The sequence below is a fragment of the Steroidobacter cummioxidans genome (assembly GCF_003104955.1).
In genome coordinates this window covers 1-57445 of the sequence record NZ_LSRW01000029.1, presented here as the reverse complement: position 1 = coordinate 57445, position 57445 = coordinate 1, and the positions used below count along the sequence as shown (strand labels likewise).

Genomic DNA, 57445 nt, shown 5'->3' with positions numbered 1-57445 from the left:
TCCGCGTCATCGCACCGATGCAGAGCTGCGTGCTGTCGCTGAGAAGGGCGGCGTGTCCGGCGTGTTCTTCATGCCTTATCTCACCGGGGGCAAGCAGCCCACGGCAGCGGACATCATTCGACACCTCGAGCACATGATCAATGTGGCCGGCGAGGATCACGTGTCCATCGGCACCGACGGTACCATCTCGCCCGCCGTCCTCGATCAGAAATACAAGGACGCCTTTGCCGCCGACATCAGACAGCGCAAGGAAAAAGCCATCGCCGCACCGGGCGAAAGCGAAGATGGCTACTTGTTCGCAAGCGATCTCAATACGCCGCGTCGCTTCGAAACATTGGGCCAGATGCTGGCCGACCGCGGTCACAGCGCCACCCGCATCGACAAGCTTCTCGGCCGCAATTTGCTGCGAGTGTTCGGCGACGTGTGGCGCAGCTGACGCGTTACAGCCCGAACAGCACGCTCAGCGAAGCCTGGTCGATGCGGCTCTCGCCCATGATTTCGTTGGCCTGCAGATCATCCGTGCGCTGATATTCGAGCCGCGCCGTCCAGCGCGGCAGGAATGCCCACTGCACGCCGGCGCCTACAGTGACCACTTGATCGCTGAAGCTGCGATCGACCTGAGGTGCGACGATCGGCGAGCCGCTCACGGCGCGAGTCCTCGTCTCGACTTCCTGCTCGGCGAACAGTACGCCACCGCGAACGAACACTTCCCATTGCGAACTCAGCGGCAGCGAGCCGAGCACCGTCACCGCCGGTCCGCTCGAAGTCACCGTGTAGCTGCGAGTAATCTCTCTGACTGCAACGGGCGACCCGCTCGGTACCGATCGATAGTGTTCGACGAGCGATGCCTCACCCGAATCGACGTAGGCGAGTTCCGCCGCCAGATATTTGTTGACGCGATAACCGAGCGCGACATTCCAGCCCACGTCGGTTTCGTCCGCGCTCAGCCCATCGGGCAAGAGCACCCGATAGGCCGGTCCATCTACCGGGAAAGGCAAGAAGGTGTACGGAGGCTCGCCTAGCCTCGGATACGGTGCACCGGGAACCAAAGGGTCCGGTGGCGTGAACGTCGCCGTGGGGATCGGCCCGACGCCCGCCTGCTTGTCGAGCCGTTGCGTGCTGCGCCCGCCGGCAGCACCGATATAAAAACCCGAATCCGCGGCTTCAGCAATTTCGCAGCTCAGCGAAATCACAAACATCGCTGACGCCGCTGCACACCGAAACATTCCACTCGACATCATTCGCTCCGTGACGACGTACGATTGCATCTGTGATCCGATGCAATCGTACGGCAGGGCAAATCGATGCGCAGTATTTTTTACTTGGTCTGACCGCCCTCACCGGTGGGCGAATTCAGCGGCGGGCCGGAGAATTCCGTTTCGACGATTACATTCACATCATCGCTCACACCCATCTTCGTGCCAGGCGCAGGAATGCCATATGCAATACCGAATTCAGATCGTTTGAGCACGCCCGTGGCGGAGAACCCAATGCGCGCGTTCGGATCCATGGGATGGCCGCGATAGCCGCCATTGAGGCGCGCGTCCAGCACCATCGGACGTGTCACACCACGCAGCGTGATCTCACCATTGATACGCATGGTGCGGGCGCCGGTGGGTTCCACGCTCAGCGAGCGAAAGGTGATTTCCGGATATTTCGCAGCGTTCAACCAATTGTCACCGAGCAGCTCGGCGTTGAAATCCAGCTTGGCCGGATCGGGAAAATCGGTTTCCAGCGACTTGGCGTCGACCGCGACGGTGACATTCGACGCCGCCAGATTGTTTGGATCGAACTGCAGTTGCGCAGTCGACCGCTTGAAACGCGCCGTGTAGTTCGAGAATCCGAGATGATCGACGCGAAACAGAACGCTGGTGTGCGCAGGATCGATCGTGTAGGCCCCGGCCGGAACGTCCACCGCTTCTTCTGCTGGCGCTGCGACAGTGGCTGGCGGCGTCTGCGCAGCAGGTTCCTTCGCAGCCTCTTGCCTGGGTGAGCATGCAGCCAGCGCAGCAAGCACGCCGAGTCCGAGTAATCGATTCATTGCTGTTCCCTCTGAAGTAAATACAGTCCGATGCGACTCCTGAAAGACGCACCCGTTGCTCTCAGGCCGACAAGTCGCGACAGAATAACTGTGCTGGCGGCTTTGTCAGAAACTGCCGCTTGGCGCTATCGTTCCGCCGTCGGATCATTTGCTCCATGAGCGCTACAGCCATCAATTTTCAGGAAAAGTTTTCCCGGTTCAGCGAGCACTGGAGCCCGAAGGTGATCGCTGCGATGAACGACTACCAGTTCAAGCTGGTACGTCTGCGCGGCGAGTTCGTCTGGCATCAGCACGCCGACACCGACGAGGTGTTCATCGTCATCGAAGGCGAGATGACCCTCCGCTTCCGCGACCGCGACGTCCTCTTGCGCGCCGGCGAGCTCTACGTCGTTCCCAAGGGGGTCGAGCACCAGCCCGTTGCCGCCGACGAATGTAAAGTCATGCTGGTCGAGCCCAAGGGCGTCGTAAACACCGGCGACGCCGGCGGCGCGCTCACCGCCCAGAACGACGTCTGGATCTAGCCTCAGCCGGCACCTGAACGTTCCGCTGCCTCCAAATTCAGCTGGCCCGCGAAGTGGCACGCGAGGTCCTGGGAGGTGTCAGATGATCCGGCGTGCATTGCTGATTTCCGCGTTGTTGTTGACGGGCTGTGCCTCGCATGAGGGCAGGCCGAGCAATGCCCGGATCGGGTCGGTGAGCCCGGTGGACGTGACCGTGACCCGGGATTTTGTCTACACCCCAGCGGGTTGGCCGCAGGAACTGAAGGCCGATTTGTATAAGCCGGCTGGCAACGGCCCGTTTCCGGCGGTGGTCATGATCCATGGCGGAGGCTGGGAGGGCCGCACGCGGAATGACATGAACAGTATCTCGCAGCGGGTCGCCGAGCGGGGTTACGTTGTATTGAACATGTCGTACCGGTTCGCCCCGCAATGGCATTTCCCGGCGCAGCTCCAGGACGTGCAGCAGGCAGTCCTGTGGCTACGTGCGCACGCCTCGGATCTGAACGTGTTGAAGAATCGCATCGGCACCTGGGGCTACTCGGCCGGCGCGCACCTGGCGGCGCTGGCAGGAGTTACCAGCCCCTCCGATAAATGGTTCGTCGAAGGCTCGCGCGTACAGGCGGTCGTCGCGGGCGGCACACCAGTCGATATCCGCTATTACAAGGGCGGCAAGCTGACCAATGCCCTGACCGGCGTTTCCTATGACGAGAACCCCGGGCTGTGGCGCGAAGCCTCGCCGCTGGCGCTGGTAAGCAGCGACGATCCGCCGATGTTCCTGTACCACGGCACCTTCGATTTCACGGTCAGCGACAGCAACGCCCACGCCATGTACGAGGTGCTGAACGCCAACGGCATCCCCGCCGAGCTGTATCTGATGCGGGGCCTGGAGCACATGAGCACGTTCTTCGTCGACAAGCCCATCGACAACGGCATCGACTTTCTCGACCTGTACCTCAGGGCGGCCAAGCCGAAACTGACCGAGCAGTCAGCCAAGGGCGACAGCATCCTGCGGTGACGGCTGGACACAGCCAGAGCATTTGGGGGGAGATCTAAGCTACCATCGCGCCCATGTCCGGGCGCAGAACAAGCATCAACGACGTCGCCAAGGCTGCCGGCGTCGCGATCAAAACAGTCTCGCGAGTGCTCAACAACGAGCCCAACGTTCGCGAAGAAACCCGTGCGCAGGTGTTGGCTGCCGTCAAACGGCTGAACTATCACCCGAGCCTCTCCGCCCGCAGTCTCGCCAGCCGCCGCTCCTACCTGGTCGGCCTGGTCTACGACAACCCCAGCGCCAACTACACCATCGAGGTCCAGCGGGGCGCCCTGGCGCGCTGTCGCGAGGCCAAGTTCCTGCTGTTGCTGCATGAAGTGGCGGGGCGCACCGAAGAGGTCATGCAGGACATCCTGACCTTCGCCAACCAGACCCATCTGGACGGCCTGATCGTCGCGCCGCCCTTGAGCGAATCGGCCGAGCTGATCCGCGCGCTCGACGCCCAGGCCCTGCCATTCGTGCGCATCGCGCCCAACGAAATCAAACATCGCTCGCCCTACGTCGACATCGACGACGAAGCCGCCGCGCGCGAAATGACCGAGTACCTGATCGGCCTGGGCCATCGCAGTATCGGCTTCATCATCGGCCGTCCCGGTCACTTCGCCAGCGGCGAACGTCTGCGCGGCTACAAGGCGGCGCTGAAGAACCACAAGATTCCCTATGTTCCCGAGTACGTGCGCCAGGGCGACTTCCTGTTCGACTCGGGGCTGGAAATGACCCGTCAGCTGCTGGCGCTGCCGAAGCGGCCGACGGCGATTTTCGCAGGCAACGACGACATGGCCGCGGGCGCGCTCATGGCGGCCCACGAAATGGGCGTGGCCGTTCCGTCGCAATTGTCGGTGGCCGGCTTCGACGATGCGGCCATCGCCCGCACCGTGTGGCCGCCGCTCACGACCATCTGTCAGCCGACCTACCAACTGGCCTATCGCGCGGCCGATTTGCTGCTCGAGATGGTGCTTTCCGGCACGACGCCGAAACCGGCGCGGCTGGCGCACACCCTGGTGCGGCGGGATTCGACGGCCGTGGCGCCGAATTCGAAACCCAAGTAACGTCCAGGCCTCGAGAATCACGGATCGATACGGATGCTGAGCCGCCCGGCCGCTAAATTGCTGACGATGATCGCGCTGGTCGCGACATCCAGCGTCGCGGTCGCGCAGGAAAGCGCACCGCTCGCCGATCCAGCACCGCAACTGACTCCCGATCTCGTTTATGCGCTGGATGCAGCCCTCGAGCGCATCCTGCAGGAATTCTCCATTCCCGGCCTGGCGGTGGGCATCGTCGAGGACGGACAGCCCGTTTACATGCGCGGCTTCGGCGTGCGCGCCACGGGCACGGATCAGCCGGTCAACGCGCATACATTGTTTCATGTCGAATCCATCAGCCGCACCTTCACCGCAGCCGCCATCATGCAACTGGTGGAGCACGGACAACTGGGGCTCACCGATTCGATCGCCGATTCCTCCGTGACTGTTGCGCAACTGCTGACGCGCGACGATGCAGCTTTCGATGCACTCGCGGGAATCATCGAAAGCACGACTCACCAAAAGTATTCGCAATACATGCAGACGCGCGTGCTGGACGCAGCGGGCATGGTGGAAAGCACATTCGACGTCCCGCTCGCCGCCAGCAACGTCGCGTGGCCTCATTCGGGAAATGTATTCGTGCGCCGTGCGCCCAGCTATCCCCGCAACGACGAGGCATTGCCGAGCAGCGGACTGAGCGCGAGCGTCGCCGACCTGACCCGATGGGCGACTTTGCATGTAAATCGCGATCCATCGCTACTGGCGCAGGCGTCCTACGAGGCGATGTTCAAGCAACAGCGCAATGACGAGCACGGTCGGACGATGGCTTTGGGCTGGCAACTCGAACATCACGGCAGCGAGTGGCTCCCCAGCCTAGCAACCAAACGGCGCGGCTTCTCGTCGCTGCTGACGCTTTATCCCTCACAGCAACGTGCGATCGTGATTCTTTCCAATGGCGAGATGACGCCGGGAAGGGAAATCCGTGCGGTCATCGAGTCGATCTTGGCGGGCGAGTCCTGGCTGCCGCCGAAACCTACGCTGCTAATGCGCAGTGATTTCCAATGGGCGTTCGGTGGATTGCTGGCGATGTCCGTGCTGCTCATCGCCGTGTCCGTGCACCGGCGCCGTCGTCCCGCTTGATTGCTCCAACCGGTGCAAAGCTGCCCGCGGCGGCAAGGTCTCGGGTGTGTTGATCGCTCCCACCAGCCCGCAGCGTTTCAAGCCCTGAATCAGCCACCAGCCCGGATCCCATTCGCCCCGTAACAAACCGAGCCGCGCCGAGCCGGGAAATGCATGATGATTGTTGTGCCAGCTCTCGCCCATGCTGAGCAGAGCGGCGATCGGCACATTCCTGCCCTGCACACCCGCACCTCGCACTTCCCAGGTCATGGGACCCTGACGGTGCGCGAAATGCCCGACCAACCAGTGTCCCGTGACTGAAACGGAGACGCGCGCACAGATGCCCCAAACCACCCAGCCCCAGCCACCGACTGCATAGAACAGCAGCGCCCAGGGCAGTTGCTGCCACATCCACGCGCGTTCCATCCAGTAGTAGCAACGATCATTGGCCAGCTCGGGCTCGAGCTGGAAGATCGGACCGCGAGCCAACTGTAGATCACAATGCAATTGCCACCAGGCGTCCGTCCAAAACGCGCGGCCATGACGCAAGTAGTCGTGACAGCTGTTACGACGCTGCGCCCAGTCTCGCAGGTCGTGCTGACGAATCATTCCGATCGGTCCCGCCATGCCGACCAGCACGCCCAGATACACGCAGACATACTCGAGCCACTTCGGGCAGTCGAAACTGCCGTGAATCAGCCGGCGATGCATGCCCACCGAATGACCGGCGCACAGCGTGATCGCCGTCGTCACAAGAAACAAAACGAATGCGCCGGGCGTGAAGGTGACTGGGCCGAGCGTCAATGCAACCAGCGACATTCCGCCAATCCAGAGCGATTTGCTCGCGCGCCAGCGCACCACGCCGGCAGACGCGTCAGCATCACCTGCATCGATGACGCGCTCGGAGCCGATGTTCCAATCCGTGCTCAAGCGCCCGGCGCCTCCAAACGCCGCCGGTACACACCCAGCAGCACTTCCTCGAGATTGCCCAACACCAGCCGAGCGACGGCATCGGCGTACCAGTTGAAACGCGTGCTCACCCGGTAATGCATGCTGAGGGTGAGCTCGGTCGCGTCGCCGACCGGCTTCAGCGCATAAGAGATGGTGTCGATGTCGAAGTAGGTGCCACCCATCACCACGTGCTGATCGAACGCACCCGGCGGAAACGAATCTGGATAGAAGCGCTGTTGCCACCGGATGAGCTCGTGCTCGCGGCGCTCGGTTTGAATCTGATCGAAATGTACGTGCTTGCCCATGGCAATGCGCCGCACGGGCTGACCGTCGATAGCGTCGCTCACTGCCGAGAGCGGCGGCGGCACACCGATGCGAAAAGCGATGCCGTCCTCGACCTCTTCATGCTGGATGTCCCGAACATTCAGCAGCTGATCCCAGACGACCTCGCGAGGCGCAGCGATGGTGAGACTGCGCTCGATGGTGCTCATTCGGACCGGCAAGCCATCGGTCGGCTCGATCGCGCCCAGCAGCAGTGGCAAGACAGCGATGCTGTAGGCCGCCTGTTTCGGCCAGCTCGTCATCTTACACACGGCGCCCATGACTACCGCGCCGACCATACCGATCATGACGAACAACGGCAGGATCACGATGACGCAGATCCAGCCTTCGAGCATGGCTGGCACCGTGCCGATGACAAACAAAGCATTCGCGCCGGCGCCGACGACCATGTAGTAGCCCCACTCGCGGCGGGCCAGACGCTCGGCGAGATAAACAGTGACGGCACTGACTGCCAGCGGCGCGATGAAAATGAACGAACCCATCATCGCGCCATACGGGCCGTCGGGTCCGCCGCTATAAAACAGACGCAGCAGCAAACCGACCAACGCCCCCGCGACGATGGGCCACCACTTCGGATAGGGCAGCTTTTCCTGTTTGTCCGTGTCGCTCAGTGGCTGCATTCGGGCTCCATCTCGATGTCGGTGGAGCTTGCCCGCGCGCAGCGGGGTTCTCAAGTTTGCGACCGGCGCGAACTCAACGAAGCCAGCGAATTGTGAGATGGATCAGGACTGGGGGCGCGCCACACAGCGGGACGCCACACAAAGCATGCGCGTGGCCGCCGTCTCGATCGCTTCCAGGTGAGTCTTGAGATAATCCAGCTCATCCTGCAAGGCGGTGTGCACGTCCATTGCTTCCAGCAGCGGCTCGGGCTGTGCCATGAAATGCCGGGTCAAGGCCTGATCGTCCATCCGCAGCAGCGCAATGGCCGCACGCGCGACCGAGCCTCGCGCCTGCTCCCATTCAGGCCCGAACCTGGTCGGATCGATCAACACCGGCTGGAACGTCATCGCCGCCCACTGCTCCGGGGTGGCGAGCTGCTCGCTGGAAAACGGGGAATCGTCTGCCATCGGCACCTCCTGCAAGGGAGGGATCGGATCAGACGACAGAATTACCCTGGATCGGCAGCGTTTGCGCAGACGTCAAAGGCGCGCGCCGAACGACATTCGGGCGCGCGCCCTCGACTCACCCTGCGCGACTGTTACTGAATCACAGACTGAACAATCGGATCAAGGAAGGGCGCCAGGATGGAATAGTCGCCGTTCCAGTCCCAGTCGTTCCACACCCGCGCATCTGGATCGGGATCCGTGGTCCCTGGGATGACCCTACCCGCGCGTACCGCCACGATATCCAGGCTGGGGATGACGACGATCAAGCTGTCACCCAGTCCCCACGCCCAGTACGCATCGCGCGGCACATTCGGCAACTGCCCGTTCGCGTTGGTCCACCACAACATGCCGTAATTCTCCGGCCCGCCGGGGAAGTCGGCTGCCTCCGGATTGTCGAACCCGGCATTCTCTGCGACCGGGGTGCTCACTTTCGACACGAAGTCTTCGGAGAGAATGCGCTGATCGTTGGCCCACACGCCCTTGCGAAGGAACAGCAGACCGACCCGCGCCATCGCATTCGCGTTAGCGAAGATGCCGGACGCAAGCTCGCGGTTCTGGGGATTGGTGCGACCGGACTGGTTGTCACGCCAATGCACGTCCGAGATCGCTGGGGCGCCGCTGCCATCCGTACCGCCGACGCTGCTGTTCACGCCGAGCGCGCTCCAGACATTGGTGTTGAGCACGGTCGCCAGGTCCTGATTGAACACCGCGGTCAATGTGTCGGCCAGCCAGTTCAAGCCGCCATCGGAATAGAAGAAGGTCGTGCCTGGCCGATAGTCCAGCGCCGGGTAGCTCTGGATCTTGCGGAAGCCCGCACTGTGCGTCGCCAATTGTTGAATCGTGATGTCCGGCAGCCAGCCCGTAGAGACATTGCCCGGCGGATTCTCGCCGAAGCCCGGGAGCCTGGCGGACGCGCGATCCGTGAGCGCCAGACTGCCGCCGTCGTAGGCAATACCGAGCGCCATACCGCCGATCGACTTGGTCGTCGACTTCAGATCGAAGCGCTGGTCGATGTTGCCCCAGGAGTGCACCAATCGGCCTTTGCGCACGATCATGCCGGCGCTGTTAGGCAGCGTTCTGCCAGAGGTTTGCGCATAGGTCGCCGCTTGCTCGAGCAGCGCCTGGTTCATGCCGACGTCGGCGGCGGCAGTGACGCGCGTCCAGCCGTGATCGTTTGTGTCATTCGACAAGTCGGATGCCGGATAGGTCGCGGCATTCACCGTGACATTCACAGTATCGGTTCCGGTCAAGCTGCCATCGCTCACCGACAACGTGAGCACGTAGCTGCCAGCGGCAGGAAACGTCACGCTGGTCGCCGCGGCATTGGCCGTACCGAATGTCACCCCGCTTGGGCCGCTGGTCGCGGACCACGCATAAGTAAGCGTCGACGACGAATCGTCGGTCGCCGAGCCGCTCAGCTGCGCGCTCGCGGTTGGCCATTCGATTGTTTGATCGTCACCGGCCCGCACCGTCGGTGCCACATTCTGCGGGTTCTGCTGAACTGGCGCGGAGGTACCTCCTCCGCCGCCACCGCCACCACCGCACGCGGCGATGGACAAAGCCAATGAGACGCCGATCGCCACCTGGCGACAACGCCGAATCAATTCGGAACGAGAGTTCAGTTGCTCTCGCGACATGACGCGCATTCGATGTTCCCCTCGCATGTTCTCGCGCTACTAACTGTGCGCGAAGCAAACAACGCTCTGACGTTCGGAAAGGTCCTGGGGCCCGTCAGAAAAAAGCCTGAGCCATCTATGCAGCTCGCGTGCCGTTCTCGAAACAGGGCGAATGCTTCATCCGCATGCCATTTGCGAATGTTTCTCTTGTACTTTTTGCAACCAAAAGCACGAAGGCGGGGAATGTTTTTCCACGACGGTGCGTGGCACCGGTCGTTACCGGCGAAAGAATTGGAAGGTTGACTGAGCACTCGCCGTGGACACGGCCAGCGCAAGGGCGGGAGGTCTGGAGTCGACCTCCCGCAAAATTACAAACGCTAGAGCCGGCAGGGTTACGCGGCGTTTAACGCTGCGCCGTCAGTGGCTCCGCCTGATCGCCCAGCCCGCCGCCGACGGCGAGTGCCAGGTCAACGGTATTGAGCAACGCATCGCGCTGAGCTGCGACCAGGTCGATCTGCGCCTGATACAACCCACGACGCACATCGAGCAGCTCCAGATACGCGATATCGCCCTGGGCGTAACGCAGCTCCGCCAGTTCGGTAGCGCGCGTCAACGCCGCGACCTGCTGATCGTTCGCTTCACGCACGCCGGCAATGAGCACCTGGCCTTGCAGAGAATCCAGCACTTCCCGGAACGCCTGCTGCACTGTGGCCGCATATTCGGACTTGCGTTGTTCTCTCACCGCCTCGGCACGAGAAACATTCGCACGCAGCCGGCCGCCCTGGAAAATGGGCTGCAGAATGCCGCCCGTCCACGACCAGATCTTCGCCGGACTGGTGAACAGATCGTCCAGCTCAGGACTTGCCGTACCCAACGAGCCGGTGATGCTGATGCTCGGGAACAATTGAGCACGCGCAACGCCGATGTCCGCGGCTGACGAATTGAGCGCCGCTTCGGCCGCGCCAATGTCAGGACGCAGCGACAGCACCGACGAAGGCAGCGCCGCCGGTAACTGTACGGGCCCCGGCAGATTGATTCCCTGCACGCTGACCGCTTCGTCGACCAGCGCCTTCGGCGAACGCCCCAACAGCACGCCGAGCGCATTTGTCAGCTGCACGACTTGCAACTCGAGCTGACGCGTCGATACGCGAGTCGCCGCCGCATCCGCTTCCGCACGCTTGAATGTGAACTCATCGCTCTCGCCCGACTCGTAACGCAGCTTCTCCAGGTCTGCCGCTTCCTCACGGGATTTCAGCGTGTCACGGCCGCGAGCCAACTGCTCGGCAGCAGCGATCAACGAGTAGTAGGTGCGAGCGACTTCGCCGGTGAGACTGAGCTTGGTCGCTTCGCGGCCATACTCAGAGTTCAACAGCTGCGCGCGCGCCGATTCCGAAGCGCGCAGATACTTGCCCCACAGATCCAACTCGTACGCGACCGTACCCTGCACCGTGTACACGGTTTGTTGGGTTCTGAAATTGGGAATCTCCCCCAGCCCCTGATTCGCCAGGGTGGCCCTGCTCTGTTGGGCGCTGTTGACATTGCCTTCCAGATTCAACGTGGGCAGTCGATCCGCATTGGCAATGCGCAGAAACGAACGCGCCTCCATGACGCGCGCGGCCGCGACCTTTGCGTCCGGGTTGTGCTGCAACGCTTCGACGACCAGCTCATTGAGCCGGGCATCGCCAAACATCGTCCACCACGGATTGGGCAGCGGCGACGTCTGCATTGCCGTTGCGGGCAACGCATCCGGCAGCGGCAGCTGCGGCTTCTGTGGATCCACTTTCGATACGAAACAGCCGCCGAGGACGGCGGCAATCGCCGCCGTCAGTGTCACTCGAGCCGCGGTTCTTATTACTTGCCTGCTCATTGCGTCACTCTCAATTCGACTCGTGGGGCGCGGCCGGCTTCGGCTCCACACCACCGTGAGGCTTACCCTTGCCATGCTCATCGTCGTAAGCCTCGCCGCCCTTCGAGCCAGCGATCCACTTGAAGAACAGCGGCACGAACAACGTCGCGATGAACGTTGCCGCCAACATGCCGCCGATCACGCTCGTGCCGAGCGAATGACGACTATTGGCACCCGCGCCAGTGCTGATGGCCAACGGCAGCACGCCGAAGATCAACGCCAGCGAGGTCATGATGATGGGACGGAAGCGCAGCTTCGCACCTTCGATCGCCGCCTCCATCAGGCCCATGCCTTCGTGATACTTCATCAGCGCGAACTCGACGATCAGAATGGCGTTCTTCGCCGCCAGGCCGATCAGCGTGAGCATGCCGATCTGGAAGTAGATGTCGTTCGCCAGGCCGCGCGCAAACACGGCGAGGAACGCACCGAACGCCGCGAACGGCACGGCCAGAATCACCGCCACCGGCAACGTCCAGCGCTCGAACTGCGCGGCGAGAATCAGGAACACCATCAGCACGCCGAGCAGATACACGCCCTGCGAGGCACCGCCGCTGATCTTCTCCTGATACGCCGTGCCGGTGAACGCCAGCGCATAGCCCGGCGGCAACGTCTGAGCAGCGACTTCCTCGATCGCCTTCAACGCATCGCCCGAGCTGTAGCCCTCCGCCGCCGCGCCCATGATCTTCGCGGACGTGAACGCATTGAAGCGCTCGACGATTTCCGCGCCGGTCACTTCGCGAATGTTGGCCAGCGCAGTGAGCGGCACCAGATCGCCTCTCTTGTTGCGCACGTACACGTTACGAATATCTTCCGGATACGCACGGAAACGCGGCTCCGACTGCAACTGCACCTGATACACGCGTCCGTTGCGGTTGAAGTCGTTCACGTACAGCGCACCGAACGTGCTTTGTAACGTTTCAAAGACCTGTCCCACTTCCACACCGAGCGTCATCGCCTTCTCGCGATCCAGATCGATGCGCATCTGCGGCACGCTGGCACTGAACGTCGTCTGCGTTCCAGCGAGTTCCGGACGTTTATTGGCTGCGGCCACTACTTTCGCCGTCACGGCTTCGAGATCCTTGATCGAGCCGCTACCGCGCGACTGGATGTAAGCCTCGAAACCGCCGGTCATCGACAAGCCCTCGATCGGTGGCGGCTCGACCGCGAAGAAGAAGCCGTCCTTGACCTGAGCACCGGCACCGAACACGGCACCGACCAGCGCAGCGGGAGACAAATCCGAGCTCTTACGCTCGTCCCACGGTTTCATCGGCAACCAGATGATGCCGCTGTTGGTCTTCATCGCCTGAGTGAGCGGGTCCATACCAGCCACCGCCACAGCGTTGGCAACAGCCGGATGGTTGCGCACGCCGGCGGCCACGGTCTCGATCGACTTCACCGTGCGATCCAGCGAAGCGGCGTCCTGCAGGAAGCCGATCACGAACACGTAACCCTGGTCTTCCGTCGGCGCCAGCGACGTCGGCAGCGCTCGGAACAGACCGACCACCGCGACCAGCATCACGATGAAGACGCCGGCGGCCATTGCGCCACGCTTCATGACGAAGCGCACGCCGGTCTCGTAGCGATGCGTCACGCGATCGAACCAGCGGTTGAAACCCTCGAGGAAGCGGTTCTTCACCATGTGGTCGTGCTTCAACAGCAGCGCGCATAGCGCCGGCGTTAAAGTCAGCGCGACGAAGCCGGAGATCACGACCGACACGGCGATCGTAACCGCGAACTGTCGATACATTTCGCCGACCAGGCCGCCGAGGAACGCCACCGGCATGAACACCGCGGTCAGCACCAGCACGATGGCGATGACGGGACGCGTCACTTCCTCCATCGCTTTCTCGGTCGCTTGCGGCGCCGGCAGGTTCTCGGTCGTCATGATGCGCTCGACGTTCTCGAGCACGACGATGGCGTCGTCGACCACGATACCGATCGCCAGCACCATGCCGAACAACGTCAGCATGTTGATCGAGAAGCCGAACAGATGCATGGCCGCGAACGTGCCGATCAACGACACCGGCACCGCCAGCATCGGGATGACCGTGGCACGCCAGTTCTGCAGGAACAGCAGCACGACGAAGAACACCAGCACCATCGCTTCCAGCAGCGTCTTGATCACTTCCTTGATCGACACCTTCACGTATTGGATGGTGTCGTAGGGAATGGAATACGCCATGCCCTTGGGGAAGTCCTGCGACAACTCCTGCAAGCGCTCCTGGACGGCATTGCCCGTGGCCAGCGCATTGGCGCCGGGCTGCAGCACCAGCGCCATCATCACGGCGCGCTGGCCGTTGATGGTGGCTTGGTTGTTGTACATCTGGGCGCCGAGCTCGACCCGAGCCACGTCCTTCAGTCGCACGATGCCGCCGGTATCGGTGGTGTGCACGACGATTTGCTCGAACTCCTCGGGCTCCTGCATACGACCCTGCGCCGTGACTGCGTAGGTGAAGTCGACCTGTTCGCTGATTGGCTCGACACCGACCTGACCCGCCGCGTACTGCGAGTTCTGCTGACGAACGGCCGCCGCGACGTCCGATGGCGTGAGGCCGAGCTGCGCGAGCTTGTCCGGCTGCATCCAGATGCGGATCGAGTAATCCTGACCCCACATCATCACGTCGCCGATGCCGGGAATACGGCGCAACTCATCGACTACGTTCAGGGTGACGTAGCTGCTGAGCGCGAGCATGTCGACGCTGTTGTCCGGCGAGTGCACCGACACGATCTGCAAGAACGTCGTCGACGCCTTGCGCACCACGACACCCTGGCGTCGCACTTCCTCGGGCAAGCGCGGCACCGCGGCCTGGATGCGGTTGTTGACGTTGACCGCGTTCATATCGGGATTGGTGCCGATGTTGAACGTCACCGTGATCATCAGCGTGCCGTTACCCGAGTTCACCGAACTCATGTACAGCATGCCTTCGACGCCGTTGATTTCCTTTTCCAGCGGCGCTGCGACTGTGTCGGCAATGGTCTCGGCGGTCGCGCCCGGATAGGTCGCGGCCACCGTCACCGACGGCGGAATGATGTCCGGATAAGCGGAGATGGGCAGCGAGATCATGCCGCCCAAACCGGCGATCACGATGAACGCCGAGAGGACGCAAGCGAAGATCGGCCGCGTGATGAAAAACTTGGAAATCATGCGGTCTCCTTCGGCGCCGGCTGCTCAACCTGCGGGCTCGGGGCACCCGGCGCGACGGCGCTCACCTGGATACCCGGCTGCACCTTGAGCACGCCTTCGACGATGTAGCGATCGCCGGGCGCCAGCCCCTCAGTGACGATGATGTTGTTGCCGAACGAGCGGCCGACCTGCACCGGCCGGAATTCCACCTTCTGCTCGCCATTGACCAGCCAGATGAACTGACCCTGCGCGCTCGACATCACGGCCTTGCGCGGCACCGACACGACATTGCTCAACTTCACGCCTTCGACACGCGCGCGAATGAACTGACCGGGAATGAGGTGCGCCTGCGTGTTCTTCAACACGGCGCGCACGCGCACGGTGCCGGAATTGCGATCGACGGCGTTGTCGACGAACGTGACTTTGGCGCTGTCCGGATATTCGTGGCCGTTTTCCAGCAGCAGTCTCACAGTCGGCGGCGCGACTTGACCGGCCGGCGCGAGCGAGCCGCGAATGATCGACGCCTCGGCCTCGGGCACCGAGAACTCGATGTACAACGGATCGACCTGCACGATCTTGGTCAGCAGGCTGGAGCTCTGGTCGGTGGAGACGAGGCTGCCCTCGGACATCACTTCGCGGCTGGTCAAACCCGAGATCGGCGCGCGGACGTCGGTGTATTCGAGATCGAGCTGCGCCATACGCTGGGCGGACTCGGCCGCGGCCAGATTGGCCTGCGCCACTTCGAAGCCCGACACCACCTCGTCACGCCGGCTCTGGCTGACCGCGTTCTTTTCAAACAACGGCACCACGCGATCGTGCTGACGACGCGCCTCGTCCAAACGAGCCTTCGCGACCGCAACGTCGGCGCGCGCGGACGCCAGGCGAGCGCGCACCGGCTCCGGATCGATCTGAAACATCGGCTGGCCCTGCTTCACCGACCCGCCTTCCTCATAACGACGCTTGAGCAAAATGCCGCCCACGCGAGCTCGCACTTCGACTTCGCGTGAGCCGACGGTGCGCGCGGTATAAGTGAGGTCCAGCGGCACAGGATTGTTTTCCACCGTCTGCACCGTGACTTCCGGCGGCGGTGGCGCGTGCTGCTGCTGCTGACCCTTACCGCAACCAGTCAGCAAGGCCGCGCTGACAGCGATGGCAACCAGAGATCTCATCAACGACTGACGAATGACGTTCATGTGCGTCTACCTGACAAACTAAAAAACGTGGCCGCAAGCGCACTGCGCCTGAGCAATCAACACGGGTGGCTTTGGACGGGAGTCCGGCTTCCTATTACTACCGGTTAGCGCAAGGTCAGCCTCGGCGATACGCCTCATCTGCAATCTGCAGCAGCTGCTGCACTACGAGCTCACGCTGCTCTTCAGTGAAACAAGAGATGCGCATCGATTCGCGCATCATCAGGCCATCGATCGCCAGCGTCACGACCGCGGCCCGAGCAAAATCCACATCGCTGCTTTCGAGCTGCTTGGTGTACTGAGCAATGCGCTCACGAATCACTTCCAGCAGCGCCAGATCGTTCGCGGCAGCAGCGAACAGCGCCGCGCCCATGCCGGCAATCTTGGCTCGGGGCTGCTGCGCGAGAATACCGACGATGCAGGCCTTGAGGTCTCGGCCATCGGTCTCACCGGTGCCGGTTTTCGCCTGCTCCACACAGTCGGTCATGCTCTCTACATAGCGCTTGGCCAGCGCGCCGAGCAATGACTCTTTGGAGGGGAAGTGATAGAGCAATCCGCCCTTGCTCACGCCCGCCGCCTGAGCCACGCCATCGAGTGTCATGCGTGCCGCACCGACGTCACCGACCACCCGCTCCGCCGCCTCGAGAATGCGCTCTCGGGCCGGGGTGACCGTGCTCGATGCCAACTCCGCCATGCTCAACCTCGCTGTACCGACTGGACGGTGAATATACCGTCCAGCCGGTACACCTTGTAATAACTTTCCGCTATGCCGCGTGCTCGTTTTCATAGCTGGCCGGTGACGGCGAGCCCTGCGAGCGGCCCGCGACTGCATCGAAAGCTGTTTAGAAAATTGAATACACATCAGAGCCATTACTGCGCCAGTATTGATTAATGGTAGAATTCTGTGAGTTTTTCTAAACTATCCGAACAGCGAAACCAGGCTGCGTAAAGTACCAGTTAGTCAGCCGCGAGCGGCCCCTGCACAGTCTCGGGGCTTGCGTAAATCGCCAGCCGCGACGACGTGGACCAACCTTCGCTGCTCTTCATGGCCTTCCGTGCGACCGTTCGAGGCGGCGCGCATTGAACGCTGGAATGAAGACGAACGAGGTCATGCTTTTGCGACACCAGATCGACAAACCCGCGCCGGGATTGCGTGTGGGCCGCAATGGACGGCTTACAATGCGCGCCGGTATTTAAAGGAGTGGCGAAACGCATGCCCGACACCGACGTGTCCTGGTTTGGCGGCGAACACTTTTTGCCACACGGACACAGCTATATGTGGACCCCGAGCATCCTGTGGATGCATGTCGTTGCCGACATCGTGATTGCGATGGCGTATTTCACCATCCCGTTCGTGCTGATCCATGTGGCACGGCGCCGGCGCGACCTGCCGTTCAACTGGCTGCTGGTGGCGTTCGGCGTCTTCATCGTGTCCTGCGGGCTGACCCACGTCATGAACGTGTGGAATGTCTGGCACACCGCTTACTGGCTCGAAGGTGTGATCAAAGTGATCGCCGCCGCGGCTTCGGTGCCCACCGCCATCCTGCTATGGCGCTCGTTGCCACAGATCCTGTCGGCGCCCAGCCGCCGGCAGCTGCGGGATGCAAACGAATCGCTCGCGCGGGCGAATCGGGAGCTCGAAGCGTTCACGGCGTCGGTCTCGCACGATCTGCGCTCGCCGCTCACGACCATTGCCGGCCAGGCGGGGCTGCTCGAGCTGTCGCTGCCCAATGCCACCGAAGAGCAACGCCGCCGACTGACTCGTATTCAAGGCAGCGTGAAGCAGATGTCGGAGCTGATCGATGCGCTGCTGGTCTTGTCCCGCATCTCCCGCCACACCTTGCATCGAGAGATCATCGATGTGAGCGCGCTGGCGGAAAGCGTCGTGCAGGACCTGCGGCAGAAGGACCCGTCACGCAATGTCGCAGTGGAGATTCAGCCCGGCATGTCGGTACATGGCGATCGGCGGCTGATCAGCGACCTGTTCGTGAACTTGCTGGCGAATGCATGGAAGTTCACGTCGCGTACCGAGAACGCTCGCATCGAGGTCGGCCAGTCGCAACATGGCTCGATGGCGACGCTGTTCGTCAGGGACAACGGCGCCGGCTTCGACATGGCGCACGAACACAAATTGTTCAAGCCTTTCCAACGCCTGCACGGCGCCGCCGAATTCGAAGGCACCGGAGTAGGCCTGGCCACCGTCGCGCGGATCATTGATCGTCACGGGGGCCGCATCTGGGCCGAAGGCAAACCGAGCGAAGGCGCAGTGTTCTATTTCACGATGCCGATGGTGCCGATTACGGAGCAGTTTCTGTTGATGCAGCGGGCGCTGGCCTGACGCGTGCCTGGATCCGGCAGAAAGAAACAGGCGCAGGTCTTGTTTCTTCTGCGCCCGGCGCGGTAGCGCAAATATCGAAGTTACTGACGAATTATCCGCGGATCTCACCGGCGTTACGCGGCTTTTCGCCGACGCGCCTTACTTCTGCCGGGCCCTCGGGATTAGAATCCGTGCCGCCTGCCGGCACCGGCATTGGCTTTCCTTGCATATACCAATGACCGCGCCCGTCGTTCGCTACGCGCGCGGCTGCTAAAGGACTAAAGGCTTCCATGTCATTCGATCAGAACGCACTCGACAGCCTCCGTATCGAACGCAGCCCGGAACCTGCACGCGACACTCGCCAAGGTGGCGTCTACAAATGGTTCATCGCCGCTGTACTGGTGCTCGCGGTCGTGGCGGCGGCATATGCATTGTTCCGAGACAACGCTATCGCGGTGGAGACAGTAACTGCGGTCGCCACTTCCAACAGCGGCAGTGGCGGCGGCTCAGTGTTGAATGCCTCGGGCTACGTAGTGGCGCGTCGCCAGGCCACGGTGTCGGCAAAAGTCACAGGCAAGGTCGTCGAGGTGTTCACCGAAGAGGGCAACGAGGTCAAGCAGGGCGAGCTGCTCGCGCGCCTCGACGATACGACCATGCGCCCGCAGCTCGACCTCGCCGAACGTCAGCTCGAGTCTGCGACCAAGAATCTGCAGGAAGTCGAAGTGCGCCTGGCCGAAGCTGAACGCAACCTGCGCCGAACGCAGCAGCTGCGTGCCGACAAGCTGGTCAGCGAACAGGCACTCGATTCGGCGCAGGCGGAACATGGCGCCCTGCAAGCGCGACTGGAAGCATTGAAGAGCGAAGTGAAAGTTGCCCAGAGCAGCGTTCGCGTGCGCGCTCAGGACCTCGATGATTTGTTAGTTCGTGCGCCGTTCACGGGCGTCGTGGTCTCCAAGGACGCGCAGCCTGGCGAAATGATTTCTCCGATCTCCGCCGGCGGCGGCTTCACCCGGACCGGAATCGCGACAGTCGTTGACATGGATTCGCGAGAGATTGAGGTCGACGTGAACGAGGCCTTCATCAATCGGGTCAAGGCCGGACAAAAAGCCGAAGCGGTGCTGGACGCCTATCCGGATTGGACCATCGCCTGTCACGTCATCAACATCGTGCCGACTGCCGATCGTCAGAAGGCGACGGTGCGCGTGCGCATCGGGTTCGACGAGCTCGATCCGCGCATCCTTCCCGATATGGGAGTGAAAGTGAGCTTCCTCGACGACCGCGCCGGTCAGCCGGCCGCCGCGGCCGCCCGCCCTGCCGTGCGGGTGCCGAGCGACGCCATCATGAAAGATGGTGACACCGCGTTCGTGTGGCGCGTGCGGGACAACTCGGTGGAACGAGTCGCGGTGCGTACCGGTGGCGTGCGTAGCGGACAAACAGAAGTGTTGTCGGGAATCGCTGCTGGCGACGTCCTTGTAGGGAAATCGGTGCCGGGCCTCGCCGAGGGCGCCCCGGTCAAAAAGAAAGCGGAGTGACACCATGGCTGATGAATCGCTGGTTCGACTGCGTGGCGTGGCGAAAGATTACAAGCGGGGCGCCGAGACCGTGCACGTGCTGCACGCCCTCGACCTGGACATTCCCAGGGGCGATTTCCTGGCGCTGATGGGGCCGTCGGGCTCGGGCAAGTCCACCTTGCTGAATTTGATCGGCGGCATCGACCGGCCGACTGCGGGCAGCATCGAGATCGCCGGCACGCGCACGGACTCGATGACCGATGGGGATCTGGGCCGCTGGCGTGCCGATCACGTCGGCTTCGTGTTCCAGATGTATAACTTGTTGCCGGTGCTGACCGCCGAGCGCAACGTCGAGCTGCCGTTGTTGCTGACGAAGCTGTCGGCCGCGGAACGACGCAAGCGCGCGAACGCGGCGCTGAGCCTGGTCGGATTGAGCGAACGCGCTCATCACAAGCCCAGAGAGCTATCGGGCGGTCAGGAGCAGCGCGTCGGTATTGCGCGCGCCATTGTTTCCGATCCCACCCTGCTGCTGTGTGACGAGCCTACCGGCGACCTCGATCGCAAATCGGGCGATGAGATCCTGGACCTGTTGCAGGCTCTGAATCAGCAACAGGGCAAGACCATCATCATGGTGACGCACGATCCGCACGCCGCGGCTCGCGCCAAGCACGTTCTGCATTTGAACAAGGGTCAGCTGGGCCGCGAAGCCGCGGCATGAGGTGACGTCATGTTCAAATACTTACCTTTGCTGTGGGCCAACCTGGGGCGTAAACGCTTGCGCACCAGTCTCACATTGGCGTCCATCATCGTCGCGTTTCTGCTGTTCGGGCTGATGCAGACGCTGCGCGTCGCGATGTCGGGCAGCCCCGAGCTCGCCGGCATCGATCGATTGATCACGATGCACAAGACCTCGTTCGTGCAGTCGCTGCCGCTCGCCTATTTGAATCGGGTCAAGGGCGTCGATGGCGTGGTGGCCGCGTCCTCGCAGGATTGGTTCGGCGGTATCTATCAGGAAGACCGCAACCAGCTGCCGGCGTTCGCCATCGAGGCACCGACCTTCTTCGAGGTGTACAGCGAATACACGCTCAAGCCCGAGGAAAAGCAATCGTTCCTGCAGGATCGCGGCAGCGCCATCGTCGGCCCACTGCTGATGCAGCGCTTCGGCTGGAAGGTCGGCGACACCATTCCGCTGCGCTCCAACATCTGGACCCGCAAAGACGATGGCGGCAACGTCTGGCCGATGAAGATCGCCGGCGTCTACGAAGCCAGCAACGGTGACAACCAGAGCATCTATTTCCATTACGACTATCTGAACGAGTCGCGCAGCGAGATTCGGGACATGATCGGCTGGGTGGTCGTCAAGGTCAGGGATCCGGCACGCTCGGCCGACATCGCGCGCTCGATCGACGAGCTGTTCGTCAACTCCTCCACCGAGACCAAGACTTCGACGGAAAAGGCCTTTATCCAGGGGTTTGCGAATCAGATGGGCAACATCGGCAAGTTGCTCACATTCGTCGCCGCGGCGGTATTCTTCACCATGCTGCTGGTGACGGCCAACACCATGGGTCAGTCGATTCGTGAGCGCATCAACGAGATCGGCGTGATGAAGACGCTGGGCTTCTCGGGCGCGGGCGTCACGCTGCTGATCCTTGCTGAAGCAATTCTCGTCACCGCGCTCGGTGGCTTGACCGGCCTGGGGCTGGCAGCACTCGCAAGCAAAGGAATCGGCGCGGCAGTGGCGCAGTTCTTCCCGGTGCTTGGCATGCCGACCGAGACGTGGGGCATTGGCGTCGTATTGATCGTGCTGCTCGGCGGCCTCGCCGCAGCCCTGCCCTGCACACAGGCATCGCGGCTGAAGATCGTCGACGCGTTGCGTAAAGGTTGAGCCAGGAAGGAACAGCAATCATGTCGAACAATTCTTGGGCTCAGATTGGCGCGATCACGAGCATGAACGTGCGCAACATGTCGCAGCGCGCGGCGTCGTCCATCGTCGCGCTCATCGGCATCGCTGGCGTCGTCACCGTGCTCATCGGCGTGCTGTCCATCGCCGAAGGCTTCAAAGCCGTGCTGGAGATCTCTGGCTCCGACGATGTCGCCATCGTGCTGCGAAATGGCGCGACAGATGAAATGGGCAGCGGCCTCAGTCAGGAACAGACGCGTCTCATTGCTGACGCCAGAGAGGCAGTACGCGATGACCAAGGGCCGGTCGCCTCTCCCGAGCTGTACGTCGTGGTCGACGTGCCGCTGAAGAGCACGGGCACCGCGGCGAATGTTCCTTTGCGTGGCGTCGGCCCACAGGCTGCGAAGCTGAGAAGCAATTTCAAGATCGTCGATGGCGAGAACTTCACGCCCGGCAAGTTCGAAATTGTCGTCGGCAAAGGCGCGAGCATGCAGTTCTCCGGCCTCACCGTTGGCAGCCGGCTGCGGCTGGGCAACGCCGACTGGACGATCACGGGCATTTTCGAAGACCGCGGCAGCGTCGCCGAATCGGAAATCTGGACCGATGCCACCGTACTCCAGGGTGCGTACAACCGCGGCACGTCGTATCAATCCATGCGCGTGAAGCTCACCAGCCCGAGCGCGATGCAGGCATTCAAGGATGAGTTGTCGACCAATCCGCGCCTCAACGTGCGCGTGATCAGTGAGAAGCAGTACTACGCCGAGCAGTCCAAGATTCTGGTGACGCTGGTGAGCACCATCGGCAGCGCCATTGCCATTCTCATGGGTCTGGGCGCGATCTTCGCAGCGCTCAACACCATGTACTCAGCTGTTTCGTCCCGCACGCGTGAGATCGCAACGCTGCGTGCGCTGGGCTTTGGCCCGGCACCTGTGATCACGTCAGTGCTCGTGGAGGCACTGCTGATTGGCTTGGTGGGCGGCGCCGTCGGCATGGTCGTGTCCTATCTCGCGTTCAATGGCGTGCGCGCGTCGACGATGAATTTCGCCACCTTCAGTCAGCTGACGTTCGCCTTCACCGTGACGCCGCCGCTGCTGATCCAAGGCCTGACTTACGCGCTGATCCTCGGCTTCATCGGTGGACTGCTGCCCAGCCTGCGTGCGGCGAAGTTGCCGATCACGACCGGCCTGCGCGAACTCTGAGCCCAGCCTGGCCGTTAGGCACTTATGCCAGAGTTGCCTGACGTTGCCGTCTACATAGAGTCGCTCGAGGCCCGCCTCGTCGGGCACCGGCTGGAGCGGATTCTGTTGAAGAATCCGTTCCTGCTGCGCACCGCCGAACCGCCGCTGCAAAGCTGCGAAGGCCACGTCGTGACGAAGTTGCGCCGGCTCGGCAAGCGCATCGCCATCGGCTTCGACAACGATGTGTGGCTGGTGATTCATCTGATGATCGCCGGCCGGCTGCATTGGTATGCGCCAGACCACCGTGGCAAGGTTCGCGGGCCACTGCTCCAGCTCGACTTCGACAATGGCGTGCTGACGCTGACTGAAGCCGGCACGAAGCGTCGCGCGGCACTGCATGTTGTGGCCGGCGAGGCGCAACTCGAAGAGCACGATCGCGGCGGGCTCGAAGTGCTCGGCGTCGATCCAAAAGTGTTTCGTGAGCGCATGAGCGAACGCAATCACACGCTCAAGCGGGCGCTCACCGACCCGACCATTCTCAGCGGTATCGGCAATGCCTACTCCGACGAGATCCTGCATCGCGCCGGGCTTTCCCCCATGATTCAGACCAAGCAGCTCGATGACGATGAATGGCGCCGGCTATACGACGCCGTTCAAGACGTGCTGACTGAGTGGATCGAACGCCTGCGCACCGAAGCGACGCGGGGTTTTCCGGAGAAGGTCACCGCGTTTCGCAAAGAGATGGCTGTGCATGGCAAGTTTGGTGAGCCGTGCCCGGTGTGCGGCACGGCCGTCCAGCGCATTCGTTACGCGGAGAACGAAACCAACTACTGCCCGCGCTGCCAGACCGGCGGCAAACTCCTCGCCGATCGGGCGCTGTCGCGGCTGCTGAAAGATGATTGGCCGCGAACCATCGATGCGCTGGAGAATGCGAAGCGGCGGACGTAAGCGCCTACTCGTTGCCACTTCCCTGCAGTGTCCGCTGCATGAAGCCGCGCATGATGATCATCGCGCCTTGCTCGACGGTGCCGTGGTCCAGCCCCGCCATCTCGTAAAACTCCACGCTCTTGTGACCCAGATTGCGTAAGGTCACGGCCATCAGCTCGTTCTCCTCCACGCGCGACTTGAACTCGATATCTCGCCCGCCCACGATCAGGCAGATCGGCGGGAACTTGTTTGCGGCGTGATACAGCGGCGCGTATTCATCGATGATGGGCCGCAACTCCGGCCCCTTGTCGCCGCGCTGCTTCTTGACCGTGAAATGCGAGGTCATCTGGCCGCTGACCGCGATCACGCCCGCGAGCGACTGATTTGATAGCTTGTGTGCGCCGAGCCACTTCGGATCCATCGCAATCATCGTTGCGAGATACGCGCCCGCGGAATGACCCGAGACGAACACCTTCTTCGGATCGCCGCCGTAGCGCTCGATGTTCTTGATCACCCACGCAACCGCAGCCGCGCTGTCTTCTAGATACGCCGGCGGCTGCGCCTTCGGCGCCAGTCGATAGCTCGCTGCGACGAGCGCGACGCCCTGATCCTTCAAGTTGGGAAAGTATCGGCTGCCGCCCGTCAACCCGCCCCCGTGAAACCACACGACGGTGGCGAAGCCCTTCGTGCCCTTCGGGTAGTAAACGTCGAGCTTGCCCTGCTCCTTCTGATATCCGTCCGCGCGCGCCAACGTCGCAGCGTCGTAGTACGCGATGTTGTTCTCAGTGCCGTACTCCAACTTGGCAACGGCGCTCTCAGCCAGCGACGCAGAGCCCGACAACAAGCACCCCATCCCGATCAACACAGCACGAAAAATCATCAGCGCTCCTCTCGTCTCCGGCGATTGCGCTGGAAGTATGCAGCATTTCATTTGTCTGAGATAATGCCAGAGTCGGCGCCGGACGTGCCGAACTTGCCGCTGAAGGGTTCCAACGATGCGAAATTCTTTCCGCCCTCGCCGCGATGAGGGCCACGCGTTACGCTCGGTGCTGAACTGGCGTAACGCCCTGCTCTGCACCCTGTCACTCGCTGCGCCAGCATGGGTCGCAGCTCAAACCACGGCGCCCGGCGAGCGCATCTCCATCAACGCTGGTTGGCGCTTTCAAATGGGCGATCCGGCGGGCCTCGCGACGCCGCTGATGTACGACGTGCGCCCCGTCGTCACACTGACCGAGGATGGCAAGGAAGCGGATGCGAAACCCGAAGAAGCCGCGAAGGTCGCAGCAGCCAGGCAGCAGGTTCTGAAGCCGTGGATCCTGCCATCCGGCAATGCCTTCATCAAAGATCCGGCGCACCGACATCAACGGCCCACGGGCGATCCCGGCGGCGATGTTTCTTATGTGCAGACAAGCTTCGACGATAGCACCTGGCGCAATGTCACCTTACCGCACGATTGGGCGATCAGCGGCCCGTTCATCAGCGAGGGTCCGTATGGCGGCATGGGGCGACTGCCGAGCTGGGGCATCGGCTGGTATCGAAAGAAGCTGGAGATTCCGGCGAGCGATCGTGATCGCTCGATCTTTCTCGATATCGATGGCGCGATGTCGTACGCCACAGTGTGGCTCAACGGCAAGCTGGTCGGCGGCTGGCCGTACGGTTACAACTCATTCCGCCTCGATCTCACTCCACACGTAACGTTCGGCGGCGCGAATCAGCTCGTCGTCCGTCTCGACAATCCTCCGCACTCGGCGCGGTGGTATCCCGGCGGCGGCCTGTATCGCAATGTTTGGTTGACGAAGACGAATCGCGTGCACGTGAGTCACTGGGGCACTCAGGTCACGACACCGCAAGTTTCCAAGGCCTCCGCCACTATCGATGTCTCTGTCTCCGTCGATAACGACTCGCAGACCGAAACGTCGGTCGAAGTTTCAACGGACTTCTATGCCTTGGACGCCGACGGCAAGCGAACGAGCGGTGTCCTCGCCAAGATCAACCACGGCAACGCACGCGTTGCGGCCGGCGCGAACACTCAACTGCGAGGATCGACAACGCTCGCAAACCCACGCTTGTGGGGACCGCGACCGACGCAAACCCCCAATCGATACGTCGCGGTGACGACGGTGTCGCGCGGTGGCAAGGCTATCGATCGCTATGAGACGCGGTTCGGCATCCGCTCGCTACGCCTGGACCCGAACAACGGCTTGTATGTGAACGACGAGCGCATTCCACTCAACGGCGTCAACAACCATCACGACCTCGGCGCCCTCGGCGCGGCCTTCAACGTGCGCGCCGCTGAGCGCCAGCTGGAAATGCTCCAGGAGATGGGCGCCAACGCCGTGCGGATGAGCCACAACCCGCCTGCGCCGGAGCTGCTCGAACTGACCGATCGCATGGGCATCCTGGTGATGGATGAAGTGTTCGACGTGTGGGAGCGCAAGAAAACCCCGCTCGACTTTCACCTGATCTTCCCGGACTGGCACGAGCAGGACCTGCGCTCGATGCTGCGCCGGGATCGGAATCATCCTTCCATCATCCTGTGGAGTGTCGGCAACGAAGTCGGCGAGCAGTACACCGACGCACACGGCGCCGCGATCGCGAACAAGCTGGTGAACATCGTGCGTGAAGAGGATCCGACGCGACTTGCAACGACCGCGATGAATTGGGCAAAGCCGGACATGCCGCTGCCCGCCGCTGTCGACATCATCAGCCTGAACTATCAAGGCGCCGGCATCCGCAGCCTGCCCGGGCAGTTTCCCGCGTTTCGCGAACGCTTCCCGAACAAGGTCATACTTACCAGCGAAAGCGCGTCGGCACTCAGCAGCCGTGGCGAGTATCAGTTCCCCGTAAGCGGCAGCATTAGCGGCCCAGTGCGCCCGGGATCGGGCGGTGATCCGAAAACCCGGCAAGTCAGCGCTTATGAGCTGCACGCCGCCGACTTCGGCACCTCCGCCGATCGCGCGTTCGCCGCGCAGGATCAGCATCCTTACGTTGCTGGTGAGTTCGTGTGGACCGGCTGGGATTATCTCGGCGAGCCGACTCCGTACTACTCATCGCGGAGCTCTTACTCGGGCATCATCGATCTCGCCGGCTTCAAGAAGGATCGTTTCTATCTGTATCAAGCGAAGTGGCGCCCGGAGCTGCCGCTCGCGCATTTGCTGCCGCACTGGACCTGGCCGGGCCGCGAAGGTGAAGTCACGCCGGTTCATTTGATTACTTCTGGCGATGAGGCCGAGCTGTTCGTCAACGGCAAATCGCAAGGCCGGAAAAAGCGCGCGGCTTACGAGTATCGCCTGCGCTGGGACTATGTGACTTATGAGCCCGGCGAGCTGCGGGCTGTGAGCTACAAGAATGGCAAGGAATGGGCGACGGCCTCCGTGCGCACCGCCGACGCGCCCGCCAAACTTGAGCTGACGGCCGATCGTTCGAATATCCAAGCTGATGGCAGCGACCTGTCGTTCGTCACCGTTCGCGTGCTCGATAAGAACGGTCTGCCCGCTTCGACTGCGAAGAACTCCATTCGCTTCACCGTGGACGGCCCTGGTGAGATCGTCGCGACTGATAACGGAGACCCGACTAGCTTCGTGCCATTTCAATCGCCGGTGCGCGAGGCATTCAATGGGCTTGCGCTTGTGATCGTGCGTAGCAAGGCGGATCAAGCCGGGAAGATTACAGTGCGCGCGGAATCGGCAGCGTTGGAAGGTGCGGCCGTCACGTTGAATACCACCAAGCGGCGCTAGTCGCAGCGCGGACGCGCGCGACGGCCGATCCGCTCGCGCGCCCGCGGCGCTTGCCGCGGAACATCGCTCGCGCACTCTTCGCGCGAACTGCCGCGCGCCACGCGCGCGCAGCGGCATCAAAAAAAGACTCAAATCCGCGCCGAATCGCGCCCTGTTGTTACACACACAGTCCGAGCGCACCGAGCTAAGCTCAAACCACCGACGATTCCTATCGAATGTTCCGCCGAACGTCACAATGGAGGAGCAGCAATGGCGAAGAACAAAGATGCCGCACTCATGCCGGTGGAGCGCATCTCGCACTCGATTCTCATGCTCCGCGGCCAGCGCGTGCTGCTCGATGCGAACCTGGCGGTCCTTTACGGCGTCCCGACCCGCGCGCTCGTCCAGGCCGTCAAACGCAACCTCAGACGCTTCCCGGAGGACTTCATGTTCCAACTCACCGCAGACGAGTGGGCAACATTGAGATCACAGTTGGTGACCTCAAACGAGGGGCGCGGTGGACGGCGATATGCGCCCCATGCCTTCACCGAACAGGGCGTTGCAATGCTATCCAGCGTCCTCAAGAGCTCTCACGCGATCGCAGTCAATATCGAGATCATGCGCGCCTTCGTGCGCATGCGAGAACTGCTCGCCTCCAACAAAGAGCTTGCTCAGAAACTCACAGAACTGGAGCGCAAGATCGATTCACACGACCAAGCCATCGTCGGCATCCTCGAGGCCATCCGCGAGCTCATGCATACGCCGGAGCCGAAGAAGCGGCCCATCGGGTTTACCGCAAACCTCGATGAGTGAACTCGCCCCTGTTCATTTGCCCTTGGCACGCCCTTGCGCCAAAGTCGAGGTCTTGAACCGGTCGCAAAGCGCGACCGGTTCCCAGAAGCATCGCGACCCGCGCTTGCCGCCCTACGCCTTCACCGAACATGTAGCCATCATGGATTTCCCATGCGGTGATACTCCCACCAAGCCCCCGCTAACGGCAGAAGCGACAACGCCATCACATGCACATCTGCCCGAACAATCACAAAGTATGCAAGCGCTCCGACCGTTACGACCGAGGGCACTCCCAACACAACGCGCGCGCTTGCCAACCTGCTGGACACAAAGAGCGCCAGAATTGCCGCGCCGATGCAACTCATGGCTCCCGCAAACGGCAGCCAGAATACCGTCACCACCTCGGCCGGAGATACATCTGCCGCGTGCATGACTGCCCTATATAAGAACGCTGCACGCTGAGAAAAGCTGCCGTCCGGAGTCAAAGCCCATACCGGCAAGAGTGCAATGCCAAGGTCTACCAACCCGGCGATCAGCAAATAGAGCACGCTCATTGGCGGTAGCCCGCGCGGTGTTGCTACTTGCATTGGTCACCACACACCCGTTGCAGCGTGCGAAAGCAGAAGCGCGATCATCGCCACCAACGCCGACATGGCGAACTGGCCATACAACCAGCATCGTCCTTTGATACTCATCGACCATGTTCCCCGAATTGCTGCAGCTTCTCGGATGAGCCGGCATTCCCAGGGTTAGTGTGTTCGACCGCTTTTGGGTCGTGCACTCTTCCGTGAGCTACCGATGTATTTGTTGAGCCGGCAAACGCTAAGTGACACAAACTTTTGCCGGCAATCGGGGAAAGCAAGTGATTTTCCGAGACCCTGAACGCAGTGTCCCTTCACACTACGTAACGCGCCTGCAACCTCGGCCTTCTCTTCTCATTGACAATTTCATGACAACTGGCCCTCGCCGCACTACTTTCGTCGCTCGGCGGTACGCCCATGCACACCACGAGTGCATTTCGGCAAATCTTCGCGTGTACCAGCCCTTATTTTCCGCCACTTCCAGGCCGTTGAGAGTTGGCACGCCTCCTGCATTTATGAAACCGAGCGTCTTAGGGCGCGAGTCTCTTCGGTTTCAACGTGCTTACGACGATGGTCAATTATCCCCCTGAGCCATCTCGGATGCCGGCGTGCGCGATGTGATGAACCTCGCGCACGCTATTTTTTTCCCACCAGCTCACTCGATTCAACGCACGCTCAGCCATTGCGGCACGAGCGGCCAGAGTGTTTGTTCGAACTGTGGACGGAAGAAGCCGAAGTGACCGATGTGGCGTGCGCCGATTTCGCGAGGGGCGATGCGGCGATATTCGACAGGCGCATTCGCATACAAGCCGTGCAGTGACTTGATGCCCTTCGCAGACATCATTTCGTCGTCGGTAAACGACAGTGACAGCATCGGCGTGCGCACTGACGCATAGTCGGCGCGGACGTCATCGCCTTCGGCGCCAACGACGTATTCGCGGTTGAGACACCAGCGGCGCCACTGCTGCATCACACCGAAGGGCAGATCGCCGACTTTGCGCAACCGTTTGCCGGGAAAGTAACCGGCAGTGCGCAGAGCGAGCGGCACGGCGATGAACCACAACCACCACACCACAGACTTGGTACGCCAGGTGTTCTCGAGCCAATAGCCCGTGCCGGTAGCAACCGTAATGACGCGATCGATGCGATCGCGATTGGGAATGAGACCGAGCAGTTGACCGCCGAGGCTGTGGCCGACCCAGTGCAGCGGCACGTTGGGGACCTCGGACTTCACCATGTCGATGACCGTGGCGCAGTCCTGCGCCCAATCGAAAATGTTGACTGGATAACCGCGCAACGAACGGGGCGCGGAGAAACCAATGCCGCGATAGTCGAACGTGGTGACGTGATAACCCTGCTGCGCGAGCCAGTGCGCAAACTGGGTGTAGAACTTCTGCGCCACGCCCATCGCGGACGGAATGATCACCGCCGCTTTGGGTGAGCCAGTCGTGCGAAACGTTCGGAACACCAGCGACGTGCCGTCGGGCAGCACGACGCTGTCTTGACCAGGATCGAGCACTCGTCGCTCCCTGAAGTGCGAGTTACACGATCTTATTGTGCCGCGGTTGATTTAGAAATCGGCGAATTTCGCGTCCAGGATTTCCGCTTCAGCGGCGCAGCCGATCTCGCGCACCGAGTTCGGGCCCGGAAAAAACTGCTCGCTGAGATCTTTGCCGCCCGCCGCCCGCCAGCGCACGGTGGTGGCGATGGTCTTGAACGTGTGGGTATTGACCAGCCACAGGCGCGTGTTCTGCGCATCGCAGCTGCCTTCGAGCTTGAGCGAGACAAAGCCGCTCGCTGGAGCGTCCTCCGCTGCCTGAACCGCTATCGTTCCCGCCATCGCCACGACGCCTAAGGCGAAGATGGCTGCGATCTGTGTCGCTTTGCCCACGTCTCATCCTCCCGGTGCATGCGGCTGACCGCTCCCTGCGGACACGCCCCCCTGCTCCTTCGTGTTGAACCCTCGAGCTTCCGTGACCGCCTGAGACTTCTATTCGGTCTCGTGGCCCGCGCAACGGAACACGCGAAATATAGTCGCTATTGCGGCGTTGCGCATGTTCACTATTGACGCGACGTCTCGATTTCGTCCTGAAGTCGCCAGGGCCGTGCAAGCGAAACCGCGCGGACCGTGAGATGAATCACATTCGTTGACGCACTGGCCCAACGGCGCCTGCACGGCAGGGGCGGGTGGCCAAGGGCCTGTCGGGGAAGGTATTCTTTCGGGCCCCCTCGTCATCGAACGGTAACGAAGGCCCCCGGATCGAGCGGGGAACTTCGCCCTCTACGATACGTTGGCCCCTTTACCCCCCACTGTCTTAGCGCTAGCTGGAGCTCGCCATGGCGTTCGAATTGATGCCCCTGCCGTTCCCTAAAGATTCTCTTGGCCCGACGATTTCGGCGCGCACGCTGGATCATCACCATGGCAAGCACCATGCGACCTACGTGGCCAAGCTGAACGAATTCATCGCCGGCACGCCGATGGAGAAGCAGGACCTCGAGTCCATCATCAAGGCCACTGCCAACAAGACCGGCACCGAGCGCAAGATCTTCAACAACGCCGCGCAGGTCTGGAATCACGATTTCTTCTGGAATTCGCTGGCCCCGAACGGCGGCAGCTCACCGCCGGAGCCGCTCAAGAAGCGCCTGGAAGCCTCGTTCGGCTCGTTCGAGAACTTCCGCGACAAGTTCGTCGAAGCGGCCGTCGGCCAGTTCGGCAGCGGCTGGGCCTGGCTGGTCGCGAAGGACGGCAAGCTCGAGATCACCACGACGCACGACGCCGACAATCCGCTGATCACCAGCGGCTACGCGCTGTGGACCTGCGACGTCTGGGAGCATGCTTACTACCTGGACCACCAGCAGAACCGCGCCGGCTTCGTCAAAGCGGTGGTGGAGCAGATCGCCAACTGGCAGTTCATCGGCAAGCGCCTCGCTGAAGCCGAGAGCCGTTGATTGATCATCTGAACCGATCCGGGGACAGATTCTGCGAATCTGTCCCCTTTTTCTAAGCATTTACCGCGGTGCCCTCACGACCGGCTTCAGTACATGTGCCGGTTTCTCCGAGCTTTGATCCCCCGCAACATGCTGCCTTGCGTGTCCCTCGGTCGGGACGGACGCAACGAGCAACATGCAGCGCCAGCACGACACCCGGACCGAAGCCGCTCTGTATTGGGCAGCCGTCAGCCTCATCGTTTGTGAAGGACTCTCCATCGAGAAAGCCGCCGACCGGCTCGGTGTCGATGGGGAAGAGCTCACTCACATCCTGCACCGCCGCCAGAGCCTTCGACCTACCACGTTCGGCGACTCGCCACCGCCCTCGCGCGTGAGATCGCATTGACCGCCATTCGTGCGGCGCCGACTCATTCTTAATTGCGAGTCATTCTCGATTGCGAATAAAATCGGCTGTCTCCCGCCCTGGCGGGCCGCATCCATTTCAATAAAGCGCCCCAACATGCTCGCATCCGCCCTGAAGTCCGCCGCCGCGGCCGCACTCTGCTTGACCCTCGCGACCGGCTGCACCCGCACCGAGCCGGTGGATCCCCGCCAGCCCGTGCTGGAGAACTATGCGCAGATCGTCCTGGCGACGTACGAAGACACGCTCGCCACCGCGCGCGAGCTGGACCAAGCCATCGATGCCCTGCTCGCCAATCCGAGCGAGGAGACCTTGAACGCCGCCCGCGAGCGCTGGCGTGCCGCGCGCATTCCGTATGCCTACACCGAAGCCTTCCGGTTCTACGGCGGCCCCATCGACAGCGAGGATGGCCCGGAGGGACAGCTCAACGGCTGGCCGCTGGACGAGAACCACATCGATGCGGTGGTCCTGGACAAATACAACGCCGCCCCCGGCCTCAACATCATCGGCAACGTCGAGCGCTTCCCCGACATCACACCCGAGCTGATCGCGGATCAGAACGAGCTGGGGGGCGAGAAGAACATCGCCAGCGGCTATCACGCGGTCGAGTTTCTGCTGTGGGGCCAGGACTGGAACACGCCGCCTGAGTCGGCCGGTCAGCGTCCGTACACCGACTTCGTCGTCAAAGGCGATGCCGCGACCGACGTGAACGCGCGTCGCGGCAAGTATCTGAAGGCGGCCTCGACCCTCATTTTGAGCGATCTGGAATCGGTGGCGGCGCAGTGGCGCGAATCGAAGGAACCCAACTATCGCACTTCGTTCGTCACCGGCGACGTGTACACCAGCCTGAAGCGCATGTTCACGGGCATCGCGGCGCTGGCCGAAGTGGAAATGGCCGGCGAGCGCATGAACGTGCCGCTGCTGTCGTCCGATCAGGAAGAGGAACAATCCTGCTTCAGCGATCTGACCGCCGACGAGCTGCGCGCCAACGCCGTCGGCATCGAGAATGTTTACTTCGGTCGCTACCAGCGGCGCGACGGCACGACCGTCAGCGGCCCGAGCCTCGCCGATCTGGTGAAAGCGAAGGACGCACGCGCTGCCGAAGAAATCGAAGCCCGTCTCGCGCGCACGCGTGAAACGGTGGGCGCCGTGAAGAATCCGTTCGATCGCGAGATCCTGGCGGAAAACACTGAAGGCCGCGCTCGCCTGCAAGCCGCCATCGACTCACTGCGCGCGCAGGCGTTGTCGTTCTCGCGCGGCGCCCGGTCCATTGACGTCTTCCTGTCCGATCTGGAAGGACTGGGAGATTAATAGACCGCGATGATCCGTATTCACGAAGAGCCAGCCCAGGTCGCCAAGCTCGTCGGCCTCGCGGCGCTGTGTAGCGCAATGTCTTTCCTTGGCGCCTGCTCGAAAGGCAGGTCGACCGAGGAGCTGTTACAACCCAACTCCGGTGGCGCCATGACGGTGAGCGAGTCATCGCGTCATGCGTTCTCACGGCCCGCGACCAACCTGACGGTTGCGCAGCGAGGCGAGTTTTTCATCGGCAACGCCTTCTTCAACAGCCCCTGGGTCGTAGCGCCCGCAAGCGCCGGCGCACGTGATGGGCTTGGCCCGCTGTTCAATGCGCGCAGCTGCGATCAGTGCCACAACAACGATGGTCGCGGTCAGCCGCCCTTGACGGAAGACGAGCAGCCCGTGTCACTCGTGATTCAGTTCGCAACGCCGACGCCGGGCGACAACAACGAGCCGCAGGCGGATCCCAACTACGGGGTGAACTTCAATCCGTTTGCCATCGGTGGCGTGCCTGCGGAAGGAAAGCTTCGCATTCGTCATCGCGAGATTGCCGGCACGTACGGCGATGGCACGCCGTACACACTGCTCGCGCCGGAATATTCCTTCGAAGAGCTCGCATACGGCGAACTGGCGGCCGATACGAAGTTGTCGCCACGCATCGCGCCGGCTGTGTTCGGCTCGGGCTTGCTCGAAGCCATTCCCGAAGCGCAGATCATGGAGCGCAGCGATCCGGACGACGCCGATAACGATGGCATCTCGGGCCGGCCGAATCATGTGTGGGATCCGCTGGTCGGTCGTGCCGTACTGGGACGGTTTGGCTGGAAGTTGAATCAGCCCGACATTGCGCATCAGACGGCGGCCGCATTCTCCAGCGAGATCGGCATGACGACCTCGATCCGTCCGACGCAGATCTGCACGTCGGTGCAGACCGCGTGCCTGGCGGCGCCGAGCGGCGGCGAACCGGAGATCAGCGACGAGATCTTCGAGCACATGGTCACGTATCAGCGCATGCTGGCCGTGCCGATGCGCCGCAATCTCGACTCGCCTGAAGTGAAACGCGGCGCGAAGTTGTTCCTCGAGTCTGGTTGTGAGTCATGCCATCGCGCGACGTTCAAGACCGGCACGATCAAGGATCAGCCCTGGCTCAGTGATCAAACCATCCATCCGTTCACGGACATGCTGTTGCATGACATGGGTGAAGGCCTGGCTGACGGGCGAGCCGATTTCGCGGCGAGCGGCAGCGAATGGCGGACGCAGCCGCTGTGGGGGCTGGGTCTGCAAAAGACAGTCAATGGTCACACGCGGCTGCTCCACGACGGCCGCGCGCGCGATGTGAGTGAAGCGATTCTGTGGCACGGCGGTGAAGGCGAGCGCGCCAAGGAAGCATTTCGCACTCTGTCCAAGCAGGATCGCGAGGCATTGTTGAGGTTCATCGACTCCCTATGAACGCATCCAGCGTCAACGCCCCCAAGTGGTCGCGTCGCCACTTCCTGGCGGCATCGGCCTCATTGAGTGCAGTCGCGGCCGGCGGCTTGTTGTTCTCCTCCGAGAGCAAGGCACGCACGGGCACGTTGCTCTCTGCGTATGAAGATGCTCGTGGCGATCAGTACGTCGGCGGCTTGTCGTTGCAGGATGACAAGGTCTTCGGCGCTCGCGTGCCGATGCGGGCGCACGGTTGCGCTGTTCATCCCAGCGATCCCAATCGCGTTTTGTTCTTCGCGCGACGACCCGGAACGCAAGCGTTCGAACTGGACCGCGCGACGATGCAAGCGCGCGCCGTGTTCACGACCGCGCCAGGCCGTCATCTCGCGGGCCATGGCACCTATTCAGCCGACGGCAATTTGATTCTCACCCCCGAACATGACTACGAGCGGGCGAAAGGCGTCGTGGTCGTGCGCGATGTGCGCAACTTTGCAATCCTTGGTGAGATCCATACGAACGGCATCGACCCGCACGAAGTAGCGTGGCTGCCAGATCATCGCTCATTGCTGGTCGCCAATGGCGGCATCATGACTCATCCGCGCAGCTTCCGACGCAAGCTAAACATTCCGACGATGGACCCGTCGCTATGTGTGATCGATGCGACCAGCGGTGAGCGCAAGGAACAGTGGCGCTTGCCCGAGCATCTGTTGAGCATTCGACACGTGTCGATGACCGGCACAGGCATTACTGCAGTGGGCCTGCAGTACGAAGGTGATGACAAGAACGCAGCACCCGGCATCGTCGCGCTGTATCGGCCAGCGCAGTCTGGCAACCCAGCGCAGTTCCGCTTGCTCGCCGCGCCTGCGTCCGAGATTCCGAAGTTCCAGGGCTACGTTGCCAGCATCGCAATCAGCGAAGCGCATGATTTGATTGCTGCGGCATGTCCGTACGGCAATGGCGTCGCGTGCTGGTCGATCAGCGATGAGCGATATCTCGGCTTCATCGCCGCGTCGGAAACATATGGTTTGTCGCGAGTTGCCGACGGCTCCATCCTCGCTTCACAACGCGATGGCACGGCGTACGGTCTGGACGAAACTCGACTGCGTTCACAGTTCCTGAAAATCGCCAGCTCGCAACCGATCCGCTGGGACGATCACTGGGTCGCGACTGTGTGAGCACACGGGCATAATCCGAGGCAATAACGCCGGAGTGCCCGAAGTGATTGCTGAACGCACCGTTGCCCAGCGCGCTGCCACGCGCGTCGCCCAGAGCGTAGCCATGACTCTCGCGCTGAGCCTGTTCAGCGTGGCACACGCCGCCGCCCCGAAGCCCACCAACGACAAGTTGCCGGACTGGGCGCCGCAACCCAAGCCGCACGTCATGGAAGATCGGTTCCGGGTCGAAGTCATGACACTGAACGCCGGCGTCGACACCGACATCCGTGTCGACCCTACCCTGGCGACCCAGGGCACGTTGATCAACGCCGAAGACGATCTCGGGCTGGACGACAGCAAGCTGTTGCCGCTGGCCGAGATCACATTGCTGCCGGGCGAACGCCATTTGATCCGGCTCAGTGGCTTCAGTCTGCGACGCTCGGCGCGGACCGTGATCGATCGCACCATCGTGTTCGACGATCAAACCTACCGACCCGGCGAGCGCGTCGACAGCACACTCAACTTTACGTCGGTCGGTCTCACGTATGGCTACAGCGTCGCGAAGACTCAGCGCGTCGATGTCGCGTTGACGTTTGGCGTGCAGGTCGTCGAAGTGGACGCGAACGCGGTGGTGCGCAGCCGGGTGGTGCGTGAATCCGAAACGGCCGTAACGCCGCTGCCGCTGGTCGGCATCGAAGGCCGTTTCGATTTCAACGAGCGCTGGTCGGTCGAAGCCCGCGCGCAATATCTGTCGGTGGAGTTCGACGAGATCGACGGCTCGGTGCTGGATGCCCGCGTTGCGCTCACCTGGCGCATGAACCCGTATCTGGTGTTCGGCCTCGGCTATCGCAACTTCCACGTGGAAGTCGATTCCCGAGACATTGACGATCCAGGCATCTTCGATATGAAGATGGCCGGCCCGCTGTTTTTCATGCGGGCCAGCCTGTAGCAAAGCTCTTCAGGACTTAGCCCGCAGCGGCGCCACGTCGCCCGACTGGATCACCAGCGGCGGTTCGACATCCTCGCCATTGCCGTCTTCGACATGCGGATGGGCCATCGGCCGCATGTCATCAATAAAAATCTTCGACGCGTAGTGCAGCCACGACACCGGCGAGCGCACCCTCACATCCGAAGGCGGCGTGCGCAGCGTGCGTGACGGCGATTCGCCAAACAACGCTTTGTAGTTGCGGGCGAACAAGCTGAAGTCCCAGATACCGAAGCGCGCGGCAATGCGCGTGACCGTGTCGCGTTGCGGATCGGCACGCAGCAACGCGGCGCGAATCTCTCGCAACTGACGCACCTTCAGCAATCGCATCGGGCCGACACCGAAGAACTCGTGGAAAATGTTTCTTAGCGTGCGCTCGCTGACCAGCGTCGCACGGCACAGATCTTCGATGAACAGCGGCTGGCCTTCGTTGGCTTCGATCAGCTGCAAGGTGCGGGCGATGACCCGACTGCGAGAGAACTGCGGCCGGCCGACATGACGATCCTGCACCTTCATGCTGCGCTCGAGCACATGAGTGAGACAGATCGCGACCTCCTCTTCGATGGCCTGCACAGCTGCCGGCTCATGGAGATCCAGATTTGCGGCAATGGCGCGCTCCGTCACCCAGCGCAAACGATCGAGATATGGCAGCGCAGAGCGAGTGCGCGGACCGCCGCCGGTGCGTGCGGTGAGCAACAGATCGTGAGAGATCAGCCTGGTCTCGTTGGGCACGCTGATGCCGGCCCAGCGCACCACGTCCTGGCCGGTGAACGTGAACGGCTGCTCCTCGTGCAATGTGATGAACGCATCCGGCTCGAGAAAATGACCGTCGATCCGGATGTGCGTCGGATCGGTCATCGGCAAACCGAGTGTGAAGCGGCCAGGCTCGCCATCGCCCGCGAACGTGGTCGGGCTCCCGATCTGGATCTGCTGTAGCGAAACAGCGCCCGGGCGCACCGCCTCTGTCCACCATTCCGAGGTCGAGCGAGCCGTCGGAATGAAGCGTCCGTCTACCCCTGTTATCGCTTCGGCAAACTCATCGAAGTCCCGAAATACCAGTCTTGCCATGGCGTGTTCTCCCTTTGCCTGACTGAGGTCCGATCAACGATCCGTCGAAATATCCATCTTGCCGTAATCTGCCGTTAACCATGATAGCCGGCGCAATTGTTGCCGAATCCTCACAGCCGTACATACGAGGAATGGGCAAAGTTGTGCGTTTTCCGATCCACACCGCCACTGATCGTTTGCGGCGTCACTCCCGTGGGACAACCTGTCCTGTTGTCATTGCTAGTGTTGTTAGTGCTGGCGCAAAGCGCCGTGCTTGCCTTTTGGGCAGTTCGTGACCGTCGGTTTCGCTCGGCGCAATTCGCAGCCCGTCATTTGCAAAGCGCCGATACCCATGCCGGGCGCCTGGCGCTGGTCGGCGAGATCGCAGGCTCGATCGCGCACGAAATCAGCCAGCCGCTCAGCGCCATCCTGACCAACGCGGACGCTGCCGAAAGTCTGCTCAGTCAGCCGCAGCCGCCGCTCGATGAGATCCGCCGCATGCTCGCAGATATCCGGCGCGACGACTTGCGAGCCAACGATATCGTGCGCCATTTGCATTCGCTGCTGAAGCGTCGCGAATTACAGACCACGATGCTGGACCTGAACGAGGTGGCCGCCACCGCGCTGACCCTGATTCAACCCGTGGCGCGCAAAAGGCTGGTGACGGTGCGCAGCCGCCTCGACCCCTCGCTGCCGCCGATCCATGGCGATGCCATTCATCTGGAACAGGTGCTGCTGAATCTGATGATGAATGCCATGGATGCGATGGCCTCTAATACCGCAAACGGCACCACAGAGCGTATTCTGGACGTCACCACCAGTCGTTATGACAAATACTTCGCGGCCATCACGGTCACCGACACGGGCCCGGGCATCGCGGCGGCATATCGACCCAGGATTTTCGATTCGTTTTTCAGTACCAAGCAGGAAGGCATGGGGTTGGGACTGGCGATCGCGCGCACCATCGTGCACGCACACGGCGGCAAAATCTGGCAGGAGGGAACCTCCGCCGGGGGTGCCGCCTTCAAGTTCACGATTCCGCTCCAGGCGGGGTGAACGTACCTGAGGGAGAGGTAACAGCGCGGATGGAAACAGGGGATGATCGCGACAACGACCGGGAGTGCACCGCGGCGGAGCGCTTCGTCGTTCACATCGTCGATGACGACGACAGCTTCCGCACCAGCGTGCTCAGATTGCTCCGCTCGAAAAACATTCGGGCCATGGGGTACGCCACGCTGGCCGAATTCGAGCGTACCGAGGCGGATGGCTCGCCAGGCTGCGTATTGCTGGATATCTGCATGCCGGATGGCGACGGGCTGGCGATGTTCGAACGCCTGGTTGGGGACGACTCGGTACTGCCAGTGATTTTCGTCAGCGCCTACGCCGACATTCCCACCAGCGTGCGGGTCATGAAATCCGGCGCGCTGGATATCCTGGTCAAACCGGTGCCCGGCGAGCAGCTGCTGGAGGCGATCGATCATGCGCGCAAGGTGGCGTTGCGTCGCTACGCCGCGCACACCGAAGTCAGCGGGCTGCTGGAGCGCTATAGAACACTGACCGATCGGGAGCGCGCGGTCTTCGCTGGCGTCGCCGAAGGCAAGCTCAACAAACAAGTCGCCGTGGAAGTCGGTGCCTGTGAGCGCACCATCAAATCCGAACGGGCCAAGATGATGAAAAAGCTGCAGCTCACGCGCCTGGTGGATGTAGTGCGCGCGGCCGAGATGGTGGGATTGAAGCTGTCGTTCGACGGTCCTACAACTGAAAGGCAACCGTAAGTAGCACGCCTTCAGCGATGTCTCGCAGCAGTCCGGGCGGCTGCGCTCGATACAACTCACCGTGCTGCGCTGTCGCCGCAATCCAGTCCGCCAGCCAATCGATGGACTGCCGACCATAGAACACCACCGCGGCTTCGTGGTTGAGCAGCAGACTTCGCAAGTCCAGGTTGATCGAGCCGCACAGAGCCAGGGTTTCGTCGATTACGACGGCCTTGGCGTGCACCATCCGCGGCAGCAGTCGAAACTCCACCCCGGCGGCGGCCAGATCCCGCATCGGCCGTGAGCGTACGAAGTCCGCTAACAAATGATTCGAGCGGCGCGGGATCGCAATCGTCACCTTCACGCCCCGTCGCGCCGCTAGACGCATCGCCGCACGCAAGCTGTCGTCGGGCACGAAATACGGGGTGACGATCAGCAGCCGGCGCCGGGCGCGATAACAGCCGTCGATCAGCAGAGATTGCGCCGTGTCCTCGACCTGATCGGGGCCGCTCGGGAGAAATTGCGCCAGCTCGCCCCCTTCGATCACCTCCGGGGTGCGCGCGCGAATCGGCATTCGCAGGTGGGTGATGTTCCAATCCAGATCGAACTGACGGCCCGCGGCCACCGCGACCGGTCCTTCCAGATCGAACGACAGATCCGGCCAGAGCGCGCCTCGTCCGTCGCCGAGAAAATATTCGGCGGCAAGGTTGCGACCGCCGCACCAGAGGAAACGATCGTCGACGACCACCAGCTTGCGATGATTGCGCAAGTTACGCGGCCCGAGCCGGCGCAAGCTGAAGAAAGGACGAAACACCGCGACCTTCGCACCAGCCGCTTTCAGTTCTCGCTTATAGCGACGCGGCACAAGGACGGCAAAGAAGCCATCGAGCAGCAGACGCACTTGCACGCCCTCTCGCGCACGACGCGCAAGGCGCGCGACGACATCACGACCGAACGCGTCATTGCCAATGATGAAGGTGCTGATATCGATGGTCTGGCGCGCGTCGTCTATGAGCTTGAACAACGCGTCACGCGCCTGCCCGCCGTCTGCGTGCAAGTGAACTTTGCATACCGAAGGCGGCGCGAGACCGAAGCTTTCGATCAATTCCGCCGCCCAATGCGGTCCTTCGACGACCACACCCACATACGGGAGCGCAACCGGCTTGAGCTTGCGCTGCCCGAACAACAGGTACAGCGGCAACATGACATAGGGAACCAGCGCCAGACCGAGCACCCAGGCAATTGCAGAGGTCGGCGCCCGCCGCTGATCCAGCGCGCGACTGGTGAGGATATAGACGAGGAGCGCAATCGCGCTGACCAGGAAGTGCTGCGAAGGAGTCGGCAGCCAATCGACGATCATTGATCTCGCATCCCCAGCCCGGGAAGGGGGCGGAGGGTAGCAGAATTGCTACGGTACGGCGTGCTGTAGCCGGCTCATGTAGTCGTTCGCGGCCGTTTCGTCTCCGGCCTCGCGTGCATAAGCGGCCAGCGCAGTCAGCAGCTCGCGATCATACGGTCGCAGACGGAGGGCGTTTTTCAGCGTCTGCAAGCCCTCCTTTTTCTTGCCCGTGTCGTACAGAGCGACCCCCAGCACATACTTGTAACGGATCTCGGCCGGCGCCTGCCGAGCCGCTGCCGTGAACTCGGCAATCGCATCGTCGTAGCGCCGCTCGCGGATCAATGCCAGCCCCAGGGAATGATGTAAGGCCGCGGCATGCGAGCCCTGCCCGGGCTGGGCTTCCAGCCCGGCCTGCAACACTGCAATCGCCACACCGTTCTCACCCCAGCGACTCTTCAGATCGGCAAGATTTACGTACGCGGGGCTGAACGTGGGATCGAGGCGAATCGCTGTTTGATAAGCGGCCTCGGCTTCGGCCGCCTGACCGAGCGATGTTCGCAGATTGCCGATGTTGATGTGCGCGCCGGGCTGATCGGCGTTTTCCATCTGAGCACGCTCGTATTCGGCCACTGCCGACGGACTCAAGCTCTCCAGAGGCGCCGATGCGATCGCCGCGATTCTCACCGCTCGCACTGGATCCGCGAGTAGCGGCAACAGCGCTGCACGCTGTGCCGGCGGGTACGCACTGAACGCATCTGCAGCCGCTGCGCGCACAAGCGGGTTTGTGTCCCGCACGGATGAGTTCAATACACCCAGCGCTTGCTCGCCGGGATAGGTCGTGAGCCTATCGATTGCCGAGGCGCGGACGACGGCGGGTTCGCTCGCGTCCGTAGCAATGTTCGATAGCTGACTCAGCAACTCGGGAGTGGCCGAGCGAACAGGCCGCACTCCGTTGACACCCTGCGCGTCACGATACCACGCAAAGGCTTCCGCAAAAGTCGCTTCCTGGCGCCGGTTCGGGCCGTACCACTTCGCGACTTGGTCCGCCGCCCATTTCGCCCCTTGCTTCTCATGACAGCCAGTGCAGGCGTTCGGCGTGCCCAAGCGCACGGAAATATCCGGTCGCGGGATCCGGAAGCCGTGATCGCGACGTGGGTCCATCTGCATATACACGCGCGTCGGCGCATGGCAATCCACGCATTGCGAGCCCGGCTTGCCCGGCTGGTGAAAGTGATGGGCGGGCGAGTCGTAATCTTTCTTGTGCAGCCCGGAGACATCGATACTGGTTCGCGCTGCCGGCGCGGCGGCGTTGTGACATCCGGCGCACAGCTGATTTCCTTCACGCCGCAACTGCAGGGAATGTGGCTCGTGACAGTCGCTGCAGCGAACGCCCTTGGCATGCATCTTCGATTGCAGGAACGAGCCGTACTCGAACACCTCGTCTCGAATCTGTCCGTCCGGAAAATACAAATCATCCGTGAGCAACGCCGGCAGATGCGTCTGCATCAAGCGCTCGCCATGACGATAGTCGCTGGAGATCACCGACCGGCGTGAATGACAGCGCGCACACGTTTCGATCTGAGCGGTCGCATCGGGCGCAGCGAAGTCCACAGCGAAATCTTTCTTGCCGGGCACCGCCGCCGCCAGGTGCGTGGACGCGGGGCCATGACACGCCTGGCAGCCGACATCGATCTGCGCCCAGGTCGTGTGATAGCTGTTGGTCTGTGGATCGAAATTCTTCTTCACGTCCGTGGAGTGACACTCCGCGCACATGAAATTCCAATTCTGCGAAGGCTGGGTCCAATGCAGCGGATCGAGATGATCGATGCGCTCGTTGGGATACAGATGAAACCAGCGCCGGCCACGAACGTCCCACGCGATCGTGAACGACTGCAGCCGGCCACCGTCCAGCTCGATCAGATATTGCTGAAGCGGCTCGACACCGAACGTGTACTTGACCTCGAAGTCGGCGGGCTGGCCGTCGGTTCCGTCCGTGTTGATCCAGTACTTGCCGTCACGCTGAAAGAACCGGGTGCGGACGCCGTCTTTGGTAAAGCTGGCATTGTTGAAATTGCCAAGCACGGTCGAGGCATTCGCCTCCTGCATGGCCAGATCGTGATGCGAGCCCTGCCACGCCTGCACCTGGTCGGCATGGCAATTGGCACATGCTGATTCGTCAACGAAAGCGGCCGGAACCTGGGCAGCCGCGGGCACCGACGCATTCGGTGCAGAAATCTCGACAGGCGATTCGGACTGGCGATTGAGCAGCAGCGCAACGCTGCCAGCGACGAGAATGATCAGAACCAGCGACGCGGCCCAGGCGCGGCGCCCCAACCGGCGCATTTATTTTTTAGGATCGGTTGCAGGGTTGGATTGCGAAGCCTGCGGCGTCGCGGACTGCGTCTGCGGGTCCTCGGGCGCACGCAACGGCTGCAGCAGGATGACGCCGGGCTCATTGGAGATCAAAGGCGCGGCCGCTTCAGCAGCCGCTGCCGCCGCGGCGGCTTCCGCCTCGGCCTGCTCTTGCTGCTGTTGAGCCTGCGCGGAGACCGTACCCATGTATTTATGGAAAACCCGCAGGAAGCTATCCACCGCGGTCAGGGTCAGGAATATGGGAATCGCGGCAATGACCAGCGCAATGGCCCACTTGAGGGGCTTCGGGCGATGCTGTTCGTGGTCGAGCGCGGCCTCACGCTCAACGGATTCCTGCGCGCGCTGCTGAATGGCTTTCTGTAAGTCGTAATGCCGCCCCTTCATGTGCAAGATGCGCGCGCTGGGCGCACCGTCGGCCGAGGCGGCCGACTCAGGCAGGAGCTCTTCGGACTGTTGACTCATGACGGTGCGCTTTCGGTGACAGTCGCGGACGGGACACGCCGCAGCATAACGCGGCAGGCCCCGCGATCAACTAGTGGGACCCGCCGCAACTGGGAATATTTGCGGATACCCAGAAGACCTGCGGCAACGCTGTTGGGTTCCCCAGTCGCCGCGCGCCGACTAGTACCTATGTCCAGCATTGCCCGACAGTGTATTGACGAGCCGCTACTGCGCTGGCGACGATGCCCCAATCAAACGCGGGGCAATGAGAAAATGAACGGCAAAGCCGTGGTGTGGTTGGGAAGTTTATGCGCAGCGCTGGCCTGGTTCAGCATCAGCGTCGCTGCAGACACCGGTACCGCCGTGGAAAAAACGGCCGCCGCCGCCGAACAGCCAACGCCCGCCGAGTCAGCCCGCCGGGCTTGCATCAATCAGTGCGAGATTTTCAACGGGACCTGCAACAGCGAGGTGCGTCAGGCGCGGCAGGAATGCTCGCGCAAGGCCGCCAACAGCGGGCGCGACCCGATGACGATGCGCAATGCCGACTACACCTACTTTTGCAGTTATTTCCGCAACGCCGGCGGCAGGCGCGGTCCGGGAAATTTCACGGACCGCTTCGTTCAGCACTACAACGTATGCATCGACGTCATGCAACAGAACATCGCGTCGATGCGCTACGACTGTTATCGCAACGAGCGCGATGCTCAGAGTATCTGTCGCACCGAGTTGCGCGAGTGCCAGGCCTCCTGTCGGTAATCGAGCGCTAGACGCGCTCGATCACCATGGCGATGCCCTGGCCCACGCCGATGCACATCGTGCATAGAGCGTAGCGACCCGAGGTCTTCTCCAGTTGATTGAGCGCCGTCGTGACCAGACGCGCGCCGCTGGCGCCAAGCGGATGACCGATGGCGATCGCGCCACCATTCGGATTCACGTGCTCGGCACCGTCGGGCAAGCCGAGTTGACGGGTCACTGCCAGACCCTGCGCAGCGAATGCTTCGTTCAGCTCGATCACATCCATCTGCCCGATCTCGAGCTTGGCGAGCTTCAGAACTTTCTGCGTGGCCGGCGCCGGCCCAATGCCCATGATGCGAGGCGCGACGCCAGCAACCGCCGTCGCGATCACGCGGGCACGCATTTTCAAACCGTACTTGGCGGCTGCTTCTTCACTCGCCAACAACACCGCACAGCTGCCGTCATTGACGCCGGACGCGTTGCCCGCCGTCACCGTGCCATCGGGCCTGACCACGCCTTTCAGCTTCGCCAGCGCTTCCAGCGAGGTCTCGCGCGGATGCTCGTCGGCGATGAACTTGATGGGGTCGCCTTTCTTCTGCGGAATCTCGACCGGCGTGAGCTCGCTGTCGAAAAACTTCGCAGCGTGCGCGCGTGCATAACGCTGCTGACTGCGCAGAGCAAACGCGTCCTGATCGGCGCGCGCGATGCCGAACTCCGCCGCAACGTTCTCGGCCGTCTCCGGCATCGAGTCGATGCCAAACTTCGCCTTCATCAACGGATTGACGAAGCGCCAGCCGATAGTCGTGTCCTCGATCTTCGCGGACCGTGAGAACGCGCTGTCAGCCTTGCCCATCACGAACGGCGCACGCGTCATGCTTTCCACGCCGCCGGCAATCATCAGCTCGGCTTCGTGGCAACGGATCGCGCGGGCGGCGAGATTCACCGCGTCCAGGCCCGAGCCGCACAGACGATTGATGGTCGCGCCCGGCACCGCGTCCGGCAGGCCGGCGAGCAGCGCCACCATTCTGGCGACGTTGCGATTGTCTTCGCCCGCCTGATTGGCGCAGCCGTAGTAAACATCGTCGACGGCGGCCCAATCGACTTTGGGATTGCGCTGGATCAGCGCCTTGATGGGAACCGCGCCGAGATCGTCGGCACGCACGTTGGCGAGAGCGCCGCCGTAGCGGCCGATGGGAGTGCGGATGGCATCGCAGATGAAAACTTGGCGCATGATTCGAGCTCGAGAACTAGTAGCAGGCACATTCTAGCCGCGTTGTGGCGCGCCGCGTTAGCATGCGTTCCTTATGCCTGCGAGTAATGTCCGAGGAATTCTCAGCATGCTGGCCGCGGTGGCGACTTTCGCCATCATGGATCTGAGCATGAAACGCCTGGCCGAAACGTATCCTGCCATGCAGGTGACGTTCATTCGCGCCCTCGCCTCGCTGCCTTTTCTGCTACTCGCAACTGCCACGGTCGGCCGCTGGCGCGATCTGGTGCCGAATCGCTGGGGCTTGCATCTGCTGCGGGGTGTACTGCAAGTCACGACGCTCTACCTTTTTGTCTACGCGGTGAGCCGGCTTTCGTTAGCCACTGCGTACACCATCTTCATGTCCGGGCCGCTGCTCATCACGGCGTTGTCCGTACCCTTCTTCGGTGAGCGCGTCGGCTGGCACCGATGGCTCGCGGTCATCGTCGGCATGATCGGTGTACTCGTCGTCGTGCAACCGGGTGGCGACGGCGCGGCTTTGGGAGGCGCAGCGCTGCTCGGCGGAGTGGCCGCTGTCGCTTCGGCCGCGACTTATGCGCTCGGGGTGCTGATGATTCGCGTGCTCAAGGCGACGGAAACCAGCGCGGCGACCATGTTCTGGCCGCTGCTTCTCACCGCCGCGTTCGCGGGCGTTCTTGCCGTCGGCAACTGGGTGCCAGTGTTGTGGCATCACTGGCACTGGATCGCGATCATCGGCGTGTCCGGCGCAATCGGTCAGCATTTCATCACTGAAGCGTTCCGATTGGCGGCACCGCCGGTGATCGCCCCGCTCGAATACACAGCGCTCGCCTGGGGCATGCTGTTCGACTGGCTGCTATGGATGACGGTGCCGAACCAACGCATGCTGATCGGCGCCGCCATCATCGTTGCCAGCGGCCTCTACGTCATTCACCGGGAGCGACTGCAGGCCCTCGCCGCGTCACAAACGACCTGAGACGCGACGGCTTCAACACGTCCTGGAACAGCACCAGCGCAACGCCCGCCAGCACCAGCACCGTCGCCATGATCGCCAGCGGTGTGAGGGTCTCGTTCAGCACCAGCGCACCGAGCAGCAGCGCCACCACCGGATTGACCAGCGCGTAGGTCGCGACTTTCGGCGCCGCTACCTTGGTCAGCAGCCACAAATAACAATTGAGGCCGACGATGCTGCCGAACACGATCAGATACGCGACCGCAGCCAGCGAACTCCACGTGACCGCCGAGGGATCGAAATGCGCCCACTCGCCGTCCACGACCGACATGAACAGCTGAAACACTCCGCCAAACAACATCTGCGCGCACGTGAAGCTCAGCACCGCGCCCGGCTGCACCGCTCGCTTCTGAATCAACGTGCCGAAGCTCCAGCCCACCGTCGCCAACAATAGTGAGATCACGTACAACGGATTCGCCTCACCCGACAGCGAGCGCGTGTGCGTGACGATGGCCACGACGCCGGCGACAGCAACGGTCGTGCCAATCAAGGCCTGACGCGTCGGCGCGCGTTTGCTGAAGAACACCCAATCCAACAGCAGCACGATAACCGGCACGGCCGTGACGATCAGCGCAGCGATGCCCGAAGGAATGCCTTGCTGAGCCCACACCACCAAACCATTGCCCACGCCCGTGAGCAGTACGCCGGTGAGCGCTGCCATCTTCCAATCGACATTCGCCAGCGGTTTCGAACCGCGCCAGCGCAGCCAGGCGTACATGACCAGCCCGGCAAGCACNANNNAAAACGCCCGGGCGCCGCTGATGAAATGGCGGAAATCTCGCGAAATGGCGATCGCGATGGCCAGGTAGGTGGTGCCCCAAAAGAAATAGATGGCGGCGAAGGCAACGAGCATGCCCACCGACAAACGGGTCGGGGTGGCTGGCAGAGACATGGAAAAATCCTTTGGCGCGGTTCAGTACCTTAGCGGATGCTGGCAAGCAGTACAGACTCAGGTATACTGACCCACGACCAATACAGTTGAGGTGGCTCATGTCTGCCGAAGAACCGCTGCTCTACGAACGCGTCGCGCGCATGGTCGAAGCGCAGATCGCCAGCGGCGCCTTGCGGGGTAATGAGCGCATTCCTTCGGTGCGCTCCATGAGCCGCACGGCGAAGGTCAGTATCTCGACGGTGGTGCAGGCTTACCTGCACCTGGAAAACGTCGGGCTGATCGAAGCGCGGCCGCAGTCCGGTTTCTATGTCCGTCCGCCGACGCGCGCGACTGTGCCGGCGCCGCGCCCCAAAGTCAGCCGCTCCCGTCGACCTGTTTCCATCGCCGCCGAAACCCTCGACACCTGTCGCGAAGCGCTGGCTCGGCCCGACATCCTGCAGCTCAACGGTGCGTTCACTTCGCCGACGCTGTATCCGAATCAACGACTCAACAATCTGATTCGCGAAGTGTTGCGCGACCATCCCGCTCACGCCGGCGAATGTTTGCTGCCGCCCGGTCACGAGGAGCTGCGTCGACAAGTCGCCAAGCGCATGACGTTCGCCGGCGCTCCCGCCGATCCTGCGCACGTCGTAATCACCGGCGGTGCGATGGACGCGATCACCATGTCGCTGCAGGTGTTGTGCAAGGCCGGCGACACTGTGCTGGTAGAGTCGCCCACCTATTTCGGCGTATTGCAAGTCGTCGAATACCTCGGACTGAAAGTCGTCGAAGTGCCGAATCACACCAGCACCGGCATCGACGTCGACGCTGTCAGAAATATCGCACGCACGACGCGGCTCGCCGCGGCCGTCCTGATGCCGAACTTCAACAACCCCACCGGCAGTGTCACGCCCGACGACGCGAAGCGCGAGATCGTGTCGATTCTCAGCGCCGCCGAAGTGCCCATCATCGAAGATGACATCTACGGCGATCTGCACTACGGCAATACTCGCCCAACGTCGTTGCGTGCGTATGACGACGCGGGCCTGGTGATTTCCTGCGGCTCGGTGTCCAAGACCATCGCGCTGGGCTATCGGATCGGCTGGGCGGTGTCGCCGCAATTCCATGCTGACATCGCGCGCGCCAAATTCTTCTCGTCGGTCGCATCCCCGACGTTGCAACAATTGGTGCTCGCTCGTTACTACGCGAGCGGCGGATACGATCGATATTTGCGTCGCGTGCGCACGACGCTGGCTGCGAACTCGCAGAGCGCGGTCGACGCGATCATTCGTTACTTTCCGCCCGGCACTCGCGTGGCGCGGCCCAGTGGGGGCATCGTGCTGTGGATCGAATTGCCCGCGGGCGTGGATGGCGCGGAATTGTTTCGTACCGCGCTGGCGAGCCGCATTGGCATCGCGCCGGGCCTGGTGTTCTCTGCGAAGGCAGACTACCGCAATTACATCCGCATCAGCTGCGGCATGCTGTGGACGCCGACCATCGAGCGCGCCATCGAGAAGCTCGGGCGGCTGGTGGCTGGCATGGCCAAAGCCGCATGAGCTGATGACAGCGCGCATCGGTGGGTCGAGCGATCGTCAACACGGCAGGCGGCCGGAAAAATCGGCCGCCCCGCCACCACGCGCATCATTTCGCAAACCGATCTTCAACAAGGTCAACACTGCCAGGTTGAGGATCAGCGACGCGCTCAGCGTGATCAATACGAAAGCCATGACACTCTCCTGCGTTCCTTACGATCGCTACAGACTGCTGGCAGTCCGTACGACCTGACCGTCGACCTTCGCCGGCGCCACTGCCGCGACCTGGGTCGGCTCCTCGATCTGAGTGATGGAGACCTCTCCACCGGGCGCTCGCTGCGCCTGGTTCACGTCCCATCCCATTGCGGCCAGTGCGGTCACATTGATGACCACTGCCGCTGCCAATGTCAGTGCCGTTCTCATGACTGATCCCTCCATATAGGCTGCTGCGAAAACCAGCGGGCCGCCGGTCGATGGGTATCGACCGGCTCAGCCCACTCGAGACGAAGCTGCTCGGGATCGGGCGCCGCGAGGCGCTGTTCCCGCTCCAGTTGCAGGCGGTCCGCTTTCAGCTTGGCCAGGGTCATGAACAGGTACTCGTCCATAAAAACCTCCGTCGAGATATGCATCTCGGTAATGGAGGCGTAGTGTGATCCTGGCCTTTTACCGCGAATAGCGATACTTTGTGTCTGCAATCTATGATTTAAAGTCATACCAATAGCCATCCTTGCGACTGCCATGAAGCGCATACCAGTGGGGCCCCTGCGGGCCTTCGATGTGGCCGCCCGGAACCTGAACCTGAGCGCCGCGGCGGAAGAAATGAACGTGACCCACGCAGCCGTGAGCCGGCAGGTAAAGCAGCTCGAGGAGCGGCTCGGCGTGAAGCTGTTCGAGCGCCTGCCGCGGGGGTTAAGACTGACCGCTCAGGGTGCGCTCCTGGCGGAGGGAACCCGGGCCGCATTCGATCGGCTGGCTAGTGCACTCGAAGATGTATCGACGCCGACAGTGCGGCGGAAGCTGACCATTTCTACGTTCTCTTCGTTCAACGCGCGCTGGCTGATGCCCCGCGTACGCTCGTTCTCTATGTTGTTCCCAGAAGTCGATCTTCAAGTGATAACGACGGCGCAACTGGTGGATTTCGCGCGTGAAGATGTCGATATCGGCATTCGTTTCGGCAGCGGTCACTATCCCGGCCTGCATGTCGTGCCGCTGTTTCGTCCGCGGGAGATCGTGGTGTGTGCACCGAGCCTGCTGAAAGGCGGCCCACCGTTGAAAACAATCAGCGACCTGCGGCATTTCACGCTGCTGCACGACGACTCGCACCGCTCGTGGACGCGCTGGCTCGACGCCGTCGGCGCCAAAGGAATCGACGCCCGCCGCGGCATCGTCTGCGGCGATCGCAATTCCATGCTCCAAGCGGCACTCACCGGCCAGGGCGTCGCTATTGCGTCGGAGGTATTTGCGGCCGCGGAGCTTGCGGTTGGACGCCTGGTGAAGGTGTTCGAAAACGAAGTGACCTCCGAGTACGCGATCTACGCCGTGTGCTTACCACGCCGGCTGAATGATCCGATGGTCTCCGGCGTAATGCAGTGGCTGGAGAAGGAAGCCCAAGCCTCGGGCGACGTGCACCCGCCGCCGGCGGAGTGAGTGACCACCGCCTGATGCAAAACGACCTTGTTGCTGGCATAATGCCAGCATGACCGTTCAGATTACCATCCGCGACATCCCGGAACAGGTCCGGGACGAGCTGGCCTCGCGGGCTGCTCTGCAGGGCAAGTCCATGCAGGAATACCTGCGCGCCGAGCTGGAGCGTATTGCTGCGCGCCCCTCGGTCGAATCGTGGGTGGAGCAAGTGCGCAGAAGAAAACGCGCCGCAAACAATCAGGTTTCCGCAGCCGAAATCATGAGGCACCGGGACGCCGACCGGCGATGAGCGTGGTCGTCGACGCTTCGGTCCTGGTAGCCGCACTGATCGACTCCAGCGAGCGAGGCGCGTGGGCCGAAAACATTCTGTTGTCTGGATCGCTGCACGTACCGGAGCTGGCTCGCGTCGAGACGACTAACATCCTGCGTCGCCTAGAACGCACCAAACACATCTCCTCCGCCGAAGCGAATGCCGCGCAGGACGATCTGATGCAACTCAACCTGGAAACCTTCGGCTTCGATCCATTTGCCGAACGCATCTGGGATCTGCGGCACACCATCACCAGTTATGACGCGTGGTACGTAGCGTTGGCTGAAGCGTTACAGCTGCCGCTGGCCACCCTGGATACGAAGCTCAGCAAGTCACGCAGCGTCAAGTGCAGATTCCTGACGCCCTGAGCCGCAGCAACTCGTTACTTTTTCTTGCCAAACAGCGCTTCAAGCTCGGCGCGAGCCTTGTCCGCGGCGGACGGCTCCGGCAGCGCATCGGCCTGCTTGGCTCCGCCGCCAAACAGCGCATCCAGCTCTGCCTGCGCCTTCGCAGCGGCATCCGTGCCCTTGACGGAGTACGCGTCTTCGCGCGGCTTGAAGTAGTCGCAGAAGTTCGCCCGCTCCTTGTCTTTCACTTCCTCTGCGATCGGCTCGCGACAATGTTTCGCGACACTGATGCTGTACCACTCGCATAGCTTGCAAACGTGCAGCTCGGCGTGGCACTGGCGGCATTCGTCGAGGCGACGCAGGGGCAGGCTGAGGTCCGCCAGAGAGGCGCCGCATTTCCAGCAGACCAATGCCATGACATCACCTCAGCGCTGCTTCTGATCGCTGCTGGTGGCGATCTCGTCGTAGCCGCGGCCGACAAACTCGATCAGGCAGATGCCGTGGCCGAACGGATCGGCCAGCATGGCGATCTTGCCCCAGTTGTTGGTCTTCACCTGGGTCTCCAGGCGCGCCCCGGCGTTGCGGGCGCGATCCAAAGCGCCTTCGATCTCCTCGACCACGAAATCCAGGTGCACGGGCGTCCAGTGACGCGCGTAGGAGCGCAGATGTCGGCTGGTCGCCGACGCGGTCGTGCCATTGGGCTTCACCAGCAGATAGATCGGCGACGTGCCGCCCAGCAACTCGACTGCGTCCGCGCCGAAACGGCGGCCGACCTGCAGATTGAAAGCCTTGCAATAGAAATCGGTGGCTTTGGCCAAATCGTCGACATCGATATTGACCAGCATTTTGACGGTCATCGAAAACCCTCGGAGCCGCAGTGCTATGTAAAGAGCGCGAGATTAACGCTTCGCCGTCCCGAACACAGCAGGTCGCCAACGGACGACGAGCTGCGCCCGGCGCGCAGTGCGGTCATGATGCGGCGTGATAAGTGTCATGCCTTGTCACGCACAGATGTGGCTCCATGAAAGCTGGCAGGATAACGCCATGAACGCCATCAACCCGTTAGCTTCAAACCCTGCTACCCAGCCGCGACGAGTCGCCCGGACAGTGCAGTCGCTGAGCACCATCGAAGGCGGCGGCTTTCCGGTGCGTCGGCCGTTTCCCATCCAGGGTTTCAGCCACTTCGATCCGTTCCTGCTGATCGATCACCTCGGCCCGGTGCAATGGCCGCCAGGTGCCGCCTTGGGCGCGCCCGATCATCCGCATCGCGGCTTCGAGACCGTGACGTACGTGCTCGCAGGCGAGAACGAGCATCGCGACTCGTTCGGCAATGCCGACGTGCTGCGTCCGGGCGACGTGCAGTGGATGACTGCCGGTGGCGGCGTGATTCATGCCGAGATGCCGACCGAGCGCTTTCATCGCGAAGGCGGCAATCAGGAAGGCTTCCAGATCTGGGTGAACCTGCCGGCCGTCGACAAGATGATGACGCCGCGTTATCAGACCTTGCGCGCCTCGGACATTCCGCAGGCGACCACTGCCGATGGCCGCGTGCAGGTTCGCGTCATCGCTGGCGAGTCCCTCGGCAAGTCAGCGCGCATCGACACGCGAGTGCCAATTCAGATGCTGCATTTCACGATTCAGCCCGGCGGCGAGCTGCTGCAGTCCGTGCCGGCCGAGCAAAGTGGCTTGCTGTATGTCTTCAAAGGCAAAGCGACCATCGGCAGCGATCAACGCAAGGTCGCGGAAGGACAGGCGGCGCTGCTGGAAGACTCGGGCGACTCGGTGAACATCAAGGTGAGTGCCGATGAGAGCGCCCCGGCGGAGATCCTGTTGCTGTCCGGCAAGCCGTTGCACGAGCCGGTCGCGCGCTATGGTCCGTTCGTGATGAATACGCGCGAAGAAATCGAACAGGCGTTCCGCGATTATCAGAGCGGACGGTTTGGATTGATCCCGCCTCGCACGTAGGAAAGCGCAACGGGCGCAGCCTGGCGAAGGCTGCGCCCGTTTTCATTCAAGTCTTGCCCGCAGCCGGCTCCGATGCGGCGGGCGCCCGGGCCACAGTGCCGAGCTTCACGATCTTGCGATTGTCGTCCGGCAGACGATCGATGAGTTTGTTGTAGGGATCGAAGCCAACTTCATAAGGCATCTGGTCTACTGTCACGGTGAACTTGCCACTCGGCTGCGTAATCAGCTTGCGCTCCAGATAGAGCGGCTTCTCCATGCGCTCGCTCTCACCTTTGCCGCGTACAAACACGCCGACCTCGATCCAATCATCCAACGCGAGCTCCGTCTCACGTCCCATGCCATCGCTCTCCCGCTTGGCAGCCTGGTATTCGATGGTTACGTCGAACTTGCCATTGCGGGGCGTCACCGTCGTCGAGACAACGCGGTTGTCGTAGAAGATGATCTTGGCGAGCAACTCATCGATGAGCGCATACTTTTCGGGCGCCGTCTGCGCACGAATGTAGTCGACCAGCTCGAGCGTCGTCGTGTACGGCGCCTGCTGGTACGCCTTGTCTCGGGTGAAGTTTGCCAGTGCCCGGTTGAGATTCTCCTCGCCAATTTCATCACGCAGCCGATACAGCACCAGCGAGCCCTTGGCGTAGTGAATGTATTGCTGATCCTCGACCCGCATCAGCGGCAACTCTTCGATCAGCTCGCCGCCGCGGCCGCGTAGATATCGGTCCAGCTCGTACTTGAGGAAGCGACGCATGTGCTCGCGACCATATTCTTTTTCCATGACCATCAGCGCCGAGTACTGCGACAGCGATTCCATCAGCATGGTCTGGCCCTGCACGTCTGCGCCGATCACCTGATGACCCCACCATTGATGCGCCATCTCGTGCGCAGTCACGTAGAACACATAGTCGATGCTGTCCGGATCGGTGAGATCGGCGATGAAGCCAATGCTCTCCGAGAACGGAATGGTATTCGCAAAGCTCTGCGCGAACCTCGCGTAGCGCGGGAACTCGAGAATGCGCACCTGCTTGTGCTGGTACGGCGAGAAATTCGTCGTGAAGTAATCGAGCGACTTGCGGGTCGCATCGATCATGCGGTCGACGTTATACGTGTGCTTGGGATCGTGATAGATCTCGATGGGCAAGCCGTGCCACTCGCCGCGCTTCACCTCCCAGCGCGCCGACAGGAAGCAGTAGAACGGCAGCATCGGCCGGTCCATCTTGTAATGGAAGTAGCGCCGGCCGTTCTCGGTCCATTCTCGCTGCAAATAGCCAGGCGCGAGCGCGATCTGGTCGGCGCTGGTGCTCACCGTCGCTTCAAAGTTGATCCAGTCGGAATCGACGATGCCCATGCTGTAGCGGGCATGCGCGTCTTCGAGCTTCGGCTTGCGCGGCACGTCACCCAAACCCCGCTTGCGACGCTCGTTTCGATCCAGGATCTGACGCGACTCGTCGTAACCGAAATGCGGCATCTCGTTGCTGTTGAAGAACGTGCCATTGGCATTGAGCGTCGAGCGCAGGTCGCCCGCGCCTGTCGACGGCGGCATGCCGCTGTTGGTGAAGCCCCGCTCGGCGCGCTCGAGGGTGAAATCGAAGTCCATCGACGCGCCCGGCGCCAACGGCTCGCGTAGCACGTAGATTCGCAGGCCCGCTTCGCGATCTTCCTTCTTCAGGACCACCTCTGGCGCGGTCACCTGAATCCGTGAATTGACCGGCGTGTACACGTGCAACTCAGGAATCGCCACCTCGTGCTTGTTGACCAAGCGATAGTGACCACGAACTACCGAGCGCAACTCTTCGGGATAGATATCCACATCGGTCCGCACATCGAGGACGCGCGGCTGCGGCAGATCCTTGAACCGACGATATTCCTTTTCCAGGCGCGCCTGACGATCCAGCGCAGCGTCCTCGGGCAGGTATTCGTTGATGATGTTGGTGTTATAGAAAATCCAGCCGCCCGTGACGACGAACGCCAGTGACAGACTTGCGAGCACGGCAGCCTGCGGGCCGCGCAGACTCCGTAGCGCCTCGCGCCAGCGAAGACTCCACCGCGACGCCGTGCCTCGCACCCAGAATGCATTCGCGAGGACGATCAGCATTGCGGCAAACAGCGTCCAGTACATTTGGAACCAGGCCCACGGCTGCAGCAGATGACCATAGCCATTCATGTCCGAGTACGTCATCACCGGCGAGCCGCCGTAGATGTACAAATTGTGCTCGTAGCCAATCTGGCTCAGCACGATCTGCGCCAGCAACACCAGAATGAGCAGCAGATAACCGATGAACTTCTGGTTGCTGACGATCTGCAGGAACAGCGCCAACACGCCCATCAGCACGAACGGCCAGGAATCGATGAACGCGGCCTGCAAATAAAGCAGTGGCTCGAGGTTGGTGTAGCCATGCCATAGCTGATAGCCGATCGCAGCCAGCACACCGAACAGGATGAAGGCGATGACCACCGCGGTGATGGCGCCCAGCTTCGACAGCAACGGCACCCAGTTCGGCACCGGCAACGAATCGGTCACTTCCGCGAGCTTCGCATCACGCTCCCGCCACAACACATCGCCTGCGTAGAACGTGACGATGATGATCAGCAGGAACTGATAGCTGCCCTGCATGGACTGCATCATCAGCGCCGTGACCGGATGGATGGGCGTGCCGAACGTGTTATCCATCGCCAGCGAGCTGCCGAGATAGTTGATCATGCCGAACGCCAGCAGCACCAGGAACGGAATACTCCGCAGCACCGACTTCGTATCGAACCACACCAGATGCACGAACTGCCCGAATGCAGTCGAGGCATCGAACGAGCGCGGCGCGGCGAAAAGTTTCCCCACAGGTCGCACAGCAGTGCTTGGCACGGAGGCAACCACATCCTCACTCTTGCGCGAGCGCTGCCACCAATGCTTCTTTCGCCCGCTGCCGCTTGCGGTTTTTTTGAAAACAAGCAACTGGGTCGCCAGCAGCATGCCCCCTGCCACACCGGCCCAGATCAACCGATTGAACAACACCAGACCACTCAGCTCCGGCAGCTGCGTGTTGCGCTCGGCCACCGACCAGTAGCGCATGACCTGAGAGATCGAGTCGCCGCCGAGCGGATCGATCAGCGCGGAGATCGTCTGATATTGAATGTCCTTGGTGAGCGCGCCGGCGATCAAGAACAGCACCAGGAACGCCACGATGCCAATGAACACCAGGAGCAACCGCCGCGTCGTCACAGCGAGCAGAGCCAGCAGCGCGCCCGTGAACAGCAGATTCGGAATGACGATGACGCCGAAACCCCACAGGTACGGCGCCAGCGTGAATGGCCCGAGTCGTTGTGGATCGATCCAGGGCATGAACGCGCCAAGCATCATGCCCAGTGCCGTGATTGTCATGACGATCAGCGCCATGAGCGAGCCAGCCGCGAACCGGCCCCACAGATAAGTCGCCTTGTTCAGCGGCTTGCTGAAGAACAGCTCTTCGGTGCCCAGCTCGAAGTCACGCAGCAGCGGCTGCGCGATCAACGCGACGGCAACGAACATGCCGAGCGTCGAAAAACACAATATTGAGGAACGTCAGGATGACATACGGCGCGTTGCGATGGGCATTGCCGATGCCCTCGCCGATGGTGATGATTTCGCTCGTGGTGGCGGCGAATGCCAGCAGCGCGAACACCAGCCCGACGACCCAGGGCAACGGCGAGCGCAGCTGATAACTCAGCTCGAAGCGGAAGAATTCGCGGAACATACGCGCTGTCTCTTATACACATCTGACGCTGC

General features: G+C 62.1%; 53 protein-coding genes and 1 pseudogene (1 of these 54 cut by a window edge). 28 read left to right on the top strand and 26 right to left on the bottom strand.

Annotated elements, in window-relative coordinates; all coding sequences use genetic code 11:
- Positions 1-436, top strand: the 3' portion of a protein-coding gene (locus tag D0550_RS16275; protein ID WP_116810248.1) for a dipeptidase. 695 nt of this gene lie to the left of the window's left edge; 436 of the gene's 1131 nt are visible here — the last part of the coding sequence; the start codon falls outside the window, past its left edge; its stop codon occupies positions 434-436.
- Between the two features lie 4 nt (positions 437-440).
- On the opposite strand, the gene D0550_RS16270 is transcribed toward D0550_RS16275, so the two are convergent.
- Positions 441-1199 carry an outer membrane beta-barrel protein gene (locus D0550_RS16270; RefSeq protein ID WP_161965865.1) on the bottom strand — a complete coding sequence of 253 codons (759 nt, stop codon included), beginning with the start codon at positions 1197-1199 and terminating at the stop codon, positions 441-443.
- Between the two features lie 119 nt (positions 1200-1318).
- Complete coding sequence (locus D0550_RS16265) at positions 1319-2041, bottom strand: YceI family protein (protein ID WP_116810246.1); 723 nt, start codon at positions 2039-2041, stop codon at positions 1319-1321.
- A gap of 155 nt (positions 2042-2196) precedes the next feature.
- Between D0550_RS16265 and D0550_RS16260 the strand changes: the two genes are divergently transcribed.
- From D0550_RS16260 to D0550_RS16245, 4 genes are all read left to right on the top strand, one after another.
- A complete protein-coding gene (locus D0550_RS16260; protein ID WP_116810245.1) occupies positions 2197-2562 on the top strand; it encodes a cupin domain-containing protein in 366 nt (121 codons plus the stop codon).
- 82 nt (positions 2563-2644) lie between these two features.
- Positions 2645-3556, top strand: coding sequence for an alpha/beta hydrolase (locus tag D0550_RS16255; protein WP_116810244.1), 912 nt, complete (start codon positions 2645-2647; stop codon positions 3554-3556).
- Between the two features lie 53 nt (positions 3557-3609).
- Entirely contained in the window at positions 3610-4641 is a 1032-nt protein-coding gene (locus D0550_RS16250) for a LacI family DNA-binding transcriptional regulator (protein WP_116810243.1), read from the top strand.
- 33 nt (positions 4642-4674) lie between these two features.
- Positions 4675-5754 (top strand): serine hydrolase domain-containing protein, encoded by a 1080-nt coding sequence (locus D0550_RS16245; RefSeq protein ID WP_116810242.1) that lies wholly within the window; start codon positions 4675-4677, stop codon positions 5752-5754.
- Here D0550_RS16245 and D0550_RS16240 read toward each other — a convergent pair.
- From D0550_RS16240 to D0550_RS16205, 8 genes are all read right to left on the bottom strand, one after another.
- The gene (locus D0550_RS16240) at positions 5656-6663 is read right to left on the bottom strand and encodes an acyl-CoA desaturase (RefSeq protein WP_170134674.1); all 1008 of its coding nucleotides are present in this window, start codon (positions 6661-6663) and stop codon (positions 5656-5658) included. The genes D0550_RS16245 and D0550_RS16240 overlap by 99 nt on opposite strands.
- Positions 6660-7646 carry an SRPBCC domain-containing protein gene (locus D0550_RS16235; RefSeq protein ID WP_116810241.1) on the bottom strand — a complete coding sequence of 329 codons (987 nt, stop codon included), beginning with the start codon at positions 7644-7646 and terminating at the stop codon, positions 6660-6662. Before D0550_RS16235 ends, D0550_RS16240 begins: the two co-directional genes overlap by 4 nt.
- 102 nt (positions 7647-7748) lie before the next feature.
- Positions 7749-8093: a hypothetical protein gene (locus D0550_RS16230; RefSeq protein WP_116810240.1), complete on the bottom strand. Its 345-nt coding sequence runs from the start codon at positions 8091-8093 to the stop codon at positions 7749-7751.
- Between the two features lie 131 nt (positions 8094-8224).
- Entirely contained in the window at positions 8225-9778 is a 1554-nt protein-coding gene (locus D0550_RS16225) for a serine hydrolase domain-containing protein (RefSeq protein ID WP_206606330.1), read from the bottom strand.
- Between the two features lie 373 nt (positions 9779-10151).
- Complete coding sequence (locus tag D0550_RS16220) at positions 10152-11615, bottom strand: efflux transporter outer membrane subunit (RefSeq protein WP_161965863.1); 1464 nt, start codon at positions 11613-11615, stop codon at positions 10152-10154.
- Positions 11616-11625: 10 nt separating this feature from the next.
- The gene (locus D0550_RS16215; protein WP_241520819.1) at positions 11626-14799 is read right to left on the bottom strand and encodes an efflux RND transporter permease subunit; all 3174 of its coding nucleotides are present in this window, start codon (positions 14797-14799) and stop codon (positions 11626-11628) included.
- Entirely contained in the window at positions 14796-15971 is a 1176-nt protein-coding gene (locus D0550_RS16210; RefSeq protein WP_116810237.1) for an efflux RND transporter periplasmic adaptor subunit, read from the bottom strand. The genes D0550_RS16215 and D0550_RS16210 overlap by 4 nt, the downstream gene beginning before the upstream one ends.
- Positions 15972-16086: 115 nt before the next feature.
- Positions 16087-16662, bottom strand: a complete 576-nt coding sequence (locus D0550_RS16205) for a TetR/AcrR family transcriptional regulator (protein ID WP_161965862.1) — start codon at positions 16660-16662, stop codon at positions 16087-16089.
- A gap of 519 nt (positions 16663-17181) precedes the next feature.
- Between D0550_RS16205 and D0550_RS16200 the strand changes: the two genes are divergently transcribed.
- The 6 genes from D0550_RS16200 to D0550_RS16175 all read left to right on the top strand — a co-directional run bounded on the left by D0550_RS16200 (position 17182) and on the right by D0550_RS16175 (position 23822).
- Positions 17182-18306 carry a sensor histidine kinase gene (locus D0550_RS16200; RefSeq protein ID WP_161965861.1) on the top strand — a complete coding sequence of 375 codons (1125 nt, stop codon included), beginning with the start codon at positions 17182-17184 and terminating at the stop codon, positions 18304-18306.
- A gap of 269 nt (positions 18307-18575) precedes the next feature.
- A complete protein-coding gene (locus D0550_RS16195) occupies positions 18576-19817 on the top strand; it encodes an efflux RND transporter periplasmic adaptor subunit (RefSeq protein ID WP_116810234.1) in 1242 nt (413 codons plus the stop codon).
- A 4-nt stretch (positions 19818-19821) separates the two neighbouring features.
- Positions 19822-20514: an ABC transporter ATP-binding protein gene (locus tag D0550_RS16190; RefSeq protein ID WP_116810233.1), complete on the top strand. Its 693-nt coding sequence runs from the start codon at positions 19822-19824 to the stop codon at positions 20512-20514.
- 9 nt (positions 20515-20523) lie between these two features.
- The gene (locus D0550_RS16185) at positions 20524-21681 is read left to right on the top strand and encodes an ABC transporter permease (RefSeq protein WP_116810232.1); all 1158 of its coding nucleotides are present in this window, start codon (positions 20524-20526) and stop codon (positions 21679-21681) included.
- A gap of 20 nt (positions 21682-21701) precedes the next feature.
- The gene (locus D0550_RS16180; RefSeq protein WP_116810231.1) at positions 21702-22895 is read left to right on the top strand and encodes an ABC transporter permease; all 1194 of its coding nucleotides are present in this window, start codon (positions 21702-21704) and stop codon (positions 22893-22895) included.
- Between the two features lie 24 nt (positions 22896-22919).
- A complete protein-coding gene (locus tag D0550_RS16175; protein ID WP_116810230.1) occupies positions 22920-23822 on the top strand; it encodes an Fpg/Nei family DNA glycosylase in 903 nt (300 codons plus the stop codon).
- Between the two features lie 4 nt (positions 23823-23826).
- Here the strand turns inward: D0550_RS16175 and D0550_RS16170 are convergent, their stop codons facing one another.
- Positions 23827-24681: an alpha/beta hydrolase gene (locus tag D0550_RS16170; protein ID WP_161965860.1), complete on the bottom strand. Its 855-nt coding sequence runs from the start codon at positions 24679-24681 to the stop codon at positions 23827-23829.
- A gap of 115 nt (positions 24682-24796) precedes the next feature.
- On the opposite strand from D0550_RS16170, the gene galB reads away from it, so the two are divergent.
- Complete coding sequence (gene galB / locus D0550_RS16165) at positions 24797-27538, top strand: beta-galactosidase GalB (RefSeq protein ID WP_116810228.1); 2742 nt, start codon at positions 24797-24799, stop codon at positions 27536-27538.
- A gap of 276 nt (positions 27539-27814) precedes the next feature.
- A complete protein-coding gene (locus D0550_RS16160) occupies positions 27815-28330 on the top strand; it encodes an ORF6N domain-containing protein (RefSeq protein WP_116810254.1) in 516 nt (171 codons plus the stop codon).
- A 137-nt stretch (positions 28331-28467) separates the two neighbouring features.
- Here D0550_RS16160 and D0550_RS16155 read toward each other — a convergent pair whose 3' ends face one another.
- The 3 genes from D0550_RS16155 to D0550_RS16145 form a co-directional block, all read right to left on the bottom strand.
- A complete protein-coding gene (locus D0550_RS16155; protein WP_116810227.1) occupies positions 28468-28863 on the bottom strand; it encodes a hypothetical protein in 396 nt (131 codons plus the stop codon).
- A gap of 691 nt (positions 28864-29554) precedes the next feature.
- A complete protein-coding gene (locus tag D0550_RS16150; RefSeq protein WP_116810226.1) occupies positions 29555-30409 on the bottom strand; it encodes an alpha/beta hydrolase family protein in 855 nt (284 codons plus the stop codon).
- A 51-nt stretch (positions 30410-30460) separates the two neighbouring features.
- Entirely contained in the window at positions 30461-30781 is a 321-nt protein-coding gene (locus tag D0550_RS16145) for a hypothetical protein (protein ID WP_116810225.1), read from the bottom strand.
- Positions 30782-31227: 446 nt separating this feature from the next.
- Between D0550_RS16145 and D0550_RS16140 the strand changes: the two genes are divergently transcribed.
- The 6 genes from D0550_RS16140 (at position 31228) to D0550_RS16115 (ending at position 37060) form a co-directional block, all read left to right on the top strand.
- A complete protein-coding gene (locus D0550_RS16140; RefSeq protein WP_116810224.1) occupies positions 31228-31839 on the top strand; it encodes a superoxide dismutase in 612 nt (203 codons plus the stop codon).
- A 175-nt stretch (positions 31840-32014) separates the two neighbouring features.
- The gene (locus tag D0550_RS16135) at positions 32015-32224 is read left to right on the top strand and encodes a hypothetical protein (protein WP_116810223.1); all 210 of its coding nucleotides are present in this window, start codon (positions 32015-32017) and stop codon (positions 32222-32224) included.
- Between the two features lie 114 nt (positions 32225-32338).
- Positions 32339-33550 (top strand): imelysin family protein, encoded by a 1212-nt coding sequence (locus D0550_RS16130; RefSeq protein WP_116810222.1) that lies wholly within the window; start codon positions 32339-32341, stop codon positions 33548-33550.
- Between the two features lie 9 nt (positions 33551-33559).
- A complete protein-coding gene (locus D0550_RS16125) occupies positions 33560-34981 on the top strand; it encodes a di-heme oxidoreductase family protein (protein ID WP_206606329.1) in 1422 nt (473 codons plus the stop codon).
- Complete coding sequence (locus tag D0550_RS16120) at positions 34978-36132, top strand: DUF1513 domain-containing protein (RefSeq protein WP_116810221.1); 1155 nt, start codon at positions 34978-34980, stop codon at positions 36130-36132. The genes D0550_RS16125 and D0550_RS16120 overlap by 4 nt, the downstream gene beginning before the upstream one ends.
- A 103-nt stretch (positions 36133-36235) precedes the next feature.
- Positions 36236-37060: a porin family protein gene (locus D0550_RS16115; RefSeq protein ID WP_161965859.1), complete on the top strand. Its 825-nt coding sequence runs from the start codon at positions 36236-36238 to the stop codon at positions 37058-37060.
- A gap of 9 nt (positions 37061-37069) precedes the next feature.
- Here the strand turns inward: D0550_RS16115 and D0550_RS16110 are convergent, their stop codons facing one another.
- Entirely contained in the window at positions 37070-38164 is a 1095-nt protein-coding gene (locus D0550_RS16110) for a helix-turn-helix domain-containing protein (protein WP_116810219.1), read from the bottom strand.
- 192 nt (positions 38165-38356) lie between these two features.
- Here D0550_RS16110 and D0550_RS16105 point away from each other — a divergent pair, with 192 nt between their 5' ends.
- Positions 38357-39199, top strand: coding sequence for a sensor histidine kinase (locus tag D0550_RS16105; RefSeq protein WP_161965858.1), 843 nt, complete (start codon positions 38357-38359; stop codon positions 39197-39199).
- A 29-nt stretch (positions 39200-39228) separates the two neighbouring features.
- Positions 39229-39918, top strand: coding sequence for a response regulator transcription factor (locus D0550_RS16100; RefSeq protein ID WP_116810217.1), 690 nt, complete (start codon positions 39229-39231; stop codon positions 39916-39918).
- Here the strand turns inward: D0550_RS16100 and D0550_RS16095 are convergent.
- Genes D0550_RS16095 through D0550_RS16085 form a run of 3 tightly spaced genes read right to left on the bottom strand, consistent with a single transcriptional unit; the run spans position 39896 to position 44071 of the window.
- The gene (locus tag D0550_RS16095) at positions 39896-41257 is read right to left on the bottom strand and encodes a phospholipase D-like domain-containing protein (protein ID WP_116810216.1); all 1362 of its coding nucleotides are present in this window, start codon (positions 41255-41257) and stop codon (positions 39896-39898) included. The genes D0550_RS16100 and D0550_RS16095 overlap by 23 nt on opposite strands.
- 48 nt (positions 41258-41305) lie before the next feature.
- Positions 41306-43579: a cytochrome c3 family protein gene (locus D0550_RS16090; protein WP_116810215.1), complete on the bottom strand. Its 2274-nt coding sequence runs from the start codon at positions 43577-43579 to the stop codon at positions 41306-41308.
- On the bottom strand, positions 43580-44071 hold the full coding sequence (locus D0550_RS16085; protein WP_116810214.1) for a hypothetical protein: 492 nt from the start codon (positions 44069-44071) through the stop codon (positions 43580-43582).
- A 252-nt stretch (positions 44072-44323) separates the two neighbouring features.
- Between D0550_RS16085 and D0550_RS16080 the strand changes: the two genes are divergently transcribed.
- Positions 44324-44806, top strand: a complete 483-nt coding sequence (locus tag D0550_RS16080; protein WP_116810213.1) for a hypothetical protein — start codon at positions 44324-44326, stop codon at positions 44804-44806.
- Between the two features lie 7 nt (positions 44807-44813).
- Here D0550_RS16080 and pcaF read toward each other — a convergent pair whose 3' ends face one another.
- On the bottom strand, positions 44814-46016 hold the full coding sequence (gene pcaF / locus D0550_RS16075; protein ID WP_116810212.1) for a 3-oxoadipyl-CoA thiolase: 1203 nt from the start codon (positions 46014-46016) through the stop codon (positions 44814-44816).
- 73 nt (positions 46017-46089) lie between these two features.
- Here pcaF and D0550_RS16070 point away from each other — a divergent pair, with 73 nt between their 5' ends.
- Complete coding sequence (locus D0550_RS16070; RefSeq protein WP_116810211.1) at positions 46090-46986, top strand: DMT family transporter; 897 nt, start codon at positions 46090-46092, stop codon at positions 46984-46986.
- On the opposite strand, the gene D0550_RS16065 is transcribed toward D0550_RS16070, so the two are convergent.
- Positions 46937-47875, bottom strand: coding sequence for an EamA family transporter (locus D0550_RS16065; protein WP_422664260.1), 939 nt, complete (start codon positions 47873-47875; stop codon positions 46937-46939). The genes D0550_RS16070 and D0550_RS16065 overlap by 50 nt on opposite strands.
- A 137-nt stretch (positions 47876-48012) precedes the next feature.
- Here D0550_RS16065 and D0550_RS16060 point away from each other — a divergent pair, with 137 nt between their 5' ends.
- The gene (locus D0550_RS16060) at positions 48013-49449 is read left to right on the top strand and encodes an aminotransferase-like domain-containing protein (RefSeq protein WP_116810209.1); all 1437 of its coding nucleotides are present in this window, start codon (positions 48013-48015) and stop codon (positions 49447-49449) included.
- Positions 49450-49485: 36 nt separating this feature from the next.
- Here the strand turns inward: D0550_RS16060 and D0550_RS36410 are convergent, their stop codons facing one another.
- The 3 genes from D0550_RS36410 to D0550_RS34625 are packed head-to-tail and all read right to left on the bottom strand — an operon-like array spanning position 49486 to position 50030.
- Positions 49486-49620, bottom strand: a complete 135-nt coding sequence (locus tag D0550_RS36410; protein ID WP_275129247.1) for a hypothetical protein — start codon at positions 49618-49620, stop codon at positions 49486-49488.
- Positions 49621-49647: 27 nt separating this feature from the next.
- Entirely contained in the window at positions 49648-49848 is a 201-nt protein-coding gene (locus tag D0550_RS16055; protein ID WP_116810208.1) for a hypothetical protein, read from the bottom strand.
- Positions 49845-50030 carry a hypothetical protein gene (locus tag D0550_RS34625; protein WP_153067201.1) on the bottom strand — a complete coding sequence of 62 codons (186 nt, stop codon included), beginning with the start codon at positions 50028-50030 and terminating at the stop codon, positions 49845-49847. The genes D0550_RS16055 and D0550_RS34625 overlap by 4 nt, the downstream gene beginning before the upstream one ends.
- Positions 50031-50163: 133 nt before the next feature.
- Between D0550_RS34625 and gcvA the strand changes: the two genes are divergently transcribed.
- Genes gcvA through D0550_RS16035 form a run of 3 tightly spaced genes read left to right on the top strand, consistent with a single transcriptional unit; the run spans position 50164 to position 51747 of the window.
- Complete coding sequence (gene gcvA / locus D0550_RS16045) at positions 50164-51072, top strand: transcriptional regulator GcvA (protein ID WP_116810206.1); 909 nt, start codon at positions 50164-50166, stop codon at positions 51070-51072.
- 49 nt (positions 51073-51121) lie between these two features.
- Positions 51122-51358 (top strand): FitA-like ribbon-helix-helix domain-containing protein, encoded by a 237-nt coding sequence (locus tag D0550_RS16040; RefSeq protein ID WP_116810205.1) that lies wholly within the window; start codon positions 51122-51124, stop codon positions 51356-51358.
- Positions 51355-51747 carry a type II toxin-antitoxin system VapC family toxin gene (locus D0550_RS16035; RefSeq protein ID WP_116810204.1) on the top strand — a complete coding sequence of 131 codons (393 nt, stop codon included), beginning with the start codon at positions 51355-51357 and terminating at the stop codon, positions 51745-51747. The genes D0550_RS16040 and D0550_RS16035 overlap by 4 nt, the downstream gene beginning before the upstream one ends.
- A 14-nt stretch (positions 51748-51761) precedes the next feature.
- Here the strand turns inward: D0550_RS16035 and D0550_RS16030 are convergent, their stop codons facing one another.
- Positions 51762-52142: a hypothetical protein gene (locus D0550_RS16030; protein ID WP_174842500.1), complete on the bottom strand. Its 381-nt coding sequence runs from the start codon at positions 52140-52142 to the stop codon at positions 51762-51764.
- Between the two features lie 9 nt (positions 52143-52151).
- Positions 52152-52583 carry a VOC family protein gene (locus D0550_RS16025; RefSeq protein ID WP_116810203.1) on the bottom strand — a complete coding sequence of 144 codons (432 nt, stop codon included), beginning with the start codon at positions 52581-52583 and terminating at the stop codon, positions 52152-52154.
- A gap of 187 nt (positions 52584-52770) precedes the next feature.
- On the opposite strand from D0550_RS16025, the gene D0550_RS16020 reads away from it, so the two are divergent.
- The gene (locus D0550_RS16020) at positions 52771-53691 is read left to right on the top strand and encodes a pirin family protein (RefSeq protein WP_116810252.1); all 921 of its coding nucleotides are present in this window, start codon (positions 52771-52773) and stop codon (positions 53689-53691) included.
- A gap of 46 nt (positions 53692-53737) precedes the next feature.
- Here D0550_RS16020 and D0550_RS16015 read toward each other — a convergent pair.
- Positions 53738-57413: pseudogene (locus D0550_RS16015) on the bottom strand (ABC transporter permease/M1 family aminopeptidase).
- Positions 57414-57445: the final 32 nt, after the last annotated feature.

Bases quoted from the DNA above. Each gene is read 5' to 3' on its own strand.
- D0550_RS16090 (WP_116810215.1), bottom strand. From the start codon at position 43,579: ATGCGCCGGTTGGGGCGCCGCGCCTGGGCCGCGTCGCTGGTTCTGATC.
- D0550_RS16170 (WP_161965860.1), bottom strand. From the start codon at position 24,681: ATGATTTTTCGTGCTGTGTTGATCGGGATGGGGTGCTTGTTGTCGGGC.
- D0550_RS16135 (WP_116810223.1), top strand. From the start codon at position 32,015: ATGCAGCGCCAGCACGACACCCGGACCGAAGCCGCTCTGTATTGGGCA.
- D0550_RS16180 (WP_116810231.1), top strand. From the start codon at position 21,702: ATGTCGAACAATTCTTGGGCTCAGATTGGCGCGATCACGAGCATGAAC.
- D0550_RS16200 (WP_161965861.1), top strand. From the start codon at position 17,182: ATGCCCGACACCGACGTGTCCTGGTTTGGCGGCGAACACTTTTTGCCA.
- D0550_RS16220 (WP_161965863.1), bottom strand. From the start codon at position 11,615: ATGAGCAGGCAAGTAATAAGAACCGCGGCTCGAGTGACACTGACGGCG.
- D0550_RS16060 (WP_116810209.1), top strand. From the start codon at position 48,013: ATGTCTGCCGAAGAACCGCTGCTCTACGAACGCGTCGCGCGCATGGTC.
- D0550_RS16270 (WP_161965865.1), bottom strand. From the start codon at position 1,199: ATGTTTGTGATTTCGCTGAGCTGCGAAATTGCTGAAGCCGCGGATTCG.
- D0550_RS16035 (WP_116810204.1), top strand. From the start codon at position 51,355: ATGAGCGTGGTCGTCGACGCTTCGGTCCTGGTAGCCGCACTGATCGAC.
- D0550_RS16080 (WP_116810213.1), top strand. From the start codon at position 44,324: ATGAACGGCAAAGCCGTGGTGTGGTTGGGAAGTTTATGCGCAGCGCTG.
- D0550_RS16120 (WP_116810221.1), top strand. From the start codon at position 34,978: ATGAACGCATCCAGCGTCAACGCCCCCAAGTGGTCGCGTCGCCACTTC.
- D0550_RS16265 (WP_116810246.1), bottom strand. From the start codon at position 2,041: ATGAATCGATTACTCGGACTCGGCGTGCTTGCTGCGCTGGCTGCATGC.
- D0550_RS16110 (WP_116810219.1), bottom strand. From the start codon at position 38,164: ATGGCAAGACTGGTATTTCGGGACTTCGATGAGTTTGCCGAAGCGATA.
- gcvA (WP_116810206.1), top strand. From the start codon at position 50,164: ATGAAGCGCATACCAGTGGGGCCCCTGCGGGCCTTCGATGTGGCCGCC.
- D0550_RS16055 (WP_116810208.1), bottom strand. From the start codon at position 49,848: ATGAGAACGGCACTGACATTGGCAGCGGCAGTGGTCATCAATGTGACC.
- D0550_RS16140 (WP_116810224.1), top strand. From the start codon at position 31,228: ATGGCGTTCGAATTGATGCCCCTGCCGTTCCCTAAAGATTCTCTTGGC.
- D0550_RS16255 (WP_116810244.1), top strand. From the start codon at position 2,645: ATGATCCGGCGTGCATTGCTGATTTCCGCGTTGTTGTTGACGGGCTGT.
- D0550_RS16250 (WP_116810243.1), top strand. From the start codon at position 3,610: ATGTCCGGGCGCAGAACAAGCATCAACGACGTCGCCAAGGCTGCCGGC.
- D0550_RS16175 (WP_116810230.1), top strand. From the start codon at position 22,920: ATGCCAGAGTTGCCTGACGTTGCCGTCTACATAGAGTCGCTCGAGGCC.
- D0550_RS16115 (WP_161965859.1), top strand. From the start codon at position 36,236: ATGACTCTCGCGCTGAGCCTGTTCAGCGTGGCACACGCCGCCGCCCCG.
- D0550_RS16155 (WP_116810227.1), bottom strand. From the start codon at position 28,863: ATGAGCGTGCTCTATTTGCTGATCGCCGGGTTGGTAGACCTTGGCATT.
- galB (WP_116810228.1), top strand. From the start codon at position 24,797: ATGCGAAATTCTTTCCGCCCTCGCCGCGATGAGGGCCACGCGTTACGC.
- D0550_RS16215 (WP_241520819.1), bottom strand. From the start codon at position 14,799: ATGATTTCCAAGTTTTTCATCACGCGGCCGATCTTCGCTTGCGTCCTC.
- D0550_RS16085 (WP_116810214.1), bottom strand. From the start codon at position 44,071: ATGAGTCAACAGTCCGAAGAGCTCCTGCCTGAGTCGGCCGCCTCGGCC.
- D0550_RS16230 (WP_116810240.1), bottom strand. From the start codon at position 8,093: ATGGCAGACGATTCCCCGTTTTCCAGCGAGCAGCTCGCCACCCCGGAG.
- D0550_RS16235 (WP_116810241.1), bottom strand. From the start codon at position 7,646: ATGCAGCCACTGAGCGACACGGACAAACAGGAAAAGCTGCCCTATCCG.
- D0550_RS16225 (WP_206606330.1), bottom strand. From the start codon at position 9,778: ATGCGCGTCATGTCGCGAGAGCAACTGAACTCTCGTTCCGAATTGATT.
- D0550_RS16160 (WP_116810254.1), top strand. From the start codon at position 27,815: ATGCCGGTGGAGCGCATCTCGCACTCGATTCTCATGCTCCGCGGCCAG.
- D0550_RS34625 (WP_153067201.1), bottom strand. From the start codon at position 50,030: ATGGACGAGTACCTGTTCATGACCCTGGCCAAGCTGAAAGCGGACCGC.
- D0550_RS16125 (WP_206606329.1), top strand. From the start codon at position 33,560: ATGATCCGTATTCACGAAGAGCCAGCCCAGGTCGCCAAGCTCGTCGGC.
- D0550_RS16030 (WP_174842500.1), bottom strand. From the start codon at position 52,142: ATGGCATTGGTCTGCTGGAAATGCGGCGCCTCTCTGGCGGACCTCAGC.
- D0550_RS16245 (WP_116810242.1), top strand. From the start codon at position 4,675: ATGCTGAGCCGCCCGGCCGCTAAATTGCTGACGATGATCGCGCTGGTC.
- D0550_RS16040 (WP_116810205.1), top strand. From the start codon at position 51,122: ATGACCGTTCAGATTACCATCCGCGACATCCCGGAACAGGTCCGGGAC.
- D0550_RS16210 (WP_116810237.1), bottom strand. From the start codon at position 15,971: ATGAACGTCATTCGTCAGTCGTTGATGAGATCTCTGGTTGCCATCGCT.
- D0550_RS16070 (WP_116810211.1), top strand. From the start codon at position 46,090: ATGCCTGCGAGTAATGTCCGAGGAATTCTCAGCATGCTGGCCGCGGTG.
- D0550_RS16185 (WP_116810232.1), top strand. From the start codon at position 20,524: ATGTTCAAATACTTACCTTTGCTGTGGGCCAACCTGGGGCGTAAACGC.
- pcaF (WP_116810212.1), bottom strand. From the start codon at position 46,016: ATGCGCCAAGTTTTCATCTGCGATGCCATCCGCACTCCCATCGGCCGC.
- D0550_RS16025 (WP_116810203.1), bottom strand. From the start codon at position 52,583: ATGACCGTCAAAATGCTGGTCAATATCGATGTCGACGATTTGGCCAAA.
- D0550_RS16020 (WP_116810252.1), top strand. From the start codon at position 52,771: ATGAACGCCATCAACCCGTTAGCTTCAAACCCTGCTACCCAGCCGCGA.
- D0550_RS16205 (WP_161965862.1), bottom strand. From the start codon at position 16,662: ATGGCGGAGTTGGCATCGAGCACGGTCACCCCGGCCCGAGAGCGCATT.
- D0550_RS16095 (WP_116810216.1), bottom strand. From the start codon at position 41,257: ATGATCGTCGATTGGCTGCCGACTCCTTCGCAGCACTTCCTGGTCAGC.
- D0550_RS16190 (WP_116810233.1), top strand. From the start codon at position 19,822: ATGGCTGATGAATCGCTGGTTCGACTGCGTGGCGTGGCGAAAGATTAC.
- D0550_RS16130 (WP_116810222.1), top strand. From the start codon at position 32,339: ATGCTCGCATCCGCCCTGAAGTCCGCCGCCGCGGCCGCACTCTGCTTG.
- D0550_RS16100 (WP_116810217.1), top strand. From the start codon at position 39,229: ATGGAAACAGGGGATGATCGCGACAACGACCGGGAGTGCACCGCGGCG.
- D0550_RS36410 (WP_275129247.1), bottom strand. From the start codon at position 49,620: ATGGCTTTCGTATTGATCACGCTGAGCGCGTCGCTGATCCTCAACCTG.
- D0550_RS16260 (WP_116810245.1), top strand. From the start codon at position 2,197: ATGAGCGCTACAGCCATCAATTTTCAGGAAAAGTTTTCCCGGTTCAGC.
- D0550_RS16195 (WP_116810234.1), top strand. From the start codon at position 18,576: ATGTCATTCGATCAGAACGCACTCGACAGCCTCCGTATCGAACGCAGC.